The sequence below is a fragment of the Flavobacterium bizetiae genome (genome assembly GCF_902804475.1).
Classification (GTDB): Bacteria; Bacteroidota; Bacteroidia; order Flavobacteriales; family Flavobacteriaceae; genus Flavobacterium; species Flavobacterium bizetiae.
Window position 1 is genome coordinate 1 of record NZ_CADCSU010000076.1, and the last position, 57,671, is coordinate 57,671.

The following is a 57,671-nucleotide window of genomic DNA, read 5'->3' on the forward strand; positions in this document are numbered from 1 at the left end:
CCCCAATAAATTAAACTTTGGAATTTTTTTAAATTTGTTGTTATAAAAATTATATTTACATGCTTGTTATTTTTAATTTATAACAATCCGAAATAATAGATTTAATCCATCACCAAATTTATAACTGAATGAATTTATTTAGAAAACCTCTAACATTCCTTCTTATCGGAATGACTTTTTTTAGCTGCAATAAAAAAGAAGTAGCATTTTCAGATCCTTTAATTACCAATCGCGATACCACCATTAATCCGACTGATGATTTTTTTAATTATGCTAATAATGGCTGGTTCAAAAAAAATCCTATTGCAAAAACAGATAGCAGTAACGGAATAATGAGAACCGTTGTGGATACTATCAACGGACAAATTAAAAGTATTTGCGAGAACTCGGCCAAAGATGAGTCTGCGGCTAAAGGAAGCAACAAACAAAAAATTGGCGATTTTTATGCTTCAGGTATGGATACAATTGCCATCGAAAAAGCAGGTTTGTCTCCGTTGAATCTTGAAATCAAAAAGATAAATGAGATTAAGGATATTACGGGATTAGTTAATACTATTGCGCATTTGCAAACTGTAGGAGCAGATCCGGCATTTACATTTTACGTTTCGCAAGATGATAAAATTAGTACAAAATATGCGCTGTTTTTCGGACAAGGCGGTTTAGGAATGAAACAAAGAGATTATTATCTGGATTCAGACAAGCGAAATGTCGAAATTCGTGCGGCTTATTTGTCTCATCTTAAAAACATGATGCGATTTACAGGAGACGAAGAATTAGTTGCTTCAAAAAATGCGGCAACAATTATGAAACTCGAAACGGAATTGGCAAAATCATCCCGAAAATTAGAAGAGCTTCGTGATCCTATCAAAAATTACAATAAGATAACGGTAGAAAAGTTCAATACACTTACACCTGATATCGATTGGAAAAAAGTATTGCCAATTTTAGGCATCGCAAAAGCGGACACTGTTATAGTAGGACAGCCGGAATTTTTTAAGGCATTAAATACGACGATAAAAAAATATACCATCGAAGACTGGAAAACGTATCTTAAGTTTAATCTTGTAAGTGCTTATGCTCCTTATCTAAATTCTGCGATCGAAAAAGAAAATTTCAAATTTTATTCGACTACATTAAATGGTGTTGCAATTCAAAAACCACGCTGGAAAAGAGTAGTAGAACAAACTGATTCTTCTTTAGGAGAATTAATAGGTCAGGTTTATGTGAGCGATTATATGCCAAAAGGCGTTAAAGAGAAATTACTTGAAGTAGGAAATAATATTCGTGACGTATTTGCTTCGCACATTAAAAAATTAGATTGGATGAGCGAGCCTACCAAACAAAAAGCTTTATTCAAGTTGAGTAAAATGGTAATGAAATTGGGTTATCCTGATAAATGGAAGGATATGAGCTCACTTTCTATAGACCGTAAATCATATTGTGGCAATGTCATGAAAGCTTATATTTGGGATTACCAATACATGATCAACAAATTTGGAAAACCAGTAGACAGAAACGAATGGGTTATGCAGCCGCAAACGTATAATGCTTATTATAATCCTAGTAATAACGAAATCGTAATTCCGGCTTGTAATATTATTGTACCGGGTTACGAAGGACGTATGCCAGATGATGCTGTTTTATACGGTATTATTGGAGGTTCTTTCTTCGGACATGAAATCACGCACGGTTTTGATGATCAGGGAAGTCAATATGATGAAAAAGGAAATCTAAACAATTGGTGGACAGCAGAAGATTTGAAAAAATTCAAAGCTAAAACAAAGTTGATAGTAGATCAGTACAATAAATATTCAATATTGGGTAAAAATGTAAATGGTGATGCCACTCAAGGTGAAAATATCGCCGATTTGGGCGGAGTAATTATGGGTTACGAAGCATTTCAGAAAACAGCACAATTTAAAAATAAGGAAAAAATTAGCGGCTTAACTCCGGAGCAACGTTATTTCCTTGCTTATGCGTATTCCTGGATGATTAACAGAAGAGATGAATCGAAAATCAACCAAATCATGACGGATGTACATTCGCCGGAACAATTCAGAGTCAACGGACCTTTGAGTAATATTCCTGAATTTCATAAAGCATTTAATGTTAAAAAAGGAGATAAAATGTATCAGCCGGATAGTTTACGAGTAGTAATCTGGTAAAACATAAAATAATAAGTGATATATAAAACCATTCGTTACGGCGAATGGTTTTTTTGTTTTGCGATATAATTGCCCACGGATTGAACGGGGTAAACTGGTTATCGCGGATTTTTTTTGTTTTTTGTTTTTGCCACAGATTGTACGGATTAAAATGATTTTATTTTGTCCTGAAATTGGGTGAATTTTTGTTTCACGCGGATTTTGCAGATTATATTTAAAATTAAAAAATCTGTCTACATCTGCTTTAATACTTTTTGAATCTGCGTGAAATAAAAACATTTTATCCATATTCCAATTCGTGAAAACTCGTGCAATTCGCGGCAACTTTTCATTACCAAAAAACCGGTCGGATTTTTCATATAATTTACACGGAAAAAGGTATATTTACAATCCCAAAATTGAAAAAATATAAATATGAAAAACTTTAGAATTTTAGTATTTGCCGTTCTTTTATGCGCTTCTTCAATGAGTTATGCAGCAAAAGTAGATACATTACAAGTTGCCAGTACAGCCATGAGCAAAACCTACAAAGCTGCGGTTGTATTGCCTAATTCGTATGCAAAAAGTAAATCGGCATTTCCGGTGATGTATTTGTTGCATGGTGCTTACGGTCATTTTAGCGACTGGTTAAAAAATACCCCAAACAAAAAACTAGTTCAAAATCTATCCGATCAATATAATATTATTATTGTAATGCCAGAAGGGGAGACGTTTAGTTTTTATCTGGACAGTCCTGTAAATAAAGAAAGTCAGTTTGAGACTTTTGTAACACAGGAAGTAGTTCAAAAAGTAGATAAAACCTATAGAACGATAAGTAATAGAAACGGAAGAGTAATCACAGGACTTTCTATGGGAGGTCACGGTGCATTATATTTATCAGCAAAACATCCTGAATTGTTTTGTGCGGCAGGAAGTATGAGCGGGGCAGTAGATATGAGTACGATGCTGAATCGTGAATCCTCGGCTCAGGTGGTAAAATTGATGCAGCCTGTTTTTGGAGATAAAAGCGATAGTTCAGAAATGTATGCACAATATGCCGTAATGGGAATGCTGGATAAAATTAAAGCAAATAAATTACCCTTGATCATTGATTGCGGAGTTGATGATTTTTTAATAGAACCTAACAGAGAATTACACCGAAGATTAGTATACAACAAAGTAGATCATGATTATACCGAGCGTCCGGGAGCGCATACGTGGGACTATTGGGAAAATTCACTACCTTATCATGTGTTATTTTTTAATAAAATCTTGCTTAAAAACCAGCAGGTTGCAAAAAAATAATAGAACTTTTAGTAAGGAATCACCCAAAAAGCTTTTTTTGGTTTGATTTTTGGAATACCTTTATATATAAACTTAAAAAATAAATATTATGAAAAAGATACTTACCTTATTTGCAGTTGTTGGACTTTTTGCATTTTCTGGATGTTCGAATGATGATGACCATGTAGATTATGATACAATTAGTTATGTCTTTGATGTTCCCAATGTTTCTTTTACTCCGCAGAATGAATATAGTAAATCAATTGATAACCCTTCTAAATTTGCTACTGATGTGGTGTTAGTTTATAGATCATCGGGATCAGAATCGAATGGAAATAGAATTTGGAAATTACTTCCAGAAACATATTTTGCGGATGACAGGGGATTAGATTTTACTTATACTTTTCAATTTTCACGAGATTTTATAGATATATTTATGGATGGACCTGACTTGGAATCCGTTAATGCTAGCTATAGGTTAAGTCAAGTATTTAGAGTTGTTATTGTTCCTGGTTCTTCAACAGGTACAGCAAAATCTATTAATAAAGAAGATTATTCAGATTATAATGCAGTTATTAAAAAGTTTAATATTGACGATAGTAATGTTAAGCAATTAAAGTAATTTTTAGTTCAATCATAAAAAAAAGGAGATCGTAAGATCTCCTTTTTTTTTATGCCTTCATATTTTTATTTGAAATTTTATTGAATCAGACAGTTGGCAATTTATGTTTTAAAAATATTATGCAACTCTTGATTCTCTAAAAATCTATTTTAGGAGATTTAGGAAGTGTTCACTCAAGAACTATTTCATGATGGCGTCAAATTATTTATTTGTACGAAAAATATTTATAATTATTTATTTCAAAAAATAACTAATGTAAGAATTTTGGTCTGCTTTTTGAAGTCGTTCCAGAAACTTATAAAATAAATATTATGAAAAAGATACTTACACTATTGGCAGTTGTTGGGTTATTTGTGTTTTCAGGATGTTCTGATGATGATAAGGACGAAATTTTTGATACGACCAATTATGTTTTTGAAGTAAATAAGGTTGATTTTGCAAACAATGGAGAAGGATTTACAGGAAGATTTGATTATGCGTTACTTCCTGAAGATGTGCTTTTGGTTTATCGATTAGGAGGAATTGCACCAAATGGCCGTGATATTTGGGTTCAGCTTCCGGAAGCTCATTATTATGATAATGGAACTATCTTTAGTTATAAATTTGATTTTACTCAAGACGATTTTAAGATATATCTTGATGGTTTAGGGTTAAACAACATTCCGAATGATATGAGGTACAATCAAACATTTCGTATTGTAATTGTACCTGAAGTTGGAAGTACTGGAGTATATGCAAAAAAGACAAATACGAAAAATGAGTATTCAGATTATTATGAAGTTATCAGAAAATATAATCTTAATGATAGCAATGTTAAAACACTAAACTAATTAAGTGATTGTACAAAAAAAGGAAATCGTGAGATTTCCTTTTTTTTTATAATATGTAATTCAGAATATTATTCCTGTTCTAAATCAGTATCGGTAAGTTCTTTTTCTTTTCCAAATTTAAGGGAAACCAAGATGCCTATTAAAAGCGAAAGGGCAATAAATCCTAATGAAGCCCATTCTGGTACGTGAATAAAATCGTGAAGAATCATTTTTAATCCTACAAAGGCTAAAATTGCTACTAAACTGTATTCTAAAAAACTGAATTTCGCCAGCATATTCGCCAGGAAGAAATACATAGAACGTAACCCAAGAATAGCAAAAATATTAGAACTGAATACCAAGAACGGATCTGATGTTATGGCTAAGATAGCAGGAACGCTGTCAACTGCAAAAAGTACATCCATCACTTCGATTACAACCAAGGCTACAAATAATGGTGTTGCTGCTCTTTTGGCTGTTTTTGTAGAAATGAAAAACTTCTCTCCATCCATTTCAGATGTTATTGGGATAATTTTTCCTAATGTCTTATATACGAAAGAATCTTTTGGATGAAAGTCGTCGTCTTCTCCGGAGAATAACATTTTTATTGCTGTAAAAATCAAGAATCCACCAAACAAATAAGTTGTCCATGTAAATTTATTGATAAGCATTACGCCAAAGAAAATCATTAATCCACGGAAGATTACAGCGCCCAGGATTCCCCAGAATAAAACGCGGTGTTGGTATTTTTGCGGAATCTTAAACGAGGCAAAAATAATGGCAATGACAAAGATATTATCTACGCTTAAAGACAGCTCGATCAAATAACCTGTAATAAACTTCATAGAAGCTACTGCCGGTTTTAGATTATCAGGATTTGCAATATAATCTGTAGTGTAAAGCCAGTAAATTACTCCCGAGAAGAGGAATGATAAAGTAACCCAAATAAGTGTCCATTTGCTTGCTTCTTTGGTACTAATAATATGAGGGTTTTTATTAAAAACACCTAAGTCTAAAGCAAGGATAAAAACAACGGCTAATAAAAACAAAATCCAGACGATCATGATACTTTTTTTAAATGATTTACAAAGATAGTTTTTGAAGTTTAACTTAAAAATTAATTATCGAAAAGTTGTGTTTAAATTCTGAATAAAGCTTAAAGATTTTTTAAGTTGTTGATGTTGGTTTTGGGTATGATGAGAGGATTGTGGTAAATGGCACGCGGATGACACGGATTCGCTATCGCGAAAACGCGGATTTATACGGATTTTTTCTTTTTTATTGTGGTTAATGGCACGCGGATGACACGGATTCGCTATCGCTAAAACACGGATTTGCACGGATTTTTATTTTATCCATCACAGCTATCCGCAATCTTGTCATCCTGAGGTACGAAGGATCACACTAGAAGCTCCGCAACGTATAGGACCAATCTTTGTAGAGTTCCTTGTGTGATCCTTCGTACCTCAGGATGACAAACTATACTTAAATATTCTTATGAAAATGATTCTCCTAGCCCCGATAGAAGAGGAAATCCTTTTGTGGCGGTGTTCGCCACAAAAGATTGAAACGTATAGCGGGATTAGCTCCTGAAAAAAAATATTGATATCGAAATAAATGACAAACTATAGGGCAAAAAAAAAGTGCCAGCAATTAAGATGGCACTTTTTAGAATATATTCTAAGCTTTAAATTATAGCGCTGAGTTAACAGTTTTGATAATTCTTGCAGCAATTTTGTATGGATCTCCGTTTGAAGCTGGTCTTCTGTCTTCTAACCAACCTTTCCATCCTTTTTGAACAGTCATTAAAGGAATTCTGATTGAACATCCTCTGTCAGATACTCCGTAAGAGAAATCGTGAATAGAAGCTGTTTCATGTTTACCAGTTAAACGTTGGTCGTTGTAAGCTCCGTAAACCGCTATGTGCTCAGCAGTAACAGGACGGAAAGCTTCACAGATTTTTTCGTAAGTAGCCTGGTCTCCACATGTTCTTAACACCTCGTTAGAGAAGTTAGCATGCATACCTGAACCATTCCAGTCTGTGTCTCCAAGTGGTTTTGGGTGATATTCTATATAGTAACCATATTTTTCAGTCAAACGATCTAATAAGTAACGAGCAACCCAAATTTCGTCTCCGGCTTTTTTAGCACCTTTAGCGAATAATTGGAATTCCCATTGCCCGCAAGCAACCTCTTGGTTAATACCTTCAAAGTTAATTCCTGCAGCGATACATAAATCAGCATGTTCTTCTACTAATTTTCTTCCGTGAGTGTTTTTTCCACCTACAGAACAGTAGTACATACCTTGTGGAGCAGGGTATCCTCCAACTGGAAATCCTAGTGGAAGTTGAGTTTTAGTATCCATGATGAAATACTCTTGTTCGAAACCAAACCAAAAATCATCATTATCATCATCAATTGTAGCTCTACCGTTAGAAGGGTGTGGAGTTCCGTCAGCATACATAACTTCTGACATAACAAGGTATCCGTTAATACGAGTTGGATCTGGATAAATTGCAACAGGAACTAATAAACAGTCTGAAGATCCACCTTCGGCTTGTTTTGTTGATGAACCATCAAATGACCAGTTTCCAAGCTCCTCTAATGTTCCTTTGAAATTTTCATGCTCTTCAACTTTAGTTTTACTTCTAAGATTTTGAGTTGGTTCATATCCATCTAACCAAATGTACTCTAACTTAATTTTAGCCATAATAATATAAATTAATTTTTTTGTTTTTTTCGTTGGGTCAAATATAGATTTATTTTTTTAGCCGTAAAAATTAGGGGGCTATTTTGTTTATGTCTCTACTATTTTTTGGATAAGCGCAATTTTGAGAGGGGTATATTTTTAAAAAAGCAATTTTTAACACTATTAAAAAATAAATTCGTAAAAATTAGGGAGGTTTTTTGAGTTTCGAGGTTAAGGAATTATGAAAAAATGTTTATTTAATGAAGAATACTGATGTATTTTGTTACATTTCTTTAAATCAAATTCATTATTCTTTGAAAAAAGCTTCTTATGTTGAAAAATCGTCGAATAAAAATCTCAAATTTATCTTATAAACAGGCTTTTTATTTGTTTATATTTGTCGATCATTTTTTAGTAGAAATTATTACAAATTTTAAACTTATTATACATGTCAACATTACGTTTCCAGGCTTTAAGAGATGCTTCTACAAGAAAGCCAGTGCATTTTGAAGAAATCGATAGAAAATCTAATATTTTTGGTTCAAATGTATTTAATGAAAAAGCAATGAAGCAGTTTTTGACTTCTGATGCTTTAAAAGGAGTTAGAGATGCTATTCAGCACGGAACTAAAATAGAGAGAAAATTGGCAGATTATATTGCCATGGGAATGAAAGAATGGGCATTATCTAAGGGAGTTACTCATTATACACACTGGTTTCAGCCTCTTACAGGAACAACGGCAGAAAAACATGATGCTTTTTTTGAAGTTTCGTATGACGGAAGCGATCCTGTAGAGAAATTTGGAGGAGCACAATTGGTACAACAAGAACCGGATGCATCGAGTTTCCCGAATGGAGGAATCAGAAATACATTCGAAGCAAGAGGTTATACTGCATGGGACCCAACTTCGCCGGCATTTATTTACGGAACTACTTTATGTATTCCAACAGTATTTATTGCTTATACAGGAGAAGCTTTAGACAATAAAATTCCTTTATTAAGAGCTTTATCTGCCATAGATGAAGCCGCTACAGAAGTATGTCGTTATTTTGACAAAAATGTAAAAAAAGTAACTGCTACTTTAGGCTGGGAGCAAGAGTATTTCTTAATTGATAAAGCATTGGCAAATTCTCGTCCTGACTTAATGATGACGGGTAGAACTTTATTAGGACACACTTCTGCAAAAGGACAACAATTAGACGATCACTATTTTGGTTCTATCCCAACACGTGCCCTGACTTATATGAGAGATTTAGAGCAGGAATGTATGCTGTTAGGAATTCCGGTAAAAACGCGTCATAACGAAGTGGCACCAAATCAGTTTGAGTTGGCTCCAATTTTTGAAGAAACCAATCTTGCAGTAGATCATAACTCATTATTGATGGATGTAATGCAAAGAGTGGCAGAGCGTCATGACTTTAAAGTATTATTTCACGAAAAACCATTTAAAGGAGTAAACGGATCAGGAAAACACAATAACTGGTCGTTGGCAACAGATACAGGAGTTAATTTATTGAGTCCGAGTAAAACGCCAATGAGCAATTTGCAGTTTCTTACTTTCTTTATTAATACGATAAAAGCAGTTAACGATTACGAAACGTTATTAAGAGCTTCGATCGCAACAGCAAGTAACGATCATAGGTTAGGGGCAAATGAGGCACCGCCGGCAATTATTTCTGTATTTATTGGAGCACAATTAACAAAAGTATTATCAGAATTAGAGAGTGTTACAACAGGGAAATTATCTCCTGAAGAAAAAACGGATTTAAAACTGAATGTAGTAGGTAAAATTCCGGATGTACTTTTAGATAATACAGACAGAAACAGAACATCGCCTTTTGCCTTTACAGGAAATAAATGGGAGTTTAGAGCAGTGGGTTCAAACTCAAACTGTTCTAACGCGATGACAACTCTGAATGCTATTGTAGCCAAACAATTAAAAGATTTTAAAGTAGAAGTTGATACTTTGATCGAGTCTAAAGACATGAAAAAAGATGATGCTATTTTTAATGTTTTAAGAGAGTACATCAAACAATCTAAAAAGATTCTTTTCGAAGGAGACGGATATAGTGAAAGCTGGGAAAAAGAAGCTGCAAAAAGAGGTTTAAGCAATTTTAAAACAACTCCGGAAGCAATTAAAGCCAAAGTTTCGAAACAGGCTTTAGATTTATTTAGCGAGTTAGGTATTCTAAATCATATTGAGGCCGAAGCGCGTTACGAAATTGAATTAGAAGAATACACTAAGAAAATCCAGATCGAAGGAAGGGTTTTAGGAGATATTGCCCGAAATCATGTTATACCAACGGCAATACGTTACCAAAATACTTTAATCGAAAATGTAAAAGGATTAAAAGAAATCTTCGGTGCAGCGTTTGAAACGATTGCAAAAGAGCAAATTGTTTTAATAAAAGAGATTTCGGGTCATATTGAAGGAATTAATTCTAAAGTATTGGCAATGACTGATGAAAGAAGAACAGCAAATCATTTAACAGATGCGCAAAAAATGGCCGAAGCATATTGCAATAAAGTGAAGCCTTATTTTGAAGATATTCGTAATCATTGTGATAAATTAGAGTTACTTGTAGACGACGAAAGCTGGACATTAACCAAGTATAGAGAGCTATTGTTTACCAAATAAATAGTAATTTAACAGTTCTACCAAGCCCATCGAATTAAGGTGGGCTTTTTTTTGCTGTAATGTTAAAATAAAGTAAAATTAATATTGATTTTTGCATTTCAAGGCATTAAATGTTAAGTAATTATGATAATGAAGTAATTTCCTACTTATATTTTTAACGGATTCAGTAGTTCATCGAGATAGTTTTACAGTTCATCGAAAAATGATTAAGTTCTTGTAAAATAGGTAATTATACTTGATTTGATTTTCGAGAAGTTTTCTAATTTTGGTCATGAAGAAAGAAGATAAGACCTAAAAATTTATTTTCGAATGATGATTGAATGATGATTTTTTTTAAGCCATGATTTCCCCAAATCACACTGACCTACATAATAAGTTGTATTAATAACCAATTAAATATATCTATTATGAAAAAAGTAATTTTAAGCATCTCAGCGATGCTGTTTGTAGGGGCAATCGGATTTGCACAGGGAAACACTTCATCAGTGAATCAAGTAGGAAACTCAGATCAGGGTCTTGTTACTCAAAACGGTTCAAACAACGGATCGCTTGTTGATCAAAAAGGTGATAACAACAAGTCTGAAGTTTTTCAGGGAATTCAACCAGGATTGTATGCAGCAAAAGACAACAAAGCTGATGTGAAACAAGACGGTAATGGTAACGGGGCTTTTATTTCTCAAAGTAACCATGATAACGAAGCTTATCAAACACAAAAAGGAAATAGCAATAGAGCTACAATCTGGCAAGATCAAATTGTAAATGCACCAAGCTCAACAGGTGGATTTGACAAAGCCTGGCAAACTCAAACAGGAGACAGCAATACTGCTACTGTAGATCAAGGTACAACAGGTAATGAGAAACCAACAGGAGCTCCTTTTACTGCTGCTCAAATTGGGCATGTTAATGGTGTAGCTGTTCCAGTTGGACCTCATAACAACAATAAAGCTTGGCAAACACAAAAAGGAGATAATAACGTAGCGTATGCTAGCCAAGGAGGTCAAAGAAACGAGTCTACACAAACTCAAACTTCTCCAAGCGGTACTTCTGCAGCTAACAAAAACACTTCAAACCATTATCAATATGGAGATGATAACAAAGCTACATCTGTACAAAACGGTACTAAGTTAACTGAAGATACTTTGCAAATTGGTAACTTAAATAAAGCTACTGTAACTCAAACCGGAGCATCTCACTCTAGTATTGCATTTTCAAAAGGAAATTCAAATACAATCGTAGTTACTCAAACTAACTAATAGCATAAAATAAATAATGAGATAGTCATAGAACGTGACTATCTCATTTTTTAATCTAAATCAATCAGGATGAAAACTTTCATTTTAAATATTGTATTGCTTTTGCTTTTTTCTCCTGTATTTTATGCACAGGAAAAAGATGATAATTCAGATTTTAAACCCTACAGCTCCTCCGTCTTTAATTCAAAAGAAAAAGCTTTTAGTGTGGTTTCGAGTATGGATAAAAAAGCACAGAATGATTTAAATCAAAAAATTCAGTCTGGCATTCAAATCCAGCAAATTGGAGATTTAAATAAAGTAAAAGCATTTTTAAAATCAAACGAAACAAAAGTTGCTGTCAATCAAAATGGAGACCGAAATGAATTGTTTTTGGATAAAAGTGCTAAAACATTGACGCAAAACATTGTTCAACAAGGGAACAACAATAAGATTAACGATTTTACATTAAACACAAATTATAATGTAAATATGGAAATGATCCAAAAAGGCGATAATCAAAACATTCAAAATATTGGAACCAATTCACTGTCAAAAAACATGAAAATTACCCAGACAGGAAATGGCGCTTCAATAATTCTTATTAATAAATAAATTTAAACATGCGTTTTTTATACCGACATATAATTTTTGTTTTTCTGGTTTTTACTGCCATAGTATATGGTCAGGTCCCCCAAGACAAAATAAAAGCAAAGCTGGAAATTGAAAAAGTTGAGGGTAATGTAAAAATTACTGGTACTGCCGAAAATCTTACTGATGTCATCCGGAGTGCCGCCTACAGAATGTCTGTTATAAAAAATAATAATAAAAGTAATAATCAGTCTAATAATGACCAGGTTGGTGTTTTTACCTTACAGCCAAACGAAAAACAAAAGTTATCTACTTCTCAGATTAATTTATCAGAAGATGATGAGGTAGTCGTACTATTATTGTTCTACGATGAAGACAAGCAAATAATAGCGAAAGATCGTGTGGTTATAGGTGAAGAAAAAAAAAAGATGTAATTGTATTACCAGTTGACGGATTTGTGTTACGAGGAATCATTACAGACGATACAAAAACCAAAATAGGAAAAGATTTTTACGACAGATATTATTACAAGTACAATGATATTGGAATAAACGCTGAAAAAATAGTCACAATAGGTGAAGAATATAGTTTTGCAAGAAATACATCCATAACCATAAGTATCGACAACGAAGTTATTTATGAGTTTCTGGCCAGGCCAGATGATGAATTTTTAGATGCAGTTGCAGAAGAATCTGTAAATGCCACCTTCACTTACCTGAAAGAAAAAGAAAAAGAGCGCAAATATTTCACTCAGTATTAATTTTATTATTAGCGACATGAAATTTATAATCACCCTCGCAGTATTACTGCTTGCTTCTCCGTTTATAAATGCTCAGGCATTAGTTTATAAACCCGTAAATCCGGCTTTTGGCGGAGATACCTTTAATTATCAATGGCTTTTGAGCAGTGCAGAAGCTCAGAATAAGCAAAAGGATAAAACAGCTGAAACAAAAACGCAAACTGACTTAGAACGATTTAAAGCCAATTTAAATTCGCAATTATTAAGTCAGATTTCAAGCACACTCTACAAACAGCAATTTGGTACTGATGGTATAAAAGAAGGTTCCTATACTTTCGGGAGCTATTCAGTCGATGTTTACCCCTCTTCAGACGGCCTTACTCTGAATATTTTAGATACTAATACAGGCGAACAAACTCAAGTAATTATCCCAAATAAATAACATGAGATTACATCACTACCTATTTATAGTATTCGGATTTCTTTTTTCGGGTTGCGGTGCTTATTACAATCAGCCAACCGGAGTTCAAAAAGCAGTTTTAGGAGAAGGAACTCCTGCAACTTCATTATTAAAAGATCTGCCAAAACCAAAAGAGCAAGTTGTCGTAGGTGTCTATAAATTCAGAGACCAGACCGGACAATATAAACCGCAGGAAAACGGAAGTAGTTTTAGTACCGCCGTAACCCAGGGCGCCACTTCTATATTGATAAAAGCCTTAGAAGATTCTAAGTGGTTTATACCTATAGAACGTGAAAATATTGGAAATTTACTTCAGGAGCGAAACCTTATTCGGGCAACACGTCAGGAATATGTAAAAAATGCCAATCCAAACGAACCTCAGTTAACACCTTTATTATATGCAGGAGTTTTATTAGAAGGCGGAATAGTTTCATACGATTCTAATATTATTACCGGCGGTTTTGGAGCACGATATTTTGGAGCAGGAGCCTCTGTAAAATACCGTCAGGACCGTGTTACCATCTATTTAAGGATGATTTCAACCTCAAACGGAAAAATTTTAAAATCAGTTTACATATCAAAAACAATTCTATCGCAGGCAATTGACGAAAGCTTGTTTAGATATGTCAATTTTAAAAGACTCTTAGAAGTTGAAACCGGCTACACTACAAATGAACCTGTGCATATGGCAGTAACCGAAGCCATCGAAAAAGCGGTAGAATCTCTTGTTTTAGAAGGTATAAAAGATAATATCTGGGAAGCAGATGCACCCAAATGGCAAGTCGATAATTTGATCAAAGCCTATAATGAAGAAACTAAAACTGCCGATGTAACAGCGCTTTATGACAGAGTGCTGGAAAACAGAAGAAGTAAGTTTGCCATAGAAATTTCAGGAGGAGCTACGTTGATGGATGGCGATTATCAAGATCCGCTGCTAAGACCTTTTGGCCGGGGCGCGTTAAAGTATTTTATAACGCCCAGTATTAATTTTAGTGCTTCTACCAATGTCGTCAATCTCGCCAATAAAAATTTACTCGATGTAGGTTACATTACCTATGATCTTAATCTCGAATGGGTTTTACTGCCCAAAGATCGTTTTACCCCTTATCTCTACGGAGGTGGAGGATATGCAACGAACCGGAAATTCGAGAATGCTTATGGTAAAGTTCAATACGGTTTGGGTCTCGAGTATCTCGTTTCTGATAAAATAGGAATCAAATTATTTGCAGAGCAAAATATCAATTTTAGTGATAATGTCGATTACATAAAGGCAGGAACCCGTGATGATTACTATTATAAATTCGGGTTAGGACTAACTTATTATTTTACCAAAAAGAAAAAGTAATAATTAGGAAATCAGAATTTTGAAAACATAACGATGAAGTTTAAATTTAAAAACAAAGTAATAATGAAGTATTTATACAAAATAGCAAGCGTACTTTTTTTATTGTTTTTGGTTTCATGCAGTGAAGAGAAAATAGGAGAAACGTCATATGGTAACGTTAGCGGAAGAGTGGTTAATGCAGATACATTTGAACCTATGGAGAATGTAAAAATCCTCTCGAGCCCAACCACAAGTACTGTTTTTACAGATGAGAACGGTAAGTTTACGGTTTCGAATGTAAAAGTAGGCGAATACTCGTTTCAGGCACAAAAAGACGGTTTCGTAGCAAAGTTTGAAGCCACAACGGTTACAGCAAACAATACATCAGAAATTGTTTTTGAACTTAAAAAAGCAACAGCCAACAATAAGCCGCCAACAGTTCCCGTATTAGTAAGCCCCGTTGATAATAGCACCGCTCAGGCCGTGTCATTAGACTTAACCTGGACAGCTACAGATCCTGATAATGATGCCCTCACTTTTAAAATAACACTTAGAAACGACAGTAATAGCGAGGTAAAAATTTACGATGCAATAAAAGAAAAAAAGTTAACCCTTACCAATTTAATATACGGAACAAAATACTATTGGCAGGTTGAGGTTACTGACGGAACAAATACCCCTGTTTTAAGTGCTGTAAGCGCCTTTTCGACAATACCATTTCCGCTAACCCGATATTTGTTCGTAAAAAATATAAGCGGCAATAATGTAATTTTTACTGCCGATGATGCAGGAAAACAATACCAGTTAACAAGTTCAGATAAAAATTACTGGCGTCCGAGACGAAATAATCAGGCCAATAAAATTGCTTTTATAGGTACAAATGGTTCTCAGAACGATATTTATACGATGAATTTTGACGGAACCGAAGTTAAAAAAGTAACAAGTTCAATTCCTGTCGCTGGTTTTAATTCAGATTATCTCAATTATTCCTGGAATGCTTCCGGAAGCGAATTGATTTACCCTAACTTCGACAAATTATACAAAATTAATAGCGACGGAAGTGGCTTAACCAAAATTTTCCAGACACCAAACGGTAAATTTATATCAGAGTGCGATTGGAGCGCCGATGGAAATAAAATTGCTTTAAAAGTAAACGATGCCAACGGTTACAATGTAGAAATCTATGTTATCAATCCTTCCGGAACCGTAACAGCAAATATTCTTTCAGGCCAAACCGGAGCTGCAGGTGGACTGCACTTTTCAATAACAGGGCAAAAATTGGTATATACCAGAGATGTTTCCGGTTTCGAAAATTTAAATTACCGCCAATTAGATTCCAGAATTTTCGAATATAATTTTGCAACAGGAAATTCAACCCAAATCATAACAGAGAAAACCTTAGGTACAAACGATCTCGATGTTCGCTATTCACCAAACGAAGCAGAACTCATATTTACCAATACCTCCAATGATGGTATTTCAGTAAAAAATATAGTAAAAACAACCATCGGAGTTCTCAATTCAAGAACATTATTATTCTCAGGAACTTCAATGCCCGATTGGGAGTAACTTTTAGGAGCCAAAATTTTTATAACCAATTTTACTCAGGAAATTCGGCAGCGCTTAAAAACCTGCCGATTTTTTTTTTGCGAGTCAAATATTCAATTTTAAATAGTATAACCCCGAGAATTAAAAAAAGGGATTATCTTTGCACCACATCAACACAAACTAAGTTACATGAGTTCAGATTCTAGCAAAAGGTACGCACAAAGAGGTGTTTCGGCATCAAAAGAAGACGTACACAACGCCATAAAAAATATCGATAAAGGTTTATTTCCTCAGGCATTTTGTAAAATTGTTCCAGATTATCTTACCCAAGACGAGGAATATTGCTTAATAATGCACGCAGACGGAGCAGGTACAAAATCCTCTCTGGCGTATATGTACTGGAAAGAAACCGGAGATATTTCAGTTTGGAAAGGAATCGCTCAGGATGCTCTAATCATGAACATCGACGATTTATTATGTGTTGGCGCAACAGATAATATTTTACTTTCATCAACAATAGGAAGAAACAAAAACTTAATTCCTGCTGAAGTTATTTCGGCTATCATCAACGGAACCGAAGAACTAATCAACGAATTAAAATCTTTTGGCGTAACCATTCATTCAACAGGCGGAGAAACCGCAGATGTTGGCGATGTAGTACGTACCATAATCGTAGATTCTACCGTAACGGCACGTATGAAACGCAGCAATGTTGTAGATAATGCCAACATAAAAGCAGGCGACGTAATCGTAGGTTTAACCTCTTTTGGTCAGGCAACTTACGAAAAAAGCTATAATGGCGGAATGGGAAGTAACGGATTAACATCTGCTCGTCACGATGTTTTCGGGAAATACTTAGCCAAAAAATACCCGGAAAGTTATGACGCACTTGTTCCTGAAGAACTAATTTATTCAGGTCAGGTAAATCTAACAGACGAGGTAGAAAACAGCCCAATAAACGCAGGTCAGTTGGTGCTTTCTCCAACCAGAACTTACGCGCCAATTATCAAGAAAATTTTAGACACCTACACACCAAACGAAATTCACGGAATGGTACATTGTAGTGGAGGAGCGCAAACTAAAATTTTACACTTCGTTCAAAATTTACATATTATAAAAGACAATTTATTCCCGGTTCCGCCATTGTTCAAGTTAATTCAGGAACAATCAAAAACCGATTGGAAAGAAATGTATCAGGTTTTCAATTGCGGTCACCGTATGGAAATCTATGTTCCTGAAAATATTGCACAAGACATCATCGCGATTTCAAAATCGTTCAATGTCGATGCGCAAATCGTAGGTAGAGTAGAAGCAGCCGATGCTAAAAAACTAACCATCACGAGCGAATACGGAACATTCGAATATTAATTTTTTTTTTGAGTTACAAAGTTACAAAGGTTCTGAGTTGCAAAGGTTTTATATACTGGAGTTTACAACAGAACCTTTTTTATTAATAATCAGCTTTTTTAGGAGCTAATCCCGCTATCCGTTACAATCTTTTGTTTTTTAAAGAAAAAAACAAAAGGATTTTCACTACTATCGGGGCTAAAAAACACCAGGCTATGTACGAATTACTTTTTTGGAGATATTTAGAAGAAGTTTACCTAAACCACCACGAAGTTTATGAAGCTCTTGTAGAAAGAGAAGATGTCGAAGGACTTGAAACACTTCCGGTTCAGGTAATCATGAACAGAATTGCTTCTGTATTTTCTCAATGGGAAAAAGTAGACGAAAACAGCTGGCAAAATACTGCAGGAAAAGGTGCCTTTCAGGTAATCTCAACACCGCAAAGCATCAAAATAGACTGTTACGGAACCGAGGGTAAAACCATGAATAAACTCGTTGAGATAATGGAAGAATTTAAATGTCCGTTGTACGATCCACAAGTTCCCGAGCGATATGATGAAATGAGTGAGTAATCTTTAAACCATACTATTTGTAAATTGATGAGAAAAGCATTTGTATTCATAGCTTCTATTTTCTTAAGTATTATCATTGCAATGCTTTATGGTACGATTCATAATCAATTTACATATACTATTTCTGATGAGTTTTTTACAAAAGAAATTTTTGAAAGATTTGGTTTTGTTCAATACGGGCGAGACACTCCAAGATTAACAGCTTCCATAATAGGAGCGTGGTCAACCTGGTGGATGGGATTAATTGCAGGTTTTATATTTGCCACCATAGGCTTATTTCATTCAGATGTAAAGCAAATGATGCAGAGCATAAAAGGAGCAACTTTAATTACATTAGTCACATCATTACTAGTTGGTTTAATCGGATTATGTTATGGATTTCTTGGTTTTTCAAGATTAAACTCGACTTGTTGTTTTCCACTTGAAGTTCATAATGTCAAAAACTTTTTAGCAGTTTTAGAAATGCATAGTTTTAGTTATGTTGGAGGTGTATTGGGATTATTTCTGGCAATTTTGTGGCAAATTAAAGAGATTAGGCGAAACAAACAATTTTATTAGATCTCTGATATTATTCTTTGGATTGGTAATGTCCCTACAGGACATTTTTTTCGGATTGTATTCATATTTCTACCAATATTTAATTCCTAACGGAGTATTCTTTCGTTCATCAAATATCTTGTAGATATTAGTCCTGGCATAAAATACATTGAGAAGATTTTTTCGTATGCCATTATATGTTTATTTAAAAAATATCTCGTAGAGATTACATGTCGGTAGAAATACATTGAGAATTTTTTTCGGATTCCATTATATATTTATTAAAATAGTATCTCGGAGAGATTACATGTTGGTAGAAAAATATATTCATAAACGCCAAATATTTTGTCCCGTAGGGACTACACTTTCAATAAGATCAAAAATCAAAAAGATGAGTAAAAATTTCAGTTTTTCAGATAATATTATTTTAGAAGACGATTTAGTTATATTGCGTTCTTTGCAACAATCAGACGTCGATAATTTATTAGAAATATCCATAAACGAACCAGAAACCTGGAAATATTCGTTAATTGGTGCCGACGGAAAAGAAAATCTGATTAAGTATATCGATTTGGCCATAAAAGCAAGAGAGAACCAAAAAGAATTCCCATTTATTGTTTTCGATAAAAAAACTCAAAAATATGCAGGTTCAACCCGTTTTTACGATATGAACCTTGAATTTAAAACCTTGCAATTAGGTTACACCTGGTACGGTTCTGCCTTTAGAGGAACCAGGCTCAACAAACATTGCAAATTCTTACTATTACAATTTGCCTTCGAAACCCTCGGGATAGAACGCGTAGAATTTCGTGCCGATAATAATAACGAACGAAGTATTGCCGCTATGAAAAGTATCGGTTGCAAAGTTGAAGGCGTTTTACGAAACCATATGCCAACAATAAATCCTGAGATTCGTCGTGATTCAATCGTTTTAAGTATCCTTAGAAACGAATGGTTCTATGAGGTAAAAGAAAACTTAAAGCAAAAACTTTAAAAGAAAGAGCCAAATGTTCAATTCTAAAAAAAATGATTACTCTAAATATGAGTATTCTTTGATTTTAAAAAATTATCCAATTTATTTTTTCTTGTCCAGTCAAAATTAAACTCATTTAAAGTTACGGGGTATGTGTTAATTTTCGTCATATACCATTCAAGATATTCTTTTAGTCCACTTTGGTAAAAGTCCAGCCAGTTTTTATAATTTTCAGGAATGGGTATTCTCGGTCCATATAATGGCCTGTCAAGAATATCCGGAAGATTTAATTCGTATTGATAACAGTCAAGAATGTAAGTAATTCGTTCGTGACTTTTTGACCACCAATCAATAATTAATTTGCTTGTCCAATTTTTATTGCCATCAAAATAGTAAGCATCATATGGGTCAATTGAGGCAGCTGTTAATATCTCCTTTAATTCTTGTTCGTTAAGAGGCTGCTTAAATATCACTTCATGATAATCTTCGTCGCCACCAACATTATTCATGGCTTCTACTTGACCTGTTCCACAATTATCAGTATAGCTGGTATAAATTGGTCCTGGCGTATTTAGCCAATTTATATTTTCAAAATCTCCATGATTGGTAAATTTAAAATTTCCTATAAAGCGAACGAATTCCTCAGTATTAACTGTTTGTTCAAACAAAATTTTTTCTATTTCTTTTGATGGTATTGCCATTTAGATAGTCCAAAATTTGGAATTTATAATTTAGATTGGAATTTGGAATTTAAAAATTGGAATTTTTAGTCATTCTATCCATCATGCAAAATAAGATCCTGTTCCTTTCTTAGTTTTGCAACAAGACTATCAACGTAGGTTTTTATTTTCTGTGGCAATAAATTCCAGTCTTTATCCTTTTTAAAACTTCTGCAATAATCTAAATCACATTCTATAGCGCGAATTGCGTATTTTTTGTTCTTGTAAATTGTAATAATTTTAACCCGTCTTATTTCGTTATTTTCATTTCTGGTTCCGTAAACAATTACAGGATCGATGTAGCCATCGCCATCAAGATCTTTCGTGCTGCAATATTTGGTCCAGAACCAAATATTAGTTTCTTTAGGCTCTGTGTTTTCAAGCAAATCATTAATTCTCCATTTTTCAAGAAAACCACCGTGATCGCTCATTGTATAAATCGCCTGAATTTTTGTGTTTAAAGTATCTTTTTTAGAAATAGACTTTTGGTTTTCGCACAAAAGCAAGGCATAAACACCCGCTTTATCAGAACATTCAAATGCTTTGTAAATAGGAAAATCGGAAACCTGGTTGAGTTCTCTTTCGTTTATCTCACTTTTTGTTAATCTGTAACTTTCTATTTTTTGCGAAAAGCTCAATATCGAGAAGAAAAACAACAGTAATAAAAAATATTTTTTCATGACTAGAATGGCATTTTTTTGATCAATCAAAGATATTTAAAAGCTTTTTAGTTCCCTAAATTTTATATTTTTTAAAGCGCATATTTTGTTGTATTTTTCTAACCTGAAATTATTAGAAAAACGTTTTAGTAAGTACTTGATACTGTTTTATAGAAAATATAATGTTTAAAAAAAATACCTGATGAATAGAATAAATTGCAAAAGTTTTCTCTTTGGATTTTCATTTTTAGTGCTTGGCTTTGGAGTAAAAGCCCAAAAGAAAACAATCGAAAAACGTAATCTAATTCAGTACGTTGATCCCATGATTGGTACGGCAAAAATGGGACATACTTATCCCGGAGCGACAGTACCATTTGGAAGCGTACAATTAAGCCCTGAAACCGATACGATTGCCTACAGTTTAAACGGAAAATACAACGGAGATGTCTATAAATATTGCGCAGGATATCAATACGAAGACAAAACAATTGTAGGCTTTAGCCATACCCATTTTAGCGGAACAGGACATTCAGATTTAGGCGATTTTTTAATTATGCCTACAACAGGAAAATTGCAATTGAATCCCGGAGTAGCTTCAAAACCATTGTCAGGTTACAGATCGGCATTTTCTCATTCGACCGAAAAAGCAGAACCAGCTTATTACAGCGTATTTCTTGAAGATCATAAAATCAAGGCCGAACTCACGGCAACAACAAGAGTAGGAATGCATCAATATACATTTCCGAAATCTGATCAGGCACATATTATTCTCGATTTAACTTCCGGAATTTACAATTACGATAAAAAGAATGTATGGACATTTGTTCGTGTTGAAAATGATACTTTGATTACAGGATATCGCCAGACTAACGGATGGGCGAGAACCAGAACCGTTTATTTTGCCATGTCTTTTAGCAAACCTATAAAAAGCTACGGCCAGGCAGCACTTGAAAAAAGTGTCTACAGAGGTTTTTGGGGAAGATTTGATCAAACTAGGAATTTTCCGGAAATGGCGGGACAAAATTTAAAATTGTTTTTTGATTTCGATACTCAGGAAGGAGAGAAGATCAAAATAAAAATGGCTTTATCTCCTGTAAGTTCTGCCGGTGCGCTCGAAAATATGAAAAAAGAAGTTCCGGGTTGGGATTTCGAAAAAGTAAAAAAACAAAGTCAGGAAGTCTGGAACAACGAACTGAATAAAATTCAGGTAGAAACCGTTCAGAAAGAAGATTTAGTCAATTTTTATACGGCAATGTATCACGCTTTTTTAGGCCCGACAGAATACATGGATTTAGACGGAAATTATAAAGGTTTGGATATGAATGTTCATAAAGCCGAAAACTTTAAAAATTATACCAGCTATTCGTTATGGGATACTTACAGGGCTTTGCATCCTTTATTTAATTTGGTGCAGCCGCGAAGAAACTCAGATATGATTAGTTCGATGTTGGCACATTCAGACCAAAGCGTGCATAAAATGCTGCCAATCTGGTCGCATTATGCCAATGAAAACTGGTGTATGATTGGTTATCATTCGGTTGCTGTAGTTGCCGATGCGATTGTAAAAGGCAATACTAATTTTGATCCTGAAAAAGCGCTTCAGGCGTGTGTAAACACAGCAAAAGTGCCTTATTATGACGGATTGGAATATTATATGACAAAGGGTTATGTTCCTGAAGATAAAAACGGAGCTTCGGTTTCTAAGACTTTAGAATATGCTTATGATGACTGGGCAATTGCGCAGGCAGCGAAAAAATTAGGTAAAACAGAAATCTATAATGAATTTATCGAAAGGTCTAAAAATTATAAAAATGTTTATGATGCAAAAACGGGTTTTATGCGACCTAAATTAAACGACGGAACTTTCAAAAAAGAATTCGATCCTCTTGATACGCACGGACAAGGATTTATAGAAGGAAATTCATGGAATTACAGTTTATACGTTCCGCAGGATCCTGCCGATATGATTAAAATGATGGGAGGAAATGATAAGTTTAACGTACGATTAGATTCGTTGTTTAGCATGCATTTGCCGGATAAATACTTTGAAAACACAGAAGATATTACCAGAGACGGAATCATTGGGAATTATGTGCACGGAAACGAGCCTTCGCATCATGTAGTGTATTTGTACAACTGGACCAATTCGCCTTGGAAAGCGCAGGATAAAATTAGAATGATCCTGAAAAAAATGTATCGTAATGGAGCCGATGGTTTAGGCGGAAATGATGATTTTGGGCAAATGAGCGCCTGGTATATTTTTAGCAGTTTAGGTTTTTATCCAGTTGCTCCGGGTTCTGATGAATATGCTCTTGGAAGTCCGTTAGTGAAAAAGGGGATTTTCAATTTAGACAACGGTAAAACTTTTGAAGTAGAAACGGTAAATCAATCGGATGAAAATGTGTTTGTGAGTAAAGTACTTTTAAATGGAAAACAATTAGAGAAGCCTTTCCTGAAACATTCGGATGTAATAAACGGCGGGAAAATTACTTTTTATATGAGTTCTAAACCGAACAAGAAGAATTACAAGAACTAATGAATTTGCCCACGGATTTGACGGATTAAACAGCTTTACGCAGATTTTTTATTGTTACTGTGAGTGAAATCGGGTTGGAAAAGTTTCGTGCAGATTTTGCAGATCTCAACAGATTAAAAAAAAATCTTTTTTAATCCTTTTAATCTGTGGCAAAAAAGACAATTATAATTCGTGAAAATTAGTGCAATTCATGGCGAAAAAATTAATAATAGTCAAACATGACAGACTTTGCAAAAACTTCCCGAAATTTGCGCTTTAAATAAAAGTAAATATGAAAATAAATCTAAAATCAGGAATTGATAAATTGCTTTTCGGAATGAAGCAAAATGATGTTACGGCTGCTTTAGGAAAACCGGACAAAAATTATGTAGATGAAGATGACAATGTGATTTTTGTATACAATGCGCACAAAATAAGATTGACATTTTATCAGGAAGAAGACTTGAAATTAGGTTATTTGGTAGCGTCAAGCAATGATTTAGAGGTTTTTGGATTCAAGTTAATTGGAAGAAAAATTGCTGACGTAAAGAAAGATTTCGCTACAAAAGCAATTACAAAATATACTCAGGAGACGTTTGATACTTTCGAGAATTATTTTAATGAAGACAACTGGTTCATTCTTCAAACTGAATTTGATGAAGTTGTGAAGTTTGAAATTGGTGCAATCATCAACGATAAAGATGAATTTGACTGGAAGTTTCCGGTGAAAAAATAAGCACAATCTTGTCATCCTGACGAAGGAAGGATCACACTAGTTTATCGATAAAGAATGTCGACAATCTTTGCAGAGTTTCTCGTGTGATCCTTCCTTCGTCAGGATGACAAAAAAACAAAAGCCGACAATTATTGTCGGCTTTTTTGTGTTGATGATTTAGAGGTTAATGGATGCAATATTACACGATAGTTCTTGAGTTATCTAAAGCCCTAGCCCTGATGGGAACGGCATCCTTTTGTGGTGGGGTTCACCACAAAAGATACAGAGGACAGCAGGAAATAGCTCCTTATTTTTATTATTTATAATTTTTAGAAAAACATAAACACAATTTTGTCAGACTGATCGAAGTCGAAGTCTTGTAAGCTGAATCACTTTGCGGGACTTCGACTTCGCTCAGTCTGACAGGCTAAAACAAAAAAACCGACAATCACTTGTCGGTTTTTTTATGTTTCTAAAAGAAGATTATCCTTTTAACCATGCATTTTTAAGTTTCTCTTTTGAAGCATCTATGGCTTTAAAAGTGTCTTTTTCTTCAAATGGTATTTTTACAGTTCCTTTGATGGTTTGTTCTTTTCCATCGCGTTTGATTTTAATTGTGATAGGATCGTTTTCTTTCCAGTTTTCACTTTCGGTAATCAAATCGTAAATATTGTCTAAGTTGTATGTTTTACCATTTACAGCAAGGATTTGATCGTTTGCTTTAAGATTTAAATTGCTGAAAAATACGTTAAGATCAATTTTAGGGCGAACGCTTATTATTTTAGTTGCCTGATCAACACCAATATATGGAGCTTGTCCTTTGATGAAAATTGATCCCGGAACTTTTTCTGATGCATTGCCTACACCAACTTTTGCTAAATAAAAATCGTAAGGAATTGGAGTTGTTCCCTGAACATATTTGGTTAAAAATTCACCAACTTCTGGATAGGTAAGCTGAGTGATTTTAGCAAAAAGCTCATCATCATTAAATGGTTTTTCTACGCCATATTCATCAGATAATTTGTGCATTAGATCAAGAATTCCTCTTTCGCCGTTGCTTTTTTCTCTAATGATTATATCGATGCACATACCAATTAAAGCTCCTTTTTGGTACACGTTTAAGTACTGATCTTTATAAGGCTGCTCTAATACATTTTTGCTCATTACAGTGAACGACATTGTATCATTAAGGCCTTTTGCCTGCTCGATTTTATCGGCAATACGAGTATAGAATTCAGGTTCGGTAATTAGTCCCTGATTGATCTGGAACAGGTTTGCGAAATATTCTGTTACTCCTTCGTACATCCATAAATGCTCAGACATTTTTGGTGCATTATAGTCAAAATACTGGATTTCTTTTGAGTGAATGGTTAATGGGGTTACGATATGAAAAAACTCATGCGAAACGACATCTTTCATCGATTCTACCAGTTTTTCTTTTGGCATAGATTCCGGCAGAACAACGGTAGTTGCAGTAGGGTGTTCTAAAGCTCCAAAACCGTGAGCATCATCTTTGGCCATACTTGATAGATACAATAAAACAGTATATTTTTTAGTTGCATTTACTTTTCCTAAAAAGTTTTTTTGCGCGGTCATGATGGTTTTCATTTCCGGAGTAATGCTTTCGGCAGTAAATTTTCCGGTAGGAGAGTAGACAGCGATTAAAATTTCCATTCCGTTTACGTTAAAAGTCGTATAATCCGGCTTGGAATACATGATTGGGTTTTCGACTAAAACTGCGTAACGTGGCGTTGTAAATACATCGCTTGTATTACTTGCGTCCTGGTCTGTCATTGAAGTTGCTCCCCAAAGTGTTTCAGGATGTGTGATGGTCACTTTATAAGGTATGTCTAGTTTATCCTGAAAATAACCTACAAAACCATGCGTGTTGACCATGAAGTTAACTCCTGCATTTATGTTGGTTCCGGCTGGCGAAAAAACGTCGTCGTTACCAAATCCGGTTCCTTTTTCAGTATCAAAAGTATCTCCTACTAAATAGGTTACTTTTTTTAATTTTTTTGCATCAGAAATCGACCATGAGTTATCGTCGATTCTTTTTACTGCTAAAGGATTACCTTTTGCATCAAAAGCTTTAAAATCGTCTGAAAATTTACCGTAATTATCTGTAGAATACGTTCCCGGAACTGTTTTTGGGATACTATAAATTACCTGGTCGGTTTTTATTTGTGGTGGCGTAACGGTTACAAGTACTTTGTCATCTTTTACATCAATAAGATCAATGTTAACACCTACGACATTTGCGGCACCAGATGAGCTTCCTGTTTTACAGCTCCAAAGAGTTGCTGCAAGAGCTAAGGTGTAAATTATTTTTTTCATTTATTCGAGTTTAGTTATTCGTATATGACTTATAAATTACAGAAAAGTTACATTATCAATAAAAATAATAAAAAAACTCCTGAATTTCAGGAGTTCTGTCTTAGTCTAGTTTGTTTTTTATGTAATATTTACCATCCAGATCTTCGTCAAAATCATCTATTTTAACGGGCTTTGGTTTTGGTTTATTTGCAATTGCCTTTTTTTTCCACATCTCAAATTTTTCAAGTGGCATCTTCTTTTTCATGATTTCCAGAACTTCTTTTTCTGCCAATCCAAATTCCTTTTTAATGATCTCAAATGGATTTTTTTCTTCTAAGGCTAACGAAACAAGTTTTTCGGTTTGCTCCCAATTCAATTCTTTGCGGTTACTCTTTTTCATCACGTGAAAATTAATTCAATATAGGGGTTAATGATTAATAGATTGATTTTCAATTTAAGTATCAATATTAATAAAAAAAATAATTAGTTGGTTCGATCTATGTTATTTTTTTTAATGATTTTAACTGTTTTTTGCAGATCTTGATTTTTGAAACGGAATTTGTAATAAATTTTTCAATTGGTTGTTTTCTTCGGGCTGCATATGGGTGTCTACTCCGTAAACTAATTTTTCTTTTGAAAGGGTTGTAAAAGTGCCAAAAAGCCGATCCCAAACCGAAAAAATATTGCCGTAATTACTATCTGTATATGGCAAAACATAATGATGATGTACTTTATGCATATTGGGCGAAATGATGATATAACTTAAAAAAGTATCTAGTTTTTCTGGCAAAGAAATGTTGGCATGATTAAATTGTGAAAAAATAACAGAAAGACTCTGGTACAGGAAAACCATCCACATGGGACTTCCTACAATAAGAACGCCCAGAGTTGTAAATATAAAACGAATTACGCTTTCTCCCGGATGATGCCTATTGGCGGTTGTGGTATCGATCCAGGTATCTGTATGGTGAACGATATGAAAACGCCATAGAAACTTTATTTTGTGCTGAACAAAATGGGCGAGGTAAGCGCCAATTAAGTCTAAGAGAAGTAAACCAATCAGGGTATAAAGCCAAATAGGAATTTTGGGTATCCATTGCAGTATTCCAAAATGATTTTCTGTTGTCCAGCTTGCAGTTTTAATCAGGATAAAAGCCAATACAAAGTTGACGATAATGGTAGTAAATGTAAGGAAGAAATTAATTCCTGCGTGTGGCCATTTTTTGTATTTCATCTGAAACAGCGGAAAGGTATTTTCAATAAGCCAGAAAATGGTAATTCCTCCCACGAGAATCAAACTTCTGTGCAAGGACGGAATTGTACTGAAATATGCTATAATATCGTTCATAAGTAAAAATTAGATTGATGAAAATTTGTAATCTGTTTTCTATGAAGAGATTAATTTGAAATTGTGGCATATAAAAAAAGAGAAAACCGAATATAAATATATCTGATTTTCTCTTTAAAAGTAAGTTATAAGGTAAATTTTTTTTATGCTTTTTTAATCAGGCTGATTAAAAATAATAATACCCATGCTCCTCCAACAGCAATTAGAATTTGCCAAAGAAGTCCGCCGCCGCCTATGCCAAGATTACCGGCGATCCAGCCGCCAATAATTCCGCCAACAATTCCAACGACGATATTACCTAATAATCCAAAACCTGCGCCTTTCCAGATTTGGCCCGCAAGCCATCCTGAAATTGCACCTATCAATAAGAAATATAAAAATGACATATGATAATTTTTTAATGGTTAATTGATTTGATTAAGCAGCGTCGTGATTTTGTAATAAGGTTTTGTATAAAAATCCAGCCACAATTGCGCCTAAAATTGGTGCAACCCAAAATAACCAAACTTGAGATAATGGTTCTCCTCCTGTAAAAATTGCCTGAGATAAAGATCTTGCAGGGTTTACAGAAGTATTTGTAATTGGAATACTGATTAAGTGAATTAAAGTTAATGCCAAACCAATAGCTATACCGGCAAATCTACCGTTTGCAAATTTATCTGTAGCACCAAGAATTACCAATAAGAAGAATAATGTTAGAACAAATTCAGCAATAAAGGCTGATGCCAATGAATATCCGTCTGGTGAGAACGCTCCGTAACCGTTTGATGCAAAAGCTCCGGCTTGCGTATTATTAATTGCATTTCCTGCTTTTCCTGACCAGATGATAAATAATGTTCCGGCAGCTGCAAGAGCACCAATACATTGAGCAACGATGTAAGGAATAAGGTCTTTTGCCGGAAATCTTCCGCCAGCCCATAAACCAAATGATACTGCAGGGTTAAAATGCCCGCCAGAAATATGCCCTACAGCATATGCCATCGTTAATACTGTTAAACCGAAAGCTAGTGCAACTCCTGCAAATCCAATTCCTAAATTAGGAATTCCAGCAGCAAAAAGTGCGCTTCCACAACCTCCAAAAACTAGCCAATAAGTTCCAAAAAACTCTGCAAATAATTTTTTCATAATAAAATAATTTTAATTAATAGTTGATTGTTAAAGGGTATATTGGTATGCCCAAAAAATCAAAACAAATTGTAAGGGCAAACGTACAAATAAAATCCAATTTGGTAAACCAAAACTTGCTTTTTTATTTTGATACATAAAAAGATTTGCAGGAAATACAGCAATTAGCAATGCAATAATTCCCCACGCAGCAAAATTTGTTGTGTAACTAACCATTAGGAGTATGCCAAGAGCAATCTCGGCACCTCCGCTTAAAATATTTATTAATTTGGGGTTTGAAAAAAAAGGAGGAATGATCCTGACATACATTCCGGGATTTCTAAAATGATTTAATCCGGCAATAATATAGAGCGCAGCCATTAAGTATAAATGCCAAGGTAAATTCATGATATGTAATTGTTTATCACGAATTTATAAAAAAATTAACAATTATTACATTACAAGTCTCTTTTTTTTAGATCCTGATAAATTAAGTTAATTTTTACGCTTAAAATTTACGTTCATAATAATTATGGCAAGAATAATCAGGACGATTCCAATCCATTGAGAAAGAATAACTTTTTCATCTAATAATACATACGCCATCATTACAGAAACAGGAAGTTCAAGTGCCGAAACGATACTTCCTAAACCAATTCCGGTTAGAGGGAAACCTGCAGTCATAAGCATTGGCGGAATAATAGTACCAAAAAGAGCTAAGATAATTCCCCATTTTAAGAAGATCTCAAAATTAAAAGGTGTTACCTGAGTAGCAATTGCGAATGAAAATACGATTACTGATCCTCCTAAAAGCATATATAAACTACGTTGTGCCGATGAAATCTCTGTAGCAACGCTATTCGCTGTAAACATAGTTGTAGTAAATGATGCAGCAGCCAAAACTCCCCATGCAAGACCACGCCAGTCAAGAGCAACATCGTTATGAATAATATTGGTTGCCAAAACAGTACCAATAAGTACAATGATTACAGCAATTACTTTTTGTTTTGATGGTAATTTCTTTTCTAAAATCATCTCTAATAAAACTCCCATCCAAACGGTTTGCATCAATAGAACGATACCAATAGATACGGGAATGTATTTTACCGCGAGATAATAGAATAAACTTGTCATACCTAATGAAGTACCCGCAAGCATTAAACTGAAGATATTTTTTTTGGTTGCTTTTACAACCTTTTCTTTATGTTTTGCTTTTTGAAAAGCGTTTATCAATAAAATACCAATGATTCCTAATATAAATTGAGATGTGGTTACTTCGGCAGTTGTATATCCTTCTGAATATGCCATTTTTACAAAAGTGGCTAACATTCCGTAAGTTGTAGCACCTATTGCTACTAAAAAAACTCCCTTTAATACATTGTTTTGTGACATCTTAACTTATTTAGATTAAAAAAATAAAGCCGGCAAAGGTAAGCTATTTTGTTTAGGATTTAATAGAAAACAGCCAGAAACATTATTATGAGTTTGGTTTGTAGTCTCATTTGGATTGTAATATTGTGAATTTGATAGAATTGGAGGAAATAAAAAACCCGTCAAAAAATTCTATTTTGACGGGTTTGAAATATATCGGAATAAAAATAAGTCTTATTTTGCTGCAGGCTGGTTTTGGTAGGTTTCGATTTCGAAAACTAAAGTAGAGTTTGGCGGAATAACTCCTCCGGCACCTTTTTCTCCGTAAGCTAAATTAGAAGGAAGAAAGAATATTGCTTTTTCTCCGTCAGTCATCATGTCTAATGCTTCAATAAAACCAGGAATCATTCCGTCTTTTTTACCTACTGCAAAAGGAAAAGCCTGATATCCTTTTTGGGCATCACGGTTTGCATCATATTTACCGTAAGCTTTTGCTATGCTTGCTATACTGCTGTCAAAAAGATTTCCGTTTTCAAAATATCCTGCGTAATGAAAATAGATGTTAGAACCTTCAGCTCCTTTTACACCAGTTCCTTTTTTTGTAATTACATATTTTAAACCAGATGCAGTTGTAGTCGCTTTTGCTTTAGTAGCAGCAAAATATGCTGCTTTTTCAGTTACTACTTTTTGAGATTCTGCTTTTTTAGCTTCCTGCTTTTTTTCGTCATCAGCTAAAACTTTTACAGCATTAAATTTTTTAGCTGCTTCACCTTTGCGGGTAATAGTAATTTTTGTCATGATATCATCCTGAACAATTTTATTTACATTATCCATTCCTGAAACTACATGACCAAAAATGGTATGTTTTCCGTTTAACCACGGAGTTTCTTTGTGTGTTATAAAAAACTGACTTCCGTTTGTAGCAGGACCTGAATTTGCCATAGCCAAAACACCGCCTTTTTCAAATTTTAGTTCTTCAACAAATTCATCTTTAAAAGAATATCCAGGACCTCCTGTGCCGTTTCCGTCCGGATCTCCACCCTGAATCATAAAGTCATTGATAACTCTGTGAAACTTTAATCCGTCGTAAAATGGTTTTCCTTTCAGTCTTTCCACTTTTACATTAGGATTATTCCCTTCGGCCAAAGAAATAAAGTTAGCTACTGTAACCGGTGTTTTTACATATTCTAATGCAACTACGATATCTCCTTTTGTAGTTGATATTGTAGCAAAAATTCCATCGTTTGGATTTGTTGGCGGAGCTACTTTTGTTGCTGTTTTAGCTGCAGGAGCTTTTGGTTTTGCTACGGGTTTCTTTGTCTGAGCCTGAATGTTTACTACTGCCAGGCAAAATAAAAATAGAAATTTAAACTTCATGATGTTCAGAATTTAAGTCTATGTTAATCTTTTAAATTGTAATTATTGTGGCTTTTCTAATAATTGAATTTCGAAAATAATGTTAGCATTTGGCGGAATTACTCCTCCAGCTCCAGTTGCTCCGTAAGCTAAATGAGAAGGAATAAAAAGAATGGCTTTATCTCCAAATGAAAGCTGCTCGATTCCTTCAATGAATCCCGGAATCATACCGTCTTTACGACCTGCCTGAAACGGAATTGGCTGATAACCGTGTTGTTCTGCTCTCGCTGCATCAAATTTTCCAAATGCTTTATTAACTTCTGGTACGCTTGAATCAAATAAAGTTCCATCTTCTAAGAAACCTGAATAGTTAATGTATAATTGAGCTCCGTTAGCTGGTTTTTTACCAGTTCCTTTTTCTGTAATAATATATTCTAAACCACTGCTTGTTTTAGTAGCTTTTGGTTTTTGAGCAGCATAGTAAGCAGCTTTTTCTGCCTGAACACCTGCGTATTTGCTTTTTTCTTTAGCGATTTCTGAGAAGTAATCAGTAAAAACTTTTACAGCATCAAACTTTTTAGCAGCTTCACCATTTCTGATAATCGTTACAGCAACAATAGTATCACCTTGTTTTACCTGATTTACAACTTCCTGACCTTTCTCTACTACATGTCCAAAAACGGTATGTTTTCCGTCTAACCATGGAGTTTCAACATGTGTGATAAAAAATTGACTGCTGTTTGTTCCAGGTCCGTTATTGGCCATTGCCAAAACTCCTGCTTTGTCAAATTTTAAATCATTGATTTCATCTTTAAATTTATATCCTGTATCTCCAGAGCCCGTTCCTTCAGGATCTCCGGTCTGAATCATAAAGTTTTCAATAACCCTGTGAAATTTTAACCCATTAAAAAAAGGTTTCTTTTTTAGGTAATCTTTTGTTACAAACTCATTTTTACCTTCGGCAAGAGTTACGAAGTTAGCTACAGTAACAGGTGCTTTTGTATAATCTAATTCAACAATAATGTGCCCTTTATTGGTTTCAATATCTGCATATAAACCATCAGGTAGGTTGCTGTGCTCGTCTTTACAAGAATATAATGAGCTAACAGTTACAGCAAGTAATAATAGAATACTCTTTTTCATTTTTAAAATGTTGTTTTATGGGTTTATTGTATCTTTTTTAGTTGGGGCTGCAGGTTTTGGTGTTGCAGGTTTTGGAGCGGCAGTACTTTGTGTCTGACCCGCTGCAGGTGCTGGTTTAGCCGCTGGATCCGGTACAAAATTACGAAGGGTAACAGTACAAATTAAGGATTGATTTGGGCCAATTTTTTTGTTATCGCCATGATATCCATACGCCATATGCGAAGGAAATAAGAACGTTACAGTTTCGTTTTTATGCATCATTTTAATACCATCACGCAATCCCATCATGATATCTTGTTTGTCTACATAATACGTTTGTGGGCCAAGATCAGCTTCAGAATAAATAATCTTACCGTCGATATCTTTTACTTCCAGATTAAAATAAGCGATATCTCCTTTTTTAGGAGCGCTAAGATCTGTTGTATTTCGTTCGTCGTAATACAACCAATATCCTTTTCTGGTAGCGTAATATTTTGTTTTTGGATTGTTTTTGATGATCTTTTTAATCACATCTTCTTCATTGGCCACAAGTTTTTTGTTTCTGTCGACCGATTTTTTCATGAATGTACCTGAAGCCTGAGAGATAGGTCTTCTGGCTTCTTCGTGTTGCTTACAGCTCACCAATAAAACAGCAAAAAGTAGGGCGTAAATGCTTTGTTTTAAATAGTTCATATAGGGTTATATTTTTAGTTTGTTTACTAAAGCTTCAAATTTTTTCACGGTTTCTTCCATCGAAACGTCTGATCTTCCTCCGGCTGCATTGCTGTGTCCGCCACCATTAAAGTGATCTCTGGCAAATTGGTTCACATCAAATCCGCCTTGTGAACGGAAAGAAATCTTAATGATTTTCTCGTCTTTATTTTCGATAAAAATAGCAGTAAAAACAATACCTTTTATACTTAATCCGTAATTTACGATTCCTTCTGTATCACCTTTTACATAATCAAAAGAATCCAGTTCGGCCTGAGTAAGCGTAGTATAAGATGTTTTATGTTCTTCAAGCACTTTCATATTCTGCAAAGCACGACCTAATAATTGCAAACGGCTGTATGAGCTATTATCAAATAATAAAACAGGAATTTGAGTGTTTTCGACTCCCAGATCAATTAATTCAGCAATAATTCGGTGCGTATTTCCTGTTGTTCCCGGAAAACGAAATGACCCCGAGTCAGTTAATATTCCAGTATAGATGCAAGTGGCGATGGTTTTGTCTAAATCTTCTTTTTTTCCTAAGAAAGAAATGAAGTTATAGACCATTTCACAAGTTGAGCCAAACGAAGTGTCAGAATACATGTAAGCAGCATAATCGTCCGGTTTTTGATGATGGTCGATCATAATAAACGGAGCCGTTAGCTTTGCTAAAGTATGTTCCATTTCGCCCGTACGATGAAAAGCATTAAAGTCTAATGTAAAAATCAGCTCAGCTTCTTCTAATATTTTGGTGCAGTTTTCAGTGTCTTTTTCAAAGATTTTTACCGTTTCAGAACCTGGTAACCAGGCTAAAAAATCCGGAAAATCGTTTGGAGCAATCACAGTTGGCTGGTGATTGTTTTTTAATAAAAAATGGTATAACCCTAATGTTGAACCCATAGCATCGCCGTCAGGACCTCTATGCGGAATTATGGCGATTTTCTTTGGGGTAGCGAGTAACAATTGTATCGCTTGAATATCTTGTATTTTCATAGTGTGCGAATTTACATTTTTTTAATGTAATGTTGAAATCATTTTACAGATTAACACACTTTTATTAGTTGTCAGTTTTCGGTCGCGGTTTTCAGTGCAGACTGTGACTGAAAACTGTGACTGCGACTAAATTAAAGCCACTTTTGATATAACTTATATTTCGCTCCTTTTACAATTTGCGATTTATAAATTCCTACAGAGCCTGAAGAAAAATAGGCGATGGTACATGCAATTGCGATGAAAATTCCAGGTTGAATTCCGAAAAGTTCCATGCCCATAATGATGCAGGCGATAGGGGTGTGGGTCGCGCCAGAGAATACTGCAACAAAGCCTAAACCTGCCAGTAGCGCTATTGGTAATGGAATAATTAAGGATAAAGCACTTCCTAAAGTAGCGCCAACAAAAAACAATGGTGTTACTTCTCCGCCTTTAAAGCCAGCTCCGAGAGTAAATCCGGTAAATAAAATTTTAAGCAGAAAATCGTACCATGCATTGGCATTCGAAAATGAATCTACAATTACAGGAACGCCTAATCCGGAGAATTTTGTAAATCCCAAACCTGCAATGGCAATGGCAAGAATAATTCCGCCAATAAAGGGACGTAGCGGCGGATATTTAATTTTAGAAAAAAGTGATCCCCAGAAATGTGTACTTCTGGAAAATAATAAAGCTGCAAAACCGGATAGAATTCCGATAATGATAACGTAAATTAAATTTATAAAAGTAAAATCAGGAACTACAGGAATGCTATAATGTGTGTGTTTGACCTGCCAAAATTCTACAGTAAAGTACGCTGCATAAGCTACCAGAAATGATAAAATAGTACTTTTTAAGTTGATTTTACTAAAGTATAAAACTTCCAGAGCAAAAATAGCACCCGCCAGCGGAGTTCCAAAAACCGATGCAAAACCTGCACTAATTCCCAAAATAATCAGAATTTTTCTTTCGGAATTATCTAATTTAAAAAGCTTTGTAAATTGATCTGCAATTGCGCCGCCCATTTGTACAGCGGTTCCTTCACGACCTGCAGAACCTCCAAATAAATGTGTAAGTAAAGTTCCTAAAAGTACTAAAGGAGCCATTTTAAACGGAATGACTTTCTGAGGATTTTCGTATTCTTCGAGTAGTAAATTATTTCCTTTTACAACAGATTCTCCCCAATAGTAATAACTTAAACCTACTAATAAACCACCAAAAGGCAAAAGCCAGATAATCCAGTCATGGTGAATTCTATATTGTGTAACCCATTCGAGGGCAACTAAGAAAAATGCAGAGGCTGATCCGGACAAAATACCAATCAAAACACAAATGAGAATCCATTTGAAAATCGCAAAAAGTATTTGTTTTGGGTTTTGAAAGCTCATTAATAGTTTTAAAGTTTTTCTTGCCACGAATTTCACGAATTTTTACTAATTTATTGATGTTTTTGCGATTTTTTTGCCACAGATTAAAAGATTAAAGAGGATTTCTTTTTTTATATTTAACCATCTTTGATGGTTTTAATTTCAGCTCTGAATTTTCAGTAATATAAAAAGCTAACAAAACTTTAAAGACCTGATTAGAAATAATCTTTTTAATCTTTTAATCTGTGGCAAAAAAATAATTCGCGAAAATTAGTGCAATTGGTGGCAAAAAAACATTTGTATTAAAAATTACTGCACAACAGCAGTAAATTCAATTTCAACTAAATATTCAGGTGCAACGAGTTTGCTAATTTCATAAAAACCGGTTGTAGGTTTTACATCTTTAAAAAATGAAGCGTGAGCTCTTGCTACTTCTTCAAAAGAAGTAATATCTGTAGTAAAAATTCTGGTTCTGATTACGTCTTTCATTCCAACATTCAAATCTTCTAAAACTTTTTCAACACGTTCGAGGATGTTGTAGGTTTGAGCATAAGCATCATCAGCTTTTACTTTTTCGCCATCAACAATTGCCACAGTTCCTGAAACTTCAATGATATTACCAATTCTTACCGCGCGGCAATATCCCATTTTGTCCTCCCAAGGCGATCCTGTTAAGATGTTTTCTCTTTTCATTTCTTTATAGTTTTTTGAATTTGTTTCTTCAATTTAAAATCAAATTCCGGTTCGTTAATTTCGTTGCAATTTATAAAATATGCAAATGAAAAAGAGTATTAGAGACTTGAAATCATTTCGTAAATCTTTCTTTTTTGTGATATTTTGAGACGTAGATTTTCTTTTTCTTTTGCCACAGATTTCACGGATTAAAATGATTTATATTGTAAATGTTTTTTTATCACGACCCGAGTGATAGCGAACAGATAAAGCAATTACACTAATTTTCGCCAATTTAATTCGGGTAATTCGTGAAATTCGTGGCAAAAAAAACTTAATTATTCTATTTGATACTGCTCGTAAAGACGAAGTTTATTTTGAGTTACAGTAAGGTTTTGTTGCAACACTTCGATTTTGTCTAATAGATTCGCGATTACATCCAGGCCTTCCAAATTAATTTTTAGGTCATAATGCAGGCGTATCATTTTTTCGACAGCAGGTAATTGTTCGGGTTGTAAATATTCATCTTCTTCAAAGAAAATAATTTTTATCAAACCATAATTATGAAGTTCTGTTATAAAGGTATTTTCAATTTCGTGATACACACAAAACTGCTTTATTTGAATTAAGTTTTTACTATTCATGATTTCTTAATTTAGCTAATTCTTCGAATAATTCTTTTTCTTTTGCAGAAAGCTTTGTCGGAATTTTTAAAGTATAAGTAATGTATAAATCTCCAAATTGATTGTCTTTTTTATAAACAGGAAAACCTTTTCCTTTTAGTTTTACTTTCGTTCCTGGTTGCGTTTCAGGGGCGACTTTTATTTTTACTTTTCCGTCAAAAGTATTCACATAAATTTCTCCTCCTAAAATTGCAGTGTACAAATCAAGATCCACATCGGCATATAAATTATTGCCTTCTCTCTTAAATTCTGAATTATTATCAATTAAAAAAGTAATGTATAAATCGCCATTAGGACCTCCGTTTGCTCCGGGTGCGCCATGATTAGGTATTTTTATTATCTGACCATTTTCAACTCCGGCCGGAATTGTAATTCGGATGTTTTTTCCGTTTACCGTTAAGTTTTGTTTGTGGGTTGTGTAAGCTGATGCCAGATCAAGTTGTAATTCGGCATTAAAATCCTGTCCTCGATATTTCGCCTGACCTCTTGAGCTTCTTCCGGCAGAACCGTACATAGAATTGAAAAAATCGGAAAAATCACTTCCTGAAAAATCTCCTCCTCCAAAATCAGAATAACTTTGGTTGCCGCCTTGCTGTTGTCTCGAATATTGTTGTTGGTTAGGATCGTAGCCAGCCTTTTCGAATTCATCAGCATGTTTCCAGTCTTTCCCGTATTTATCGTATTTTTTACGATTTTCAGGATTGCTTAAAACTTCGTTGGCCTCATTTATTTCTTTGAATTTTTTTTCGGCCTCTTTGTCATTTGGATTTAAATCCGGATGATATTTTCGGGCTAATTTTCGATATGCCTTTTTAATTTCGGCTTCAGTGGCCGATTTTGTGATATCTAATACTTTATAATAGTCAATGTAGTCCATTTGCTTGTATTTTTAATAAAGATAAATTAAAATATTGAAGTTAATCATAACTTATTAAATGTCAAAACAAAAAGGTCAATTTCGTCTTAATATTGGTATTTTAAGAAATACCAGAGAAGATTATATTTATTTAAGTTAAATCTTATTTTTTTGTAAGTATTTATAATTATTTATTTTGTAATTGCAAAAAATAAACTTACAAAAACTTGTAAGGATCTAACCTCTTAATTTTTGAATTATGAAAAAACTATCTTTTTTAAAATCAACCTTTAGTCTTGTTCTTGTATTGACGATGTCAATCTTATTAGTAAATTGTAGCTCAAGTAGTGATGATGATGAGGACTATGTGCCATCAACAGGCAATGCCTTTAATTTAGCTGATTTTACTTTAACAGTTACTTCAAAAAAGTTAGTTGCTGATTGGCTTCAAATTGACTATACTATAAAAAATACTTCTAAAATATCATATACCAAAGGTGAACAAGGAAATTTCACGGTGAAGTTTACGGCTAAAACTACTGATGGCGAAATTTTTCAGAGAACCACATATGTACAATATGTTGAGGCGGGAGTAACATATACAGATGATGTACATCTTAATTATCCTGTGGGAAAAACATTAGATCTTTCTACTTTAACAGCTGTTATTGTAAAAGATTAATTTCATTATAATTCTTTTTTAGCTAAAACTAATTTAGGTTTATTAATTAACAAATCCGATTTGTCTCAGACAAGTCGGATTTTGTTTTTGTATGTAGATTGATTAATAAATAGTAATAAAGATGTTTTTTGGCAGGTTTTTTGCTTTCCAAAAATTAGCCTAATATATTGTTATAATAGTCTTAAAGTTGTAGTGCCTAATTAAATTATGCTATTTTTGTGATGCTATGCTTTGATCTTATAAAATTTTTAAAAGCCGATTCGATAATACTTTTTCAATGAAGCACATCTTATTTTTCATATTATTTTTTACTGCTGTCACTGTTTCAGCTCAGACTGAATTTGGTACAAAATACAGACCTATTGCAGCGCCAAAATTTAGCGCAAAGCCCAAAAAGACTCCTGTCCCAGAGGTTAAAGATCCTCAGGCTCCTAATATGGATATCCCAAGTATTAAGACTCCAAATGTTTTTGATAATACCAGTATTACGCCAAAATCGCAATTGCAGGTAGGAGCAGAGAAAAGTAAATTTACGATGTCGACCGAAACTGATTTTGCTAATCCTGGCGATCGTTATATACCTAAAATGGAAAAAGATCTGGATAAAGCTTTAAAAGATGCCGGACTCAAAGAAGGCCGTGGTACTTTGGTAAAAAGAAACATTTCTTTGGGAGATTTTAGAACAAAATCGAAATATTTTATTGTAAAGTTTCGAGATTTTGGGGCTATAGATGGTGATATGGTAAAGGTTTTGTCTAATGACCAGGTAATTAGAGATCAAATCATTTTACAGGCAAATTTTATAGATGTACAAATTAATCTTGTAAATGGTTTTAATAAATTAGATTTTGAAGCTTTGAATATTGGAGCTTTAGGTGGAAATACCGCTGAAATTCGAGTTTATGATGATAAAGGCCAATTGGTAACGAATGATTATTGGGATAATCTTGCAGCAGGATTTAAAGCTTCGATAGTAGTTACAAAAGAAGAATAAGATACAATCAGAATTATTGCATCTTATTCTTAATATTTGTTTTCACTTTTTACATCTCACATTTTACTCTTTTACAAGTTCAGCTTTAGTAGTTGGTTCTCCGGTTTCTTTTAATAAAAAACTAACCAGAATCGCTATCGAAATTCCGATAATCCAAAATAAACCTGCTTGCTGAAAATGTGCCATTTTATCTGTAGTGTCATTTAGGGTTTGCCCAAATAAACGACTGAATAACGGACTCAAAAGAGTTGTTACTCCAAAAGTTATAAAATTAATGGCTCCGGTAGCACTTCCTTTTACATTATCAGGATTCGCTTCTTTAATGATAGAATACGGAATCATCGCAGCTCCTGAACCTACACCCAATAAAAACATACTTATTTTGGTAGGAAGTAAATCCGGGAAATACAATAACTGAATCAGACTCAGAATCATAAATAATGCTCCAAATACTAAAACTGGTTTGCGTCGATTTATTTTATCTGTAATATATCCCAGCAACGGACATCCAAATACCCATCCAAAAGCAACCATTGCGCTCGAAATCGTTGCGGTATGAAAATCGAAAGCACGATCTTTCTGAAAAAAATTAACTGCCCATGTCATGGCAAATATGGTAGTGGGAGCAAATAATAATCCGGAGATAATGCCGCACAACCAGGATTGCGGATTGCTAAAAACAATTTTGTAAGGTTCAAGCAGGCCTTGTTTTTTTACAGGTGTTTCTGCTTTTTTCTCGACCACATTTGCCGGAGTTATAAACCAAAGTCCGAAGGCAACGATTATGGTAAAAATTCCGATCGAAAGCCAAAAGGTATTTATGTCCATTCCTTTTTCAATCAGCGGACCTACAACAAATTGTCCAGCAGAACCGCCAAGCATTCCAAGACATTGGGTAAAACCAATAGCTGTTGCCAATGATTTTGCTGAAAATCCTTTCGTGGCTAAATATACACAACCCGGAAAAGCAAAAGCACATCCTGCACCCTGAAACAATCGGCCAACGACTCCGCTAAACTGACTTGAAATAATAAATAACAAACAGCCAATTCCTAAAATTAATGCTCCGGCGAAAAGCGAATATTTAGCTCCAAATCGATCCAGTGCAATTCCTGCGATCAAACTGCAAGTCGAATAAGTGTAATAATAAGTTCCTATAATAGTAACCAATCGAATCTCATTTACGGAAAAACTCTGTGCAAGTTCCGGAAGCATTACAGCCGGAGAAGACCGTATTACATAATCTAAAAAATAGAAAAGCAAACCAAATACCCATGCAATGATGTAATATTTGGTAAATGATTTACTGGTATTGATATCCATAAAATGTATTTATTTTATTTTGAAGGAACACGAATTGCACGAATTTGCACAAATTTTTGATGAGTACTTTAAGTTTGCGAAATTAATTTCACAAATTGAATTGGTGCAAATTCGAGTAATTAGTGTTTGTGTTTTGGGTCTAAAAATCAGTCTTAGATGCCTTCTTTTAAATGCTTATAATTAGATTTAATAGTTTCTAAAACCTCTTCCATTTTACCGCCGAGCATTAATCGGGTCATTGATTTTGCCATTCCTACCACTTGTTCCCATTCAACTTTTGGCGGCATTGCCAATGCATTTGGATTCGTGAAGATATTTAGTAAAACAGGACCATTATGTCTCAACGCATTTTCGATCGCAGTTTCAACTTCTTCGGGTTTGTGAACATTTACGCCCTGAAATCCCATGGCTTGGGCAATTAATCCAAAATCAGGATTTACCATATCGGTTTCGTTATCGGGTAAACCATTTACTTCCATTTCGAGTTTTACCATTCCCAAAGCACGATTATTAAAAACAATAATTTTTACAGGAATATTATATTGATGAATGGTTGCCAAATCGCCTAAAAGCATCGACAAACCTCCATCGCCACACATGGCAATAACTTGTCTTTCAGGATGTGCGAGAGCCGCTCCAATTGCCATTGGCATTGCGTTTGCCATAGATCCGTGATTAAAAGAACCCAGCATTTTTCGTTCGCCGGTTCCTTTTATAAAACGGGCTCCCCAAACACAGGTCATTCCGGTATCGACCGTAAAAATGGCATCTTTACTGGCTAATTTATCAATAATATGCGCTACATATTCAGGCTGAATTGTGTCTTCTCCGCCATTATCATTAATATAAGTGTTCATGTTTTCTTTTACGCTGGCATATAATTTAAGCTGCGCTTGTAAAAAACTATCATCTGTTTTAGTTTCTAGTAATGGTAATAAAGCTTCAATCGTATCGGCTACATCGCCACATAATCCCATATAAAGATTGGCTCTTCGGCCTAAACGTTCTGTGCTTGTATCGATTTGAATGATTTTATTGTCTGAAGGCATGAATTTATCATAGGGAAAATCGGTTCCTAGTAATAAAACCAAATGCGATTCGTGCATACTATGATAAGCAGAAGGTTGTCCGAGTAAACCTGTCATTCCTATTTCATTAGGATTATTAGGCTGAATGCTCATTTTTCCTCTAAAAGAATATCCTACAGGAGCTTTAATATGTTGCGATAATTGTACGACCTGATCGTGTGCTTTTTCGGCACCAATCCCGCAGAATAAAGTGATTTTGGTACTCTCATTTATTGCTTTGGCCAAATGTTGTAATTCAGTATTAGAAGGTCTTATAACAGGATTGCAATGAAAATACTGGGTAGAGATATTGCTTTCAACAGCTTTTAGTTCAGAGACATCTCCGGGTAAACCAATCACAGCAACGCCTTTTTTGCCCAAAGCATGTTGAATCGCGGTTTGTATAATTCGGGGAGCTTGTTCGGCGGTCATTATCATTTGATTGTAATAACTACAATCGTCGAAAAGTTTAATGGTATTGGTTTCCTGAAAATAATCCATTCCCATTTCGCTTGTATTTATTGTCGAGGCAATCGCTAATAAAGGTACATGCGAGCGATGCGCATCGTATAATCCGTTGATTAAATGTACGTGACCCGGGCCACAACTTCCGGCGCAAACCGCAAAACCGTCTAATTCTGCTTCAGCTGCTGCTGCGTAAGCGCCAACTTCTTCATGACGAACATGAATCCATTTTATCTTTCCGTTTCTGCGTATCGCATCATTAAAATGATTTAAACTATCACCGGTAACTGCGTAAACGCGTTTTACTCCGGCCTCTACCAACATGTCAACTAATTGTTCTGCAACTATTTTACTCATGGATTATATTTTTAAAATTAATATTTCGATCGTATAACATTGGTTATGGTTTACTTTCTTAATAATTATATTTTAAGATACACTTGGTGATGATGTAAAAGCGGTTTTTGGTATGGGTTTATAAATTTAGGGATTTTTTTTGAGTTACTAAGGTTCTAAGCTGCTAAGGTTCTAAGTTTTTTTTTGAAGGTTTTGAGGTTCTAAGCTGCTATTCCAAGGCTTCGGGCAATGCCATTAAGTTAATATATTTTAGATTGTGTTCCATTGGAACACCTCATTGGTAGAAAAAAGAATGCATTGTGAGAAACATCGTCCCATTGGGACGTTTGATGAATTGTATAGGTAATCTGTATAAATTATTATTTATAAAATCAAACGTTCCTACGGAACGTGAAAAAACGCCGTATTTATTAAACTACCAATGAAATGTTCCGATGGAACAAAAAAAAGTGATGAGATATTATCCTTAACAAATTGTTCTATTGGATTTTTCTTTAACTTGATGAGATTGGACTTCGGGACTAAGTTTTTCTTTTACGGAAATACAAAAAAGGTTCAAAGGAACAAGTTTTTGATCTTGTTTACCTTTGAACCTTCGTTTTTAAGAATCGAAGATTCTAGTTTTTTTAAACTTAGTCCCGAAGCCTCGGGATAGCAACTCAGCACCTAAGAACCTTTAGAAAGGATCTGCAGTCACTCTAAACTTCATATCTGCTTTTACGGTTACATCTTTCGTAAGCGTTTCTTTTAAGGTAACTTGTGTTCTGATTTTGTATTTATCGGCTTTAATGTATCGATCTAGTCGGGCATCGGTACAAATTAAATCGATGGTATTGCTTGTAGAATTAATGTTATCCTGATATGCCAATTCGATTTCATCAGAATCTGTTGTAGAAATATACAAATGAATGGATTTCAAAAACGTGAAATTTTTATCTGACGGATCGGAAATCGACAATTTAAGCGATCTGATTTTTACATCTTTTACTAACTCAGCTTTGGTTTTGTTGTTCTTAAATTCGGCTGAAGAATTTGTAGTAACATCAGGCGTGATTATTTCTGATGGAAGATTAATTGGTGAAGTACTTTTTATTTTTATTGAAGTTTCATTAGAAATAGTAAAACTCAATAAGTCGTCGATTGCATCGCATGAACTTAAAAATACAAATAATAAAAGGGAAAGGGCAACTAGTTTTGATTTCATAAATATGGTTTTTCTCTAAATACGATGTTTTTTTAATTTTGGATTTTTCTTTTTTAGATACAAAGTAACAAAGGTTCAAAGGAACAAAGAAAAGGCTTAATGAAATCATCTGTTTTAAATATTTAAACCTTTGTGGCTCTGAATCTTTATTCTTGAAAATGGGGATAATAAAAAAAAATCATTCTTCCGATTTTCAATACCATGTTTATTGAAGTTGATTTTTTTTTAGATACAAAGCGACAAAGATTCAAAGGAATAAAGAAAAGACTTAATAAAATCATCGATTTTAAACCTTTGAACCTTTGTGGCTCTGAACCTTTGTCTCTAAAAATCGGAACAATGAAAAAAAATAGTAATTTTTCATTGTTCCGATTTTTAAGATTGAAATATAAAAAGTATTTTTGCGCATGCAACACAACGTACTTATTTTAGATTTCGGATCGCAATATACACAGCTTATTGCGCGTAGAGTTCGCGAATTAAATATATTCTGCGAAATTTTCCCTTACAATCACTTTCCTAGTGATTTATCACCTTATAAAGCCGTAATTTTAGGAGGAAGCCCATTTTCTGTTCGTGCAGAAGATGCTCCACATCCTGATTTATCTCAAATTCGAGGCAAGCTACCTATGTTGGCAGTTTGTTACGGAGCACAATATTTAGCTCACTTTAGTGGAGGTGAAGTTGCTGCTTCGAACACCAGAGAATACGGTAGAGCAAATTTATCTTATATTAAAGAAGGTGAAACTTTCTTTAACGGAGTTTCAGAAAACAGCCAGGTTTGGATGAGCCATAGCGATAGTATCAAAGCGCTTCCAACCAATGCAGTAAAATTAGCAAGTACACATGATGTAGAATTTGCTGCTTATAAAATTGAAGGCGAAACTACTTATGCTATTCAGTATCACCCGGAAGTTTTCCATTCTACAGATGGATCAAAAATGCTAAAAAACTTTTTAGTGGATATTGCTGATGTTCCTCAAAACTTTACACCAAATGCTTTCGTAGAAGAAATGGTGGGAGAATTGAAAGAGAAATTAGGAGATGATAAAGTTGTTTTAGGATTGTCAGGCGGAGTAGATTCTACTGTAGCGGCAGTTTTATTGCACCAGGCAATTGGTAAAAACTTATATTGTATTTTCGTAAATAACGGTTTACTTCGTAAAAACGAATTCCAAAATGTATTAGATCAATACAAAGGAATGGGATTGAACGTAAAAGGAGTAGACGCCGGAGATCGTTTCTTAAGCGAATTGGCCGGAATCAGTGATCCTGAAACTAAACGTAAAACTATTGGTCGTGTATTTATCGAAGTTTTTGATGATGAATCACACTTAATCGAAGATGTAAAATGGTTGGCTCAGGGAACTATTTATCCTGACGTAATCGAATCAGTTTCGGTAAAAGGACCATCGGCAACAATTAAATCTCACCACAATGTAGGTGGATTGCCGGATTATATGAAATTAAAAATTGTAGAACCACTTAGAATGTTGTTTAAAGACGAGGTTCGAAGAGTTGGTGCTACTTTAGGAATAGATCCTGAATTGTTAGGAAGACACCCTTTCCCGGGACCAGGATTATCAATCAGAATTTTAGGAGATATTACTCCGGAGAAAGTTCAAATCTTACAAGATGTTGATTCGGTATTTATCGAAGGATTAAAATCTTGGGGATTATACGACAAAGTTTGGCAGGCTGGAGCAATTTTGCTTCCGGTAAACAGTGTTGGGGTTATGGGCGATGAGCGTACTTACGAAAAAGTAGTAGCGCTTAGAGCTGTAGAATCAACAGATGGTATGACTGCTGACTGGGTACATTTACCTTACGATTTCTTGATGAAAGTGTCTAACGACATCATAAATAAAGTAAAAGGCGTGAACCGCGTGGTTTACGATATTAGCTCAAAACCACCAGCAACAATTGAGTGGGAATAGTATTGTTTTTCAAATTAAGGCGTTACATTTGTAATGCCTTAATTTTTTAAACCTACTATTTATGAGAGAATTTTTAACGATTTCTCTTGTCTTTATTTTGTCTTTTAACAAAATAACTGCGCAAGATTCAATTATTGAACACAAAATTCAAAAAGGAGAAACTGCCTATTTTATTGCCCAAAAATACAAAGTTTCGATTGATGAAATTTACAAACTCAACCCCGAGTCTCAAAACGGAATCAAAGACAATCAAATTATTAAGATTCCGGTTCACCCCGCAGAAAATCAAAATTCAAACCAGCAAATTACTCATATTGTTGGTGCCAAAGAAACTCTTTTTGGCTTATCAAAACAATATAGCATTTCGGTAGAAGCCATTCAAAATGCAAATCCTATTCTTGCCAACGGACTTCAGATTGGTCAGGAATTAATTATCCCGCAGAATCCTGCCAATCTTTCTAAAACTGAAATTACAACTTCATCAAAAGTAACGCATCAGGTTGTTGCCAAAGAATCCTTGTTTAGTATTGCGAGACAATATAATGTTTCGGTTAGTGATTTAGAAAATTTAAATAAAGACCTTCTTTTAAACGGATTACAAATTGGTCATGCGATTTCAATTCCAAACAAAAGAAAAACTTTAGACGGAAGAGTTCGTGTAATCAATCAGGAAACCGTTTTTCATGTGGTAGAGCCTAAGGAAACTAAATTTTCGATCGCTAAGAAATATGGTATTACTATCGAACAATTAGAATCTCAGAATCCGGAAATTGTAAACGGATTGGTTGTAGGTAATAAATTAGCCATTAATACAAAAGAAGTTAAACCTGCAAACGAGAGCGAAGAATTGATGTTGGCTCTTGCCGAAAAACAAGTGGTAGTCGAAAAAGGAAAAGCCAAAACGGTTGAATTAGAAGATCTAAAAGACAGATTGGTGGTTCAGAAAGAAATAAATCAGAAGATTATTAAGATTAATGATCTGAAAGTGAATCTGAACGATATGAATGGTTCCAGGGAGAATTCGGTTGAAAAATTACGTCTGGTTTTAGAAGCCAATAAAAATGTACAGGATATTTTAATGGCAAAATTAGATTCGCTGGTAAACACGATGAACAATGATTTGGTCGATTTAAAAAGAATGGACATTCTGAATGTGGATGAATCAAAAAGATTAGAAAAGCGATCGTATGAAAGCATCGGCAAAACCAGTGAATTATCTTCTCAACTTAAAAAAGAATTAGCCGAAAACAGAAAAGCCTATGCCGGTTTAATGAATAAAGTTGAAAAGATTGCTGTTGAAGAAAATCAGGAATACAAGAAGAAAATCCGCGAAAGCGAAAAAAATACGAATGCTACCTCTTTACAACAACGCCTTTCTCTAGAAGAAATAAAGCGTTATAAAATAGAGCAGGAGCAGGGTGATGCACAGAATCAACTTTTAATTGCTAAAATTGATTCGCTGGATACTCAGAAAAAGATTGAAGTAAAGCGACATATCAGTAAAGCGACTTATTATAGTATGGAAGCGCGAAAGTTTGATGATAAACTGGCTTTGATCAAACTGAAAAAGTATCAGAATGAAGCGATTAAGAAACAGGATAAATCGGCTTCGGCGGTATCTTCAAAAACAATTTCTTTGGAAGAAATGAAGCAGGAATTAAAGGAGAATCCGCTTAGAACTGACAAAACAGTAAAAGTTGAAGTTTATGATAATCTTAAAGAAGTTTCAAACGGCTATTACTTAGTTTTAGGTATATTTACAGACGCAACGCTAAGAGATAAGCTCATTATGAAACTCATTGATTCTGGCGATTTTAACGCTAGTTTCTTCTTTAATATCAACAGTCTTTCGTACTATGTTTACTCAGATAAGTACCAAAATATGGAAGAAGTGCTCTATAAATGCAAGAAAATGGAAGAAGATGAGTTATATAAAGAGGTTGTTATTGCTAAGATAGAAATTGATCTTAGATAATAATTAGCAGCAAAATAACAAGTGGCAAGAATCTTGCTTTAAAGAGAACTTAGTTACTTGTTTTGAATTAGAAAATTAAATTGTTTTAAGCTTTATTATGAAATATTATTCAACTCTATTGTTTCTTGTTTTTTTTGTAACGTTTTCTGCTTTTTCACAAGAAAAGGTGATTAAATATACAGTTGCGAATGGGGAAACTATTAACCAGATTGCAGTGAAATTTAAGGTTACTCCTTATGATATTTATGCATTAAACCCAGATGCCAGAAGTGGTATAAAACCTAATACTGTTTTGTTGATTCCTGCAAATGGTACAAAATCTGCGGCGGCTAAGACAGAAACAGCTGTGGCAAAAACGGGCGGTAATACAAAAGAAATAATTCATGAGGTACAGCCAAAAGAAACTTTTTATAGTATCGAAAAAAAGTATGGTATCTCTGATGAAGCTTTGAAAGCTGCAAATCCTACTTTAGAAAAAACCGGAGTTCAGATTGGGCAGAAACTGGTGATTCCTGCAAAAGGATCAGCGGCAAAATCTCTTGTGGCTGCAGAAAAACCAGCGAAAGAAAAAGCTCAGGAAAAATACGTATATCACGATGTTGTGGCAAAAGAAACTAAGTTTTCGATTGCCAAACAATACGGTATTACAATTGAAGAATTAGAAAAACGCAATCCTGAAATTGTGTCGAATTTACCAATTGGTTACCGATTAACGATAAAAGGAAAAGCGCCTAAAACAGAAACTTCAAATCCTGCGGTTACTACTGCTGCAAAACCGGTTGAAACGGCTAAAAAAGCAACAACCTATATGGAGTATCAGGTAAAACCAAAAGAAACTTTTTATAGTTTAGGCAGAACTTTTCATATTTCTCAGGAAGAATTAACGGCATTGAATCCGTCGCTTTCTGAAGGAGTAAAAGAAGGAATGGTTTTAAAAGTTCCGGCAGGATATTTAGCACCGGCTCCAATAATTCCGCAACAACAGCCTGTTGAAAAAGCAATCGAAAGTCCTAATACCGGAGGTTCTATACAAATTGTAGATAAAGTGAAATCTGAAACGGTTTCTGTTAATCCTGAGGTGGTAGAACTAACGAAAAAAAGAGGTCAAAACGAGCGTAAAAAACTGGTTTTATTGTTGCCTTTTAACTTAGCTAAAATGCAAAATGATACAGCAAGCACTGCTAACCGTATCAAAAATGACAAGTTTTTAAACATGACTCTTGATTTTTATTCAGGAGCAATGATGGCGATCGACTCGGCTAAAACGTTGAAATTGCCAATAGATGTTGCTATTTATGATTCTCAGGAAACAAAAACAACTTCTAATGTTTCGACTTTGATTGCTCAGAATAAATTACAGGATGCTCATGCAGTGATAGGTCCATTTTATCAAAGCAATGCCGAAGCTACGGCAAATACATTGCGTATGTATAATGTTCCGGTGATTTCTCCATTATCAAAAGATAAAGCAAACCCAATTGATAATTTGTATCAGACCATACCTTCTAATGATGTGGTGAGAAATGCTATGTTTGATTATATGCGTGCAAAAAATGGTAATATTGTAGCGGTTGTCGATAAAAAGAAAGAATCAGTTATTAGTTATATCAAACAAAACCAAAAAGGAGTTGTGTTTGCTGCTTTGACAGAAACTGGTGGTCTGGATGTAGCGAATTTAAAAAGCTTGTTATTGCCAAACAGAATGAATTATGTGGTGATGGAAACCGGAAATACTGCTATGGTAAAAAGCACTATAAAAGCTTTGCTGGATGCACAAAAAACATGTCAGGTACAATTGGTAATTTTAGAGCCAAACAGTACGTTAGATACTGACGAAATCAGTTTTGATAATCTTGTAAAACTAAAATTAATGTATCCATCTGTAACGCGCGAAAGTGATGAGCCTGGAGTTTTAATCTTCGATAAAGAATACAGATTAAAAAATAAAATAAATCCAAATACTTATGCAACTCGTGGTTTTGATGTAACTTTTGATACGATGATGCGTTTGGTACAAGGAAAAACATATCAGGAAACAGCTGATTTAATGACAACAGAACAAGTAGATAATAAATTTCAGTTTTATAAAAAAGAGGATGGAGGACACGCTAATAAAGGAGTCTACATTTTATATTATGATACTGACTTAACTTTAAAAGTAGCGAATTAATGACATCAAAAGTAACCTATTTAGGAGATTTAAGAACACAATCAATACATGTGCAATCAGGAAGCGAGATTATCTCTGATGCACCTTTGGACAATAACGGAAAAGGAGAAGCTTTTTCTCCAACAGATACTGTTGCCAATGCTTTAGCAAGTTGCATGATGACTATTATGGGCATCAAAGCGCGTGATTTAGGCGTAGATTTTATTGGTTCAACTGCCGAAGTAACGAAGATAATGAATGCTGAACCACGAAGAATTGGGGCAATTGAAATTGTTTTTGATATGCAGGGTGTTGAAGAGGAAAAAAGCAGAACAATTCTGGAACGTGCCGGAATGACTTGTCCGGTATTTTTGAGTTTAAGCAGTGAAATCGAAAAGAAAATTACTTTTAACTGGAAGTAATTTTTCGAACTAATAATATTAAAAAACCATTCGCTACGACGAATGGTTTTTTGTTTTCAGGCGCAAAGCTTAAACGTAATATTGTCATTTCGACGAAGGAGAAATCACACTCGAGATTTACAAAGATTTGCGATTTTCTTTGCGGAGATTCTGGTGTGATTTCTCCTTCGTCGAAATGACAAAACCTTTGCGCTTTTGTGTTTTTGCGAGATTAATTTTGTTTTGTAAACGCTTAAGTAAATCTAAAATAAAATCAGCGTCTATCAGCTTAAATCAGTAAAATCTGCGTGAAAAATCTTTTTTAATTCTTTTAATCTGTGGCTAAAGAATTCTCTCGCAGATTCTGCAGATTTTATTTTTTATAAACCTTTTTCAGGTTTTAAATCTTCCAGAATTGGAGTTAGAATACTCTTTACTTCTTTTTGAATAGTTTCATTTTTTTGTTCGAAAATGACAATGCTGTTTTTGCCTTTTTTGAGCCAACATCCCGGTAAATATAGAGTTTGCTGTGGGCCAACGCTCCAGTAACGTCCAATATTAATTCCGTTTACAAATACAATTCCTTTGCCCCAATCGCGCATGTCAAGAAAGGTATCTCCCGTTTTATTTAGTGTAAAAGTTCCCTGATATAAAGCAGGACGATTTATTTTGCCTGAATTTTTATAAGTTGTCAAATCAGGTTCCTGAGCCATTGGTAATTTATACATTTCCCAATCTCCCGTAATAGTTTCACCATTTATGATAACGGGACTTATAATGCCTTTGTTATTGGCATTAATTTGAGAACCATAATTTATGCGTCCCATGTTTTCTATCACAATATCTAAAGTAGCATTAAACGGAACTTCGATTTCGCAATCGTATTTTTTATAATATCGGTTCAGTTCTGCTACTTTTTTTCCGTTTACATACACAATAGCATAATCGCGTAATCCTTTCAATTCTAATTTCCCGCTAATAGGCTGAGTGAATTTTTTACTGTACCAAACATAACCATCACCTTGATTTAATTGCTCAAAAGTCAACGGATTATCCTCTATAACTGGAGTTATCTTCGATTTTAAATCGGCAAGATCAACCACTTTATTTAAGGTAATATTTGGTATTGCGATGACAGGCATTTTTTCCGGAACAGCCGGGGTTTCGCTTGTTTTTAATAACTCCCTTAAAGCATTGTATTTGGGAGTCGCCCAACCTGCTTCGCTAATAGGAGCATCATAATCGTACGAAGTCATATCAGGCTGTATATCATGTTCTTTGTCGTAATTGGCTCCGGAAGTAAATCCGAAATTAGTTCCGCCATGCACCATATAATAATTAAAAGAAACCTGATTGTCCAGATATTTTTTGGTCTGACGAACGGTTTGTTCCGGTGTTTGTGTCGGGAAAGGCTCTGCCCAATGATCCAGCCAGCCCGGATAAAATTCGGCAACCATATAAGGTCCCTGATTATTATTAAACTGATTGACAACTATTTTTAGCTTCGTAATATCGCTTTCGCCATTGGCAGTAGGTAAAGCCCCCGGCAAAGCTCCGCCTTCAAACAGCCAACTTCCGTCTGATGTAAAAAAGGGCACTTCAAAACCAATATCTTTTAATTGCTGAAAAACGGCAGCGCTGTATTTTTTATGTTCTTCTAAAGAAATGTCTTTACGTTGCGCCACATAAGAACCAAATTCATTTTCGCCCTGAACCATTATAATTGGACCGCCTTTGGTAATTTGCAAATTTTTCACCTGACCGTATAATTCGGTAAAATAAGCTTTTGTTGCCGCCAGATATGCTGCATTATGTCCGCGAATGATCATATTTGGAACATTTTGCAGAAACCATGGATATCCGCCAAATTCCCACTCAGCGCACACATAAGGACCCGGACGAAGTATAACGAATAAACCTTCTTCTTGTGCTGTTTTAATATATTCTGCTAAGTTTTTATTTCCGGTTTTAAAATCCCAAATTCCCGGAGCAACTTCGTGATAGTTCCAGAAAACATAAGTGGCTACGGCATTTAAACCCATTGCTTTCATCATTTTTAAACGATGGCGCCAGTACGGTTGCGGAATTCGGGAATAATGCATTTCGCCGGAATGAATCTGAATTGGTTTTCCGTTTAATAAAAAATTACCATCGTTTATGGCAAAAGTTTGTTTTTCTTGTGCAGTTAATGATGGAAGTAGAAAGAAATTAAATAGGAGGATGAAATAAACTTTTTTCATTTTATCTGAATTAATGATGTTTATAAAAAAACAAGAGAGCAACATCAATTGCGCTCTCTTGCTTAACCTAACTAACCAATAAATTTATTACTCTGAAAATTCTAATTTTTGTAATTTTTTCCATCCGCCACGTGTGAAATCCGGAATTTCTACAGGAGCAGAACCGTTATCAAGAGAAATTTCTGTTAACGGACCTAAGCAAGACCATTCAGCTAAATCATATACGTCCATGTCTAACGGAAGTCCTTTTTGTAAACAGTGAATTAATCTGTAATCCATTACGAAATCCATTCCGCCGTGACCACCTACTTTTTTAGCTTGCTCCTCAATATTTTTTACAATTGGGTGCTTGTACTTTTCCATCAAAGCTTTTTTAACGTCTTCCGGAACGAAAGAGTGTGCACTTAATTTTTCGTGATTTGGTTTTACATCATCTCCTAATGCTGCACCATCTAAAGCATAACCTTCTAATGGATATTTGTTTGCAAAACCTTTAGTTCCGCTCAATTGATACATTCTGCTGTATGGGCGAGGCGAAGTAACGTCGTGCTGAATATGGATTGTTTTTCCGTTTTCTGTACGAATCATAGTCATGGTATGATCTCCGTTTCTGAAATCTTTAATTTCCTGACCTGATTTATCTTTAATATAAGCAGGATTTCCTACTGCTTTTGTATCCATAGAAACTAAAAAGTTCATTTTATCTCCACGGTGAATATTCAAAGCCTGACAAGCTGGTCCCATACCATGAGTAGCGTAAATATCGCCACGGTGTTTGATGTTGTAATCCATTCTCCAGTTGTTCCAGTATTCTCCCCAAAAAGGCTGAAGACCGTGAATGTAAGAACCTTCGGCATGAAGAATTTCTCCAAATACACCTTGTTGTGCCATGTTTAATGTCGTTAATTCGAAGAAATCGTAAACGCAATTTTCAAGTTGCATACAATGTTTACGTGTTTTCTCAGAAGTATCGATAAGATCCCAAATTTCTTTCATAGTCATAGCACCCGGAACTTCGATTGCTACGTGTTTACCATCTTTCATTGCCTGAACACCAATAATAGCGTGATGTTTCCAGTCGGTTGCGATGTAAACTAAATCAACATTTGGTAAAGCAGTAACTTTTCTCCATGCATTTTCATCTCCAAAAAATTCTTGTGCTTTAGGAAGTCCGGCTTTAGTTAAAATTTCATTAGCAGATTGTGTGTTTTTTTGTGTCATATCGCAAAGTGCTACGATTTCTACTCCCGGAATATGCGTCATACGCTCAACTGCTCCAGGACCACGCATTCCTAAACCAATAAAAGCAACACGAACCGTTGGAATTGGATCAGTAGCCAAACGCAAAACATCTTGCTGACCTTTTGGACGGGTTGGTGTTTTGGTCTTGATCATTTGTGCCGATGCGATTGCTCCTCCAAACAAAAGACAGGCCACTAACATGAATTTTAAAATACTAGTTTTCATAATTGAATTAATTTGATTTGAAAATGATGATAATCAAAATGAAGATTATCGGGAATTATTGTTTTTGTGTAAATTGTTTATTTTTTAAAACGTCTTTTTTAAGGCAATGTGTCAAAATTTATTTCCGGTTTTTTATTGTTTAAAGGTCTTGTAAAGATCGTTTTTGGTGTTGTATAGTTGTTGAAAAAGCCTCCGTTTTTTAGATAAAATGAATTATTGTCCAATCCGCCGGCAAAATCCATTCGGTATTCTTTTGCTCCTGTACTGTCTGTTGTAAAACGAACCGAATTTATTTCTGACCAAACTCCTTTATCGTCGCAAATCCATTGATTGTTGAATAATACTTTACGGGATAAATCGCCTTGCTCCGGAATAAAATTTTCTAAAAACGAATGAAATCTTTTTAAATAAGTATTTGTTTCAGGGCGATTAAAACTAGCGATTAATAGCCATTTTTGCAATTCAGGCGCATAAAAATACGCGGTATATGTTGTTGTGTTGTTGTTTTGAGGGAAACCTTGTAATAAAAATTTATAGGTTGTCCCTGCTTTCCAGTTGTATTTCAGATAGCTTTGACCGCCTGAGCCTTCATTCCCAAATTCGCCTGTATGTACATTTTCGCCTTTTTTTAGCATTTTAATCTTATGAGATTCAGGAATACTAGCCGGATCATCGGTGTTAAACGGACTCCAAACAGAAAATAAAACTCTTCTTTCTGTAGCCGAATTAACCTGAATACCAAAGTAACCTTCTCCAAAACCATTCGCCATAAAATAAGAACCAATTTTATCTTCGTTTTCAGGAACCGTAAGTTCATTATAATACCATTTTGCATTGACGCTTTCAGGAACCTGATAATTTAAATGTACTGATGGTCCGCGTCGTCCCCAATGATAAAAGTTGCCTTCGTTATTGGGTACATAGGATATTTTTCCGTCATAATCTGCGCTTGAAATTGTTAGGCGATTTATAGCAGGAAAACGATCTTTTGTTTTGTTTATTCCTTTGATTTTAACAGCAACATAACCTTCCTGATTTATTTTCCAGGTACCAATGGTTACTGCTTTTTTTGAAGTATCAAATTTTACTTTTTTAGCTTCATTATTAATCGAAAATTCCAATTCTGATTTTCCAAATACTTCTACAGATTCTTCTATTGTTAATTGAAAACTTCCTGCTTTGGAAATTCTGAAATAAATTGTAAAAAATTCCTCAGCATTGGTCCAGTTTTCGATTCCGTTATCTGTAATCGTATTGCTTTCTAAATGTTTAGAGCTATAAGCATTTCCTGCCAATGGAAGAGAAATACTGGTCTTCGGATTCTTTAAAGGATCTTCGGTACTTTCGCTATTTGCCGTGCAGGAAAACGATACGAGTAACGAAGCAAAAAATAAGTAGAGTAAGTTTTTCATGTATCGATAGTAATTTATTTTTTAAAATTACCTCTCTAATCAATCCAATTAGAGAGGCTTCAAAAACAAAATAATTCTAAATAAAAAATTATGGATTTTGAGTTAAAGTTCCCGGATAGGCATTAATTTCTGACTGCGGAATGTATTGCACTACTCTTAAACTTGTAGCAGGCCAGTCTGTCATTGGTAAATGAGGACCAGGATAATGACGCGTCATGGTTTGCCCATTTCTGTAAACATCATAACCTCTATGCGCTTCAAATGCTAATTCTAACTGACGTTCTTCATCTACTAATTGTACGGCATTGGTACTGTTTAATGATGTATAACCACCACCAACAATCGATCTTTCGCGAATAATGTTTAAGTTGGTTAAAGCATTATTATAATCACCCTTTTTAACATAAGCTTCTGCCATGTTCAGATACATCTCGGCCAATCTTGAAATCGAAGGAGAGTAGAGGTGAGAATCATTATTTTGTAATGAACATTTTGTAATGTAAAACATTGGATATACACGATTTAACAACATCATATAATCTTTCTCTCCTGTATAAGTTTTGCCTTCGTATACAATCGAATATTGATTTTCGGCTGCGTTTACCGGAGTTAAATTATAGTCAGTAGTTCCTATCGTGATAAAAAATGTACCATTAGGATTTGTTTTTAATGGTTGTTGCATATAGTTGTAACCGGTTTGAGTACCACCTGCATTTTTTACATCATAGATAAAACGGAATGCCTGAGTTTTGTTTCCTGCGTCGTCTGTCGTGTATTGCGGATCAATAAATGCCCAACGTGCATCTTTCTTTAAACCTGATTTTCTTAATAAATCCAGATATTTGGCACTAGCGTACATTTCGCCCCAACCCTGACCTTGAATATTAGCATACATACCACCAATTCCGTAATAATGATCGTAACCTGAAAATTCTGAAGCTACTCTTTTAACAGCAAAAATGGTTTCAGTCTGCTCATCAGAGTCCGGTGCATACGTATTGAATTTCATAAAACTTTCACGGCTCAATAATTTATATTTTCCGCTTGTAATTACTTTATTCGCATATTCTATAGCTTGTGTTGCGTATTCCTGATTCGGATTTTCATATGTTCCGCTCATATATAAGTATACTCTCGAAAGCATTGCCTGAGCCGCTTCTTTAGTGGCATAGGCCGCAGATCTGTCAACCGTCATTAAAGATTCGGCTTTTTTCAGATCACTAATTGCTTGCTCGTAAGTATCTTTTACTGTTGATCTGTCTGGTAATCTAAGATTATTTAAATCCGGTGGTAAACCATTTACAATTGGCACACCTAAATTAGTTTCAGGTGATTGTGCGTAAGGTCTTCCGTAAGCGCGGCACAGGTAGAAATAAATCATACCTCTTAAATAATAAGCTTCACCAAGTTGTTGGTTTACAGCAGGACTTTCTCCTTCTGAAATCATTTTGATCAAATCACTTGATTGTGAAACTATTTTATAACTGTTATTCCAGAAAACAGATAACCTGTCGTTGTTAGGAATGTGCTGATATGAAATAAAAGAGTAAAAAGCATCTGTAGAAGTTCCTCTAATCATGATGTTATCACCAGGATACTCTCCAACTCTGTGCATAACATCAGACCAGCCTTTTAATTGTGCGTAACAACCATTTAATAAAACCTCTACGGCAGCTACTTTATCTTGTTCTATTTTGTCTTTTGTGTATGCATTAAATGGTTCTCTGTCTAAATCACAAGAGGACAAGAAACTAATCGCAATACCTAATATAAATATCTTTTTCATGATTTTGTTTTAAAGAGTTAAGTTAAGTCCTAATACAATTTTGCGTGTTGAAGGATAGACCTGCGTTGCAACACCAGAAATGATGTATTGCTGCGTTGCATCATTGTAAGTAGGAGGAAGCTCAGGATCTACACCAGAATAGTGACTAATGGTGAAAAGATTTTCTCCGGCGATGTACAATCTTAGGTTCGAAATATTAAGACGCGGAATAGGTACATTATATC

51 protein-coding genes (1 of these 51 running past the window's edge) are annotated in these 57,671 nt (G+C 34.6%); 24 read left to right on the forward strand and 27 right to left on the reverse strand.

The genetic code is table 11. The features are described from left to right. The first annotated feature begins 128 nt into the window (after nucleotides 1-128). The 4 genes from FLACOL7796_RS08640 (at nucleotide 129) to FLACOL7796_RS08655 (ending at nucleotide 4,880) form a co-directional block, all read left to right on the forward strand. Nucleotides 129-2,165 (forward strand): M13 family metallopeptidase, encoded by a 2,037-nt coding sequence (locus FLACOL7796_RS08640; RefSeq protein WP_173970399.1) that lies wholly within the window; start codon nucleotides 129-131, stop codon nucleotides 2,163-2,165. A gap of 414 nt (nucleotides 2,166-2,579) precedes the next feature. Further along, nucleotides 2,580-3,449, forward strand: a complete 870-nt coding sequence (locus tag FLACOL7796_RS08645) for an alpha/beta hydrolase (protein ID WP_173970400.1) — start codon at nucleotides 2,580-2,582, stop codon at nucleotides 3,447-3,449. 88 nt (nucleotides 3,450-3,537) lie between these two features. Further along, nucleotides 3,538-4,050 carry a hypothetical protein gene (locus FLACOL7796_RS08650; RefSeq protein WP_173970401.1) on the forward strand — a complete coding sequence of 171 codons (513 nt, stop codon included), beginning with the start codon at nucleotides 3,538-3,540 and terminating at the stop codon, nucleotides 4,048-4,050. A gap of 311 nt (nucleotides 4,051-4,361) precedes the next feature. Next, complete coding sequence (locus tag FLACOL7796_RS08655; RefSeq protein ID WP_173970402.1) at nucleotides 4,362-4,880, forward strand: hypothetical protein; 519 nt, start codon at nucleotides 4,362-4,364, stop codon at nucleotides 4,878-4,880. 68 nt (nucleotides 4,881-4,948) lie between these two features. On the opposite strand, the gene FLACOL7796_RS08660 is transcribed toward FLACOL7796_RS08655, so the two are convergent. Beyond that, a complete protein-coding gene (locus tag FLACOL7796_RS08660; RefSeq protein WP_173970403.1) occupies nucleotides 4,949-5,923 on the reverse strand; it encodes a TerC family protein in 975 nt (324 codons plus the stop codon). Nucleotides 5,924-6,551: 628 nt separating this feature from the next. Continuing rightward, nucleotides 6,552-7,568 carry a glutamine synthetase beta-grasp domain-containing protein gene (locus FLACOL7796_RS08665; RefSeq protein ID WP_173970404.1) on the reverse strand — a complete coding sequence of 339 codons (1,017 nt, stop codon included), beginning with the start codon at nucleotides 7,566-7,568 and terminating at the stop codon, nucleotides 6,552-6,554. A 427-nt stretch (nucleotides 7,569-7,995) separates the two neighbouring features. Between FLACOL7796_RS08665 and FLACOL7796_RS08670 the strand changes: the two genes are divergently transcribed. The 12 genes from FLACOL7796_RS08670 to FLACOL7796_RS08725 all read left to right on the forward strand — a co-directional run bounded on the left by FLACOL7796_RS08670 (nucleotide 7,996) and on the right by FLACOL7796_RS08725 (nucleotide 19,526). Next, the gene (locus FLACOL7796_RS08670) at nucleotides 7,996-10,185 is read left to right on the forward strand and encodes a glutamine synthetase III family protein (RefSeq protein WP_173970405.1); all 2,190 of its coding nucleotides are present in this window, start codon (nucleotides 7,996-7,998) and stop codon (nucleotides 10,183-10,185) included. A 407-nt stretch (nucleotides 10,186-10,592) separates the two neighbouring features. After that, complete coding sequence (locus tag FLACOL7796_RS08675; RefSeq protein WP_173970448.1) at nucleotides 10,593-11,438, forward strand: hypothetical protein; 846 nt, start codon at nucleotides 10,593-10,595, stop codon at nucleotides 11,436-11,438. Between the two features lie 69 nt (nucleotides 11,439-11,507). Next, nucleotides 11,508-12,029: a hypothetical protein gene (locus tag FLACOL7796_RS08680; RefSeq protein ID WP_173970406.1), complete on the forward strand. Its 522-nt coding sequence runs from the start codon at nucleotides 11,508-11,510 to the stop codon at nucleotides 12,027-12,029. An 8-nt stretch (nucleotides 12,030-12,037) separates the two neighbouring features. Then, nucleotides 12,038-12,439, forward strand: coding sequence for a curli-like amyloid fiber formation chaperone CsgH (csgH, locus tag FLACOL7796_RS08685; protein WP_173970407.1), 402 nt, complete (start codon nucleotides 12,038-12,040; stop codon nucleotides 12,437-12,439). 23 nt (nucleotides 12,440-12,462) lie between these two features. Further along, nucleotides 12,463-12,765 carry a CsgE family curli-type amyloid fiber assembly protein gene (locus FLACOL7796_RS08690; protein WP_173970408.1) on the forward strand — a complete coding sequence of 101 codons (303 nt, stop codon included), beginning with the start codon at nucleotides 12,463-12,465 and terminating at the stop codon, nucleotides 12,763-12,765. Nucleotides 12,766-12,781: 16 nt separating this feature from the next. Then, nucleotides 12,782-13,186 carry a curli production assembly/transport component CsgF gene (locus FLACOL7796_RS08695; protein ID WP_173970409.1) on the forward strand — a complete coding sequence of 135 codons (405 nt, stop codon included), beginning with the start codon at nucleotides 12,782-12,784 and terminating at the stop codon, nucleotides 13,184-13,186. A gap of 1 nt (nucleotide 13,187) precedes the next feature. Further along, the gene (locus tag FLACOL7796_RS08700) at nucleotides 13,188-14,549 is read left to right on the forward strand and encodes a CsgG/HfaB family protein (protein WP_173970410.1); all 1,362 of its coding nucleotides are present in this window, start codon (nucleotides 13,188-13,190) and stop codon (nucleotides 14,547-14,549) included. 63 nt (nucleotides 14,550-14,612) lie between these two features. After that, complete coding sequence (locus FLACOL7796_RS08705) at nucleotides 14,613-16,097, forward strand: carboxypeptidase regulatory-like domain-containing protein (protein WP_173970411.1); 1,485 nt, start codon at nucleotides 14,613-14,615, stop codon at nucleotides 16,095-16,097. A gap of 168 nt (nucleotides 16,098-16,265) precedes the next feature. After that, nucleotides 16,266-17,444: an AIR synthase related protein gene (locus FLACOL7796_RS08710; protein WP_173970412.1), complete on the forward strand. Its 1,179-nt coding sequence runs from the start codon at nucleotides 16,266-16,268 to the stop codon at nucleotides 17,442-17,444. A gap of 194 nt (nucleotides 17,445-17,638) precedes the next feature. Continuing rightward, nucleotides 17,639-17,995, forward strand: a complete 357-nt coding sequence (locus tag FLACOL7796_RS08715; RefSeq protein ID WP_173970413.1) for a hypothetical protein — start codon at nucleotides 17,639-17,641, stop codon at nucleotides 17,993-17,995. A 27-nt stretch (nucleotides 17,996-18,022) separates the two neighbouring features. Beyond that, the gene (locus FLACOL7796_RS08720; protein ID WP_173970414.1) at nucleotides 18,023-18,553 is read left to right on the forward strand and encodes a hypothetical protein; all 531 of its coding nucleotides are present in this window, start codon (nucleotides 18,023-18,025) and stop codon (nucleotides 18,551-18,553) included. A gap of 370 nt (nucleotides 18,554-18,923) precedes the next feature. Then, nucleotides 18,924-19,526: a GNAT family N-acetyltransferase gene (locus FLACOL7796_RS08725; RefSeq protein ID WP_173970415.1), complete on the forward strand. Its 603-nt coding sequence runs from the start codon at nucleotides 18,924-18,926 to the stop codon at nucleotides 19,524-19,526. A 41-nt stretch (nucleotides 19,527-19,567) separates the two neighbouring features. Here the strand turns inward: FLACOL7796_RS08725 and FLACOL7796_RS08730 are convergent, their stop codons facing one another. Together FLACOL7796_RS08730 and FLACOL7796_RS08735 are read right to left on the reverse strand one after the other, a co-directional pair. Beyond that, complete coding sequence (locus tag FLACOL7796_RS08730) at nucleotides 19,568-20,206, reverse strand: hypothetical protein (protein ID WP_173970416.1); 639 nt, start codon at nucleotides 20,204-20,206, stop codon at nucleotides 19,568-19,570. Between the two features lie 74 nt (nucleotides 20,207-20,280). Further along, on the reverse strand, nucleotides 20,281-20,904 hold the full coding sequence (locus FLACOL7796_RS08735; RefSeq protein WP_173970417.1) for a M949_RS01915 family surface polysaccharide biosynthesis protein: 624 nt from the start codon (nucleotides 20,902-20,904) through the stop codon (nucleotides 20,281-20,283). A gap of 181 nt (nucleotides 20,905-21,085) precedes the next feature. Here FLACOL7796_RS08735 and FLACOL7796_RS08740 point away from each other — a divergent pair, with 181 nt between their 5' ends. Beyond that, nucleotides 21,086-23,419, forward strand: a complete 2,334-nt coding sequence (locus FLACOL7796_RS08740; protein ID WP_173970418.1) for a GH92 family glycosyl hydrolase — start codon at nucleotides 21,086-21,088, stop codon at nucleotides 23,417-23,419. A 271-nt stretch (nucleotides 23,420-23,690) separates the two neighbouring features. Then, nucleotides 23,691-24,134 carry a hypothetical protein gene (locus FLACOL7796_RS08745; RefSeq protein ID WP_173970419.1) on the forward strand — a complete coding sequence of 148 codons (444 nt, stop codon included), beginning with the start codon at nucleotides 23,691-23,693 and terminating at the stop codon, nucleotides 24,132-24,134. A gap of 462 nt (nucleotides 24,135-24,596) precedes the next feature. On the opposite strand, the gene FLACOL7796_RS08750 is transcribed toward FLACOL7796_RS08745, so the two are convergent. The 15 genes from FLACOL7796_RS08750 to FLACOL7796_RS08820 form a co-directional block, all read right to left on the reverse strand. Beyond that, a complete protein-coding gene (locus FLACOL7796_RS08750; RefSeq protein WP_173970420.1) occupies nucleotides 24,597-26,450 on the reverse strand; it encodes a M61 family metallopeptidase in 1,854 nt (617 codons plus the stop codon). A gap of 100 nt (nucleotides 26,451-26,550) precedes the next feature. Next, a complete protein-coding gene (locus tag FLACOL7796_RS08755) occupies nucleotides 26,551-26,829 on the reverse strand; it encodes a DUF2805 domain-containing protein (protein WP_055098339.1) in 279 nt (92 codons plus the stop codon). Between the two features lie 120 nt (nucleotides 26,830-26,949). Next, a complete protein-coding gene (locus FLACOL7796_RS08760) occupies nucleotides 26,950-27,777 on the reverse strand; it encodes a sterol desaturase family protein (protein WP_173970421.1) in 828 nt (275 codons plus the stop codon). A 143-nt stretch (nucleotides 27,778-27,920) separates the two neighbouring features. Beyond that, nucleotides 27,921-28,163 (reverse strand): GlsB/YeaQ/YmgE family stress response membrane protein, encoded by a 243-nt coding sequence (locus FLACOL7796_RS08765; protein ID WP_173970422.1) that lies wholly within the window; start codon nucleotides 28,161-28,163, stop codon nucleotides 27,921-27,923. Between the two features lie 31 nt (nucleotides 28,164-28,194). Then, the gene (aqpZ, locus tag FLACOL7796_RS08770; RefSeq protein ID WP_173970423.1) at nucleotides 28,195-28,902 is read right to left on the reverse strand and encodes an aquaporin Z; all 708 of its coding nucleotides are present in this window, start codon (nucleotides 28,900-28,902) and stop codon (nucleotides 28,195-28,197) included. Between the two features lie 30 nt (nucleotides 28,903-28,932). Then, nucleotides 28,933-29,289 (reverse strand): DoxX family protein, encoded by a 357-nt coding sequence (locus tag FLACOL7796_RS08775; protein ID WP_173970424.1) that lies wholly within the window; start codon nucleotides 29,287-29,289, stop codon nucleotides 28,933-28,935. 87 nt (nucleotides 29,290-29,376) lie between these two features. Beyond that, nucleotides 29,377-30,273: an EamA family transporter gene (locus FLACOL7796_RS08780; protein ID WP_173970425.1), complete on the reverse strand. Its 897-nt coding sequence runs from the start codon at nucleotides 30,271-30,273 to the stop codon at nucleotides 29,377-29,379. Nucleotides 30,274-30,486: 213 nt separating this feature from the next. Beyond that, nucleotides 30,487-31,629, reverse strand: coding sequence for a peptidylprolyl isomerase (locus FLACOL7796_RS08785; RefSeq protein WP_173970426.1), 1,143 nt, complete (start codon nucleotides 31,627-31,629; stop codon nucleotides 30,487-30,489). A 42-nt stretch (nucleotides 31,630-31,671) separates the two neighbouring features. Further along, nucleotides 31,672-32,751: a peptidylprolyl isomerase gene (locus tag FLACOL7796_RS08790; protein WP_173970427.1), complete on the reverse strand. Its 1,080-nt coding sequence runs from the start codon at nucleotides 32,749-32,751 to the stop codon at nucleotides 31,672-31,674. Nucleotides 32,752-32,766: 15 nt separating this feature from the next. Further along, nucleotides 32,767-33,423 carry a gliding motility-associated peptidyl-prolyl isomerase GldI gene (gene gldI, locus FLACOL7796_RS08795; protein WP_173970428.1) on the reverse strand — a complete coding sequence of 219 codons (657 nt, stop codon included), beginning with the start codon at nucleotides 33,421-33,423 and terminating at the stop codon, nucleotides 32,767-32,769. Nucleotides 33,424-33,429: 6 nt separating this feature from the next. Continuing rightward, entirely contained in the window at nucleotides 33,430-34,434 is a 1,005-nt protein-coding gene (locus tag FLACOL7796_RS08800; RefSeq protein ID WP_173970429.1) for a DHH family phosphoesterase, read from the reverse strand. Nucleotides 34,435-34,565: 131 nt separating this feature from the next. Continuing rightward, nucleotides 34,566-35,798: a voltage-gated chloride channel family protein gene (locus FLACOL7796_RS08805; RefSeq protein WP_173970430.1), complete on the reverse strand. Its 1,233-nt coding sequence runs from the start codon at nucleotides 35,796-35,798 to the stop codon at nucleotides 34,566-34,568. Between the two features lie 288 nt (nucleotides 35,799-36,086). Continuing rightward, entirely contained in the window at nucleotides 36,087-36,470 is a 384-nt protein-coding gene (locus FLACOL7796_RS08810; protein ID WP_173970431.1) for a RidA family protein, read from the reverse strand. Nucleotides 36,471-36,787: 317 nt separating this feature from the next. Continuing rightward, complete coding sequence (locus FLACOL7796_RS08815) at nucleotides 36,788-37,093, reverse strand: chaperone modulator CbpM (RefSeq protein ID WP_173970432.1); 306 nt, start codon at nucleotides 37,091-37,093, stop codon at nucleotides 36,788-36,790. Continuing rightward, nucleotides 37,086-38,009 (reverse strand): DnaJ C-terminal domain-containing protein, encoded by a 924-nt coding sequence (locus FLACOL7796_RS08820; protein WP_173970433.1) that lies wholly within the window; start codon nucleotides 38,007-38,009, stop codon nucleotides 37,086-37,088. Before FLACOL7796_RS08820 ends, FLACOL7796_RS08815 begins: the two co-directional genes overlap by 8 nt. Nucleotides 38,010-38,247: 238 nt before the next feature. Between FLACOL7796_RS08820 and FLACOL7796_RS08825 the strand changes: the two genes are divergently transcribed. After that, nucleotides 38,248-38,670 (forward strand): hypothetical protein, encoded by a 423-nt coding sequence (locus FLACOL7796_RS08825; RefSeq protein ID WP_173970434.1) that lies wholly within the window; start codon nucleotides 38,248-38,250, stop codon nucleotides 38,668-38,670. A 277-nt stretch (nucleotides 38,671-38,947) separates the two neighbouring features. Continuing rightward, the gene (locus FLACOL7796_RS08830; RefSeq protein ID WP_173970435.1) at nucleotides 38,948-39,664 is read left to right on the forward strand and encodes a hypothetical protein; all 717 of its coding nucleotides are present in this window, start codon (nucleotides 38,948-38,950) and stop codon (nucleotides 39,662-39,664) included. Between the two features lie 63 nt (nucleotides 39,665-39,727). On the opposite strand, the gene FLACOL7796_RS08835 is transcribed toward FLACOL7796_RS08830, so the two are convergent. From FLACOL7796_RS08835 to FLACOL7796_RS08845, 3 genes are all read right to left on the reverse strand, one after another. Next, complete coding sequence (locus FLACOL7796_RS08835) at nucleotides 39,728-40,987, reverse strand: MFS transporter (protein ID WP_173970436.1); 1,260 nt, start codon at nucleotides 40,985-40,987, stop codon at nucleotides 39,728-39,730. A gap of 152 nt (nucleotides 40,988-41,139) precedes the next feature. Then, on the reverse strand, nucleotides 41,140-42,876 hold the full coding sequence (locus tag FLACOL7796_RS08840; RefSeq protein WP_173970437.1) for a thiamine pyrophosphate-dependent enzyme: 1,737 nt from the start codon (nucleotides 42,874-42,876) through the stop codon (nucleotides 41,140-41,142). A gap of 676 nt (nucleotides 42,877-43,552) precedes the next feature. Continuing rightward, nucleotides 43,553-44,080 carry a hypothetical protein gene (locus tag FLACOL7796_RS08845; RefSeq protein WP_173970438.1) on the reverse strand — a complete coding sequence of 176 codons (528 nt, stop codon included), beginning with the start codon at nucleotides 44,078-44,080 and terminating at the stop codon, nucleotides 43,553-43,555. A 407-nt stretch (nucleotides 44,081-44,487) separates the two neighbouring features. On the opposite strand from FLACOL7796_RS08845, the gene guaA reads away from it, so the two are divergent. The 4 genes from guaA (at nucleotide 44,488) to FLACOL7796_RS08865 (ending at nucleotide 50,563) form a co-directional block, all read left to right on the forward strand. After that, on the forward strand, nucleotides 44,488-46,017 hold the full coding sequence (gene guaA / locus FLACOL7796_RS08850) for a glutamine-hydrolyzing GMP synthase (RefSeq protein ID WP_173970439.1): 1,530 nt from the start codon (nucleotides 44,488-44,490) through the stop codon (nucleotides 46,015-46,017). A gap of 61 nt (nucleotides 46,018-46,078) precedes the next feature. After that, a complete protein-coding gene (locus FLACOL7796_RS08855; RefSeq protein WP_173970440.1) occupies nucleotides 46,079-47,992 on the forward strand; it encodes a LysM peptidoglycan-binding domain-containing protein in 1,914 nt (637 codons plus the stop codon). A 97-nt stretch (nucleotides 47,993-48,089) separates the two neighbouring features. Further along, entirely contained in the window at nucleotides 48,090-50,162 is a 2,073-nt protein-coding gene (locus FLACOL7796_RS08860) for a LysM peptidoglycan-binding domain-containing protein (RefSeq protein WP_173970441.1), read from the forward strand. Beyond that, nucleotides 50,162-50,563: an OsmC family protein gene (locus FLACOL7796_RS08865; protein WP_173970442.1), complete on the forward strand. Its 402-nt coding sequence runs from the start codon at nucleotides 50,162-50,164 to the stop codon at nucleotides 50,561-50,563. The genes FLACOL7796_RS08860 and FLACOL7796_RS08865 overlap by 1 nt, the downstream gene beginning before the upstream one ends. Before the next feature lie 359 nt (nucleotides 50,564-50,922). Here FLACOL7796_RS08865 and FLACOL7796_RS08870 read toward each other — a convergent pair whose 3' ends face one another. The 5 genes from FLACOL7796_RS08870 to FLACOL7796_RS08890 form a co-directional block, all read right to left on the reverse strand. After that, nucleotides 50,923-52,782, reverse strand: coding sequence for a glycoside hydrolase family 35 protein (locus FLACOL7796_RS08870; RefSeq protein ID WP_173970443.1), 1,860 nt, complete (start codon nucleotides 52,780-52,782; stop codon nucleotides 50,923-50,925). A gap of 87 nt (nucleotides 52,783-52,869) precedes the next feature. Then, nucleotides 52,870-54,225, reverse strand: a complete 1,356-nt coding sequence (locus FLACOL7796_RS08875; protein WP_232067335.1) for a Gfo/Idh/MocA family protein — start codon at nucleotides 54,223-54,225, stop codon at nucleotides 52,870-52,872. A gap of 122 nt (nucleotides 54,226-54,347) precedes the next feature. After that, a complete protein-coding gene (locus FLACOL7796_RS08880) occupies nucleotides 54,348-55,661 on the reverse strand; it encodes a DUF3472 domain-containing protein (protein WP_173970445.1) in 1,314 nt (437 codons plus the stop codon). 88 nt (nucleotides 55,662-55,749) lie between these two features. Further along, the gene (locus tag FLACOL7796_RS08885) at nucleotides 55,750-57,447 is read right to left on the reverse strand and encodes a RagB/SusD family nutrient uptake outer membrane protein (RefSeq protein WP_173970446.1); all 1,698 of its coding nucleotides are present in this window, start codon (nucleotides 57,445-57,447) and stop codon (nucleotides 55,750-55,752) included. A gap of 9 nt (nucleotides 57,448-57,456) precedes the next feature. Next, on the reverse strand, nucleotides 57,457-57,671 hold the 3' end of the coding sequence (locus FLACOL7796_RS08890; protein ID WP_232067334.1) for a SusC/RagA family TonB-linked outer membrane protein. 2,830 nt of this gene lie beyond the right edge of the window; 215 of the gene's 3,045 nt are visible here — the last part of the coding sequence; its start codon lies beyond the right edge, outside the window — the gene reads right to left on this strand; its stop codon occupies nucleotides 57,457-57,459.

Bases quoted from the DNA above. Each gene is read 5' to 3' on its own strand.
- FLACOL7796_RS08640 (WP_173970399.1), top strand. From the start codon at position 129: ATGAATTTATTTAGAAAACCTCTAACATTCCTTCTTATCGGAATGACT.
- FLACOL7796_RS08645 (WP_173970400.1), top strand. From the start codon at position 2,580: ATGAAAAACTTTAGAATTTTAGTATTTGCCGTTCTTTTATGCGCTTCT.
- FLACOL7796_RS08650 (WP_173970401.1), top strand. From the start codon at position 3,538: ATGAAAAAGATACTTACCTTATTTGCAGTTGTTGGACTTTTTGCATTT.
- FLACOL7796_RS08655 (WP_173970402.1), top strand. From the start codon at position 4,362: ATGAAAAAGATACTTACACTATTGGCAGTTGTTGGGTTATTTGTGTTT.
- FLACOL7796_RS08660 (WP_173970403.1), bottom strand. From the start codon at position 5,923: ATGATCGTCTGGATTTTGTTTTTATTAGCCGTTGTTTTTATCCTTGCT.
- FLACOL7796_RS08665 (WP_173970404.1), bottom strand. From the start codon at position 7,568: ATGGCTAAAATTAAGTTAGAGTACATTTGGTTAGATGGATATGAACCA.
- FLACOL7796_RS08670 (WP_173970405.1), top strand. From the start codon at position 7,996: ATGTCAACATTACGTTTCCAGGCTTTAAGAGATGCTTCTACAAGAAAG.
- FLACOL7796_RS08675 (WP_173970448.1), top strand. From the start codon at position 10,593: ATGAAAAAAGTAATTTTAAGCATCTCAGCGATGCTGTTTGTAGGGGCA.
- FLACOL7796_RS08680 (WP_173970406.1), top strand. From the start codon at position 11,508: ATGAAAACTTTCATTTTAAATATTGTATTGCTTTTGCTTTTTTCTCCT.
- csgH (WP_173970407.1), top strand. From the start codon at position 12,038: ATGCGTTTTTTATACCGACATATAATTTTTGTTTTTCTGGTTTTTACT.
- FLACOL7796_RS08695 (WP_173970409.1), top strand. From the start codon at position 12,782: ATGAAATTTATAATCACCCTCGCAGTATTACTGCTTGCTTCTCCGTTT.
- FLACOL7796_RS08700 (WP_173970410.1), top strand. From the start codon at position 13,188: ATGAGATTACATCACTACCTATTTATAGTATTCGGATTTCTTTTTTCG.
- FLACOL7796_RS08705 (WP_173970411.1), top strand. From the start codon at position 14,613: ATGAAGTATTTATACAAAATAGCAAGCGTACTTTTTTTATTGTTTTTG.
- FLACOL7796_RS08710 (WP_173970412.1), top strand. From the start codon at position 16,266: ATGAGTTCAGATTCTAGCAAAAGGTACGCACAAAGAGGTGTTTCGGCA.
- FLACOL7796_RS08715 (WP_173970413.1), top strand. From the start codon at position 17,639: ATGTACGAATTACTTTTTTGGAGATATTTAGAAGAAGTTTACCTAAAC.
- FLACOL7796_RS08720 (WP_173970414.1), top strand. From the start codon at position 18,023: ATGAGAAAAGCATTTGTATTCATAGCTTCTATTTTCTTAAGTATTATC.
- FLACOL7796_RS08725 (WP_173970415.1), top strand. From the start codon at position 18,924: ATGAGTAAAAATTTCAGTTTTTCAGATAATATTATTTTAGAAGACGAT.
- FLACOL7796_RS08730 (WP_173970416.1), bottom strand. From the start codon at position 20,206: ATGGCAATACCATCAAAAGAAATAGAAAAAATTTTGTTTGAACAAACA.
- FLACOL7796_RS08735 (WP_173970417.1), bottom strand. From the start codon at position 20,904: ATGAAAAAATATTTTTTATTACTGTTGTTTTTCTTCTCGATATTGAGC.
- FLACOL7796_RS08740 (WP_173970418.1), top strand. From the start codon at position 21,086: ATGAATAGAATAAATTGCAAAAGTTTTCTCTTTGGATTTTCATTTTTA.
- FLACOL7796_RS08745 (WP_173970419.1), top strand. From the start codon at position 23,691: ATGAAAATAAATCTAAAATCAGGAATTGATAAATTGCTTTTCGGAATG.
- FLACOL7796_RS08750 (WP_173970420.1), bottom strand. From the start codon at position 26,450: ATGAAAAAAATAATTTACACCTTAGCTCTTGCAGCAACTCTTTGGAGC.
- FLACOL7796_RS08755 (WP_055098339.1), bottom strand. From the start codon at position 26,829: ATGAAAAAGAGTAACCGCAAAGAATTGAATTGGGAGCAAACCGAAAAA.
- FLACOL7796_RS08760 (WP_173970421.1), bottom strand. From the start codon at position 27,777: ATGAACGATATTATAGCATATTTCAGTACAATTCCGTCCTTGCACAGA.
- FLACOL7796_RS08765 (WP_173970422.1), bottom strand. From the start codon at position 28,163: ATGTCATTTTTATATTTCTTATTGATAGGTGCAATTTCAGGATGGCTT.
- aqpZ (WP_173970423.1), bottom strand. From the start codon at position 28,902: ATGAAAAAATTATTTGCAGAGTTTTTTGGAACTTATTGGCTAGTTTTT.
- FLACOL7796_RS08775 (WP_173970424.1), bottom strand. From the start codon at position 29,289: ATGAATTTACCTTGGCATTTATACTTAATGGCTGCGCTCTATATTATT.
- FLACOL7796_RS08780 (WP_173970425.1), bottom strand. From the start codon at position 30,273: ATGTCACAAAACAATGTATTAAAGGGAGTTTTTTTAGTAGCAATAGGT.
- FLACOL7796_RS08785 (WP_173970426.1), bottom strand. From the start codon at position 31,629: ATGAAGTTTAAATTTCTATTTTTATTTTGCCTGGCAGTAGTAAACATT.
- FLACOL7796_RS08790 (WP_173970427.1), bottom strand. From the start codon at position 32,751: ATGAAAAAGAGTATTCTATTATTACTTGCTGTAACTGTTAGCTCATTA.
- gldI (WP_173970428.1), bottom strand. From the start codon at position 33,423: ATGAACTATTTAAAACAAAGCATTTACGCCCTACTTTTTGCTGTTTTA.
- FLACOL7796_RS08800 (WP_173970429.1), bottom strand. From the start codon at position 34,434: ATGAAAATACAAGATATTCAAGCGATACAATTGTTACTCGCTACCCCA.
- FLACOL7796_RS08805 (WP_173970430.1), bottom strand. From the start codon at position 35,798: ATGAGCTTTCAAAACCCAAAACAAATACTTTTTGCGATTTTCAAATGG.
- FLACOL7796_RS08810 (WP_173970431.1), bottom strand. From the start codon at position 36,470: ATGAAAAGAGAAAACATCTTAACAGGATCGCCTTGGGAGGACAAAATG.
- FLACOL7796_RS08815 (WP_173970432.1), bottom strand. From the start codon at position 37,093: ATGAATAGTAAAAACTTAATTCAAATAAAGCAGTTTTGTGTGTATCAC.
- FLACOL7796_RS08820 (WP_173970433.1), bottom strand. From the start codon at position 38,009: ATGGACTACATTGACTATTATAAAGTATTAGATATCACAAAATCGGCC.
- FLACOL7796_RS08825 (WP_173970434.1), top strand. From the start codon at position 38,248: ATGAAAAAACTATCTTTTTTAAAATCAACCTTTAGTCTTGTTCTTGTA.
- FLACOL7796_RS08830 (WP_173970435.1), top strand. From the start codon at position 38,948: ATGAAGCACATCTTATTTTTCATATTATTTTTTACTGCTGTCACTGTT.
- FLACOL7796_RS08835 (WP_173970436.1), bottom strand. From the start codon at position 40,987: ATGGATATCAATACCAGTAAATCATTTACCAAATATTACATCATTGCA.
- FLACOL7796_RS08840 (WP_173970437.1), bottom strand. From the start codon at position 42,876: ATGAGTAAAATAGTTGCAGAACAATTAGTTGACATGTTGGTAGAGGCC.
- FLACOL7796_RS08845 (WP_173970438.1), bottom strand. From the start codon at position 44,080: ATGAAATCAAAACTAGTTGCCCTTTCCCTTTTATTATTTGTATTTTTA.
- guaA (WP_173970439.1), top strand. From the start codon at position 44,488: ATGCAACACAACGTACTTATTTTAGATTTCGGATCGCAATATACACAG.
- FLACOL7796_RS08855 (WP_173970440.1), top strand. From the start codon at position 46,079: ATGAGAGAATTTTTAACGATTTCTCTTGTCTTTATTTTGTCTTTTAAC.
- FLACOL7796_RS08860 (WP_173970441.1), top strand. From the start codon at position 48,090: ATGAAATATTATTCAACTCTATTGTTTCTTGTTTTTTTTGTAACGTTT.
- FLACOL7796_RS08865 (WP_173970442.1), top strand. From the start codon at position 50,162: ATGACATCAAAAGTAACCTATTTAGGAGATTTAAGAACACAATCAATA.
- FLACOL7796_RS08870 (WP_173970443.1), bottom strand. From the start codon at position 52,782: ATGAAAAAAGTTTATTTCATCCTCCTATTTAATTTCTTTCTACTTCCA.
- FLACOL7796_RS08875 (WP_232067335.1), bottom strand. From the start codon at position 54,225: ATGTTAGTGGCCTGTCTTTTGTTTGGAGGAGCAATCGCATCGGCACAA.
- FLACOL7796_RS08880 (WP_173970445.1), bottom strand. From the start codon at position 55,661: ATGAAAAACTTACTCTACTTATTTTTTGCTTCGTTACTCGTATCGTTT.
- FLACOL7796_RS08885 (WP_173970446.1), bottom strand. From the start codon at position 57,447: ATGAAAAAGATATTTATATTAGGTATTGCGATTAGTTTCTTGTCCTCT.